57 protein-coding genes (2 of these 57 cut by a window edge) are annotated in these 56,479 nt (G+C 62.9%); 16 read left to right on the top strand and 41 right to left on the bottom strand.

What is annotated here, in order from left to right; all coding sequences use genetic code 11:
- Positions 1-157, bottom strand: the start of a protein-coding gene (locus ABIE35_RS10905) for an NUDIX hydrolase (RefSeq protein WP_280623057.1). The gene continues 563 nt to the left of window position 1, outside the view; 157 of the gene's 720 nt are visible here — the first part of the coding sequence; it begins with the start codon at positions 155-157; its stop codon lies off the left edge, out of view.
- Positions 158-267: 110 nt separating this feature from the next.
- A complete protein-coding gene (locus ABIE35_RS10910) occupies positions 268-741 on the bottom strand; it encodes an Lrp/AsnC family transcriptional regulator (RefSeq protein ID WP_089595491.1) in 474 nt (157 codons plus the stop codon).
- 174 nt (positions 742-915) lie between these two features.
- On the opposite strand from ABIE35_RS10910, the gene ABIE35_RS10915 reads away from it, so the two are divergent.
- The 5 genes from ABIE35_RS10915 (at position 916) to ABIE35_RS10935 (ending at position 5,707) form a co-directional block, all read left to right on the top strand.
- Positions 916-2,301 (top strand): amino acid permease, encoded by a 1,386-nt coding sequence (locus ABIE35_RS10915; protein WP_354514839.1) that lies wholly within the window; start codon positions 916-918, stop codon positions 2,299-2,301.
- 139 nt (positions 2,302-2,440) lie between these two features.
- The gene (locus ABIE35_RS10920; protein ID WP_354514841.1) at positions 2,441-3,493 is read left to right on the top strand and encodes a thiamine pyrophosphate-dependent enzyme; all 1,053 of its coding nucleotides are present in this window, start codon (positions 2,441-2,443) and stop codon (positions 3,491-3,493) included.
- Positions 3,486-4,553, top strand: a complete 1,068-nt coding sequence (locus ABIE35_RS10925) for an alpha-ketoacid dehydrogenase subunit beta (RefSeq protein ID WP_354514843.1) — start codon at positions 3,486-3,488, stop codon at positions 4,551-4,553. The genes ABIE35_RS10920 and ABIE35_RS10925 overlap by 8 nt, the downstream gene beginning before the upstream one ends.
- The gene (locus ABIE35_RS10930; RefSeq protein WP_089595494.1) at positions 4,546-4,875 is read left to right on the top strand and encodes a biotin/lipoyl-containing protein; all 330 of its coding nucleotides are present in this window, start codon (positions 4,546-4,548) and stop codon (positions 4,873-4,875) included. Before ABIE35_RS10925 ends, ABIE35_RS10930 begins: the two co-directional genes overlap by 8 nt.
- Positions 4,876-4,879: 4 nt before the next feature.
- Entirely contained in the window at positions 4,880-5,707 is an 828-nt protein-coding gene (locus tag ABIE35_RS10935) for an alpha/beta fold hydrolase (protein ID WP_354514845.1), read from the top strand.
- Positions 5,708-5,743: 36 nt separating this feature from the next.
- Here ABIE35_RS10935 and ABIE35_RS10940 read toward each other — a convergent pair whose 3' ends face one another.
- Positions 5,744-6,157 carry a winged helix DNA-binding protein gene (locus ABIE35_RS10940; RefSeq protein WP_354514847.1) on the bottom strand — a complete coding sequence of 138 codons (414 nt, stop codon included), beginning with the start codon at positions 6,155-6,157 and terminating at the stop codon, positions 5,744-5,746.
- A gap of 86 nt (positions 6,158-6,243) precedes the next feature.
- Here ABIE35_RS10940 and ABIE35_RS10945 point away from each other — a divergent pair, with 86 nt between their 5' ends.
- Positions 6,244-6,912, top strand: coding sequence for a phosphoribosyltransferase (locus tag ABIE35_RS10945; RefSeq protein ID WP_354515215.1), 669 nt, complete (start codon positions 6,244-6,246; stop codon positions 6,910-6,912).
- A 73-nt stretch (positions 6,913-6,985) separates the two neighbouring features.
- Here the strand turns inward: ABIE35_RS10945 and ABIE35_RS10950 are convergent, their stop codons facing one another.
- Positions 6,986-8,320 (bottom strand): MFS transporter, encoded by a 1,335-nt coding sequence (locus ABIE35_RS10950; protein ID WP_172326041.1) that lies wholly within the window; start codon positions 8,318-8,320, stop codon positions 6,986-6,988.
- Positions 8,321-8,451: 131 nt separating this feature from the next.
- On the opposite strand from ABIE35_RS10950, the gene ABIE35_RS10955 reads away from it, so the two are divergent.
- A complete protein-coding gene (locus tag ABIE35_RS10955; RefSeq protein ID WP_502921380.1) occupies positions 8,452-9,198 on the top strand; it encodes an IclR family transcriptional regulator in 747 nt (248 codons plus the stop codon).
- 110 nt (positions 9,199-9,308) lie between these two features.
- Here the strand turns inward: ABIE35_RS10955 and ABIE35_RS10960 are convergent, their stop codons facing one another.
- Positions 9,309-10,784, bottom strand: a complete 1,476-nt coding sequence (locus ABIE35_RS10960; RefSeq protein WP_354514851.1) for an APC family permease — start codon at positions 10,782-10,784, stop codon at positions 9,309-9,311.
- 236 nt (positions 10,785-11,020) lie between these two features.
- Between ABIE35_RS10960 and ABIE35_RS10965 the strand changes: the two genes are divergently transcribed.
- A complete protein-coding gene (locus tag ABIE35_RS10965; protein WP_354514853.1) occupies positions 11,021-11,998 on the top strand; it encodes an AraC-like ligand-binding domain-containing protein in 978 nt (325 codons plus the stop codon).
- 3 nt (positions 11,999-12,001) lie between these two features.
- Here ABIE35_RS10965 and ABIE35_RS10970 read toward each other — a convergent pair whose 3' ends face one another.
- The 6 genes from ABIE35_RS10970 to ABIE35_RS10995 all read right to left on the bottom strand — a co-directional run bounded on the left by ABIE35_RS10970 (position 12,002) and on the right by ABIE35_RS10995 (position 19,597).
- Positions 12,002-13,363, bottom strand: a complete 1,362-nt coding sequence (locus tag ABIE35_RS10970) for an MFS transporter (protein ID WP_354514855.1) — start codon at positions 13,361-13,363, stop codon at positions 12,002-12,004.
- A gap of 104 nt (positions 13,364-13,467) precedes the next feature.
- Positions 13,468-16,497: an AAA family ATPase gene (locus tag ABIE35_RS10975; protein WP_354514857.1), complete on the bottom strand. Its 3,030-nt coding sequence runs from the start codon at positions 16,495-16,497 to the stop codon at positions 13,468-13,470.
- Positions 16,494-17,666 carry an exonuclease SbcCD subunit D gene (locus ABIE35_RS10980; RefSeq protein WP_354514859.1) on the bottom strand — a complete coding sequence of 391 codons (1,173 nt, stop codon included), beginning with the start codon at positions 17,664-17,666 and terminating at the stop codon, positions 16,494-16,496. The genes ABIE35_RS10975 and ABIE35_RS10980 overlap by 4 nt, the downstream gene beginning before the upstream one ends.
- Positions 17,667-17,737: 71 nt before the next feature.
- Entirely contained in the window at positions 17,738-18,688 is a 951-nt protein-coding gene (locus ABIE35_RS10985; RefSeq protein WP_354514861.1) for an aquaporin, read from the bottom strand.
- 188 nt (positions 18,689-18,876) lie between these two features.
- Complete coding sequence (locus ABIE35_RS10990; protein WP_354514863.1) at positions 18,877-19,227, bottom strand: DUF202 domain-containing protein; 351 nt, start codon at positions 19,225-19,227, stop codon at positions 18,877-18,879.
- 13 nt (positions 19,228-19,240) lie between these two features.
- Positions 19,241-19,597, bottom strand: a complete 357-nt coding sequence (locus ABIE35_RS10995; protein ID WP_207593876.1) for a YidH family protein — start codon at positions 19,595-19,597, stop codon at positions 19,241-19,243.
- A gap of 82 nt (positions 19,598-19,679) precedes the next feature.
- Between ABIE35_RS10995 and ABIE35_RS11000 the strand changes: the two genes are divergently transcribed.
- A complete protein-coding gene (locus tag ABIE35_RS11000) occupies positions 19,680-20,750 on the top strand; it encodes an ADP-ribosylglycohydrolase family protein (RefSeq protein ID WP_354514865.1) in 1,071 nt (356 codons plus the stop codon).
- A gap of 6 nt (positions 20,751-20,756) precedes the next feature.
- On the opposite strand, the gene ABIE35_RS11005 is transcribed toward ABIE35_RS11000, so the two are convergent.
- The 5 genes from ABIE35_RS11005 to ABIE35_RS11025 form a co-directional block, all read right to left on the bottom strand.
- A complete protein-coding gene (locus ABIE35_RS11005) occupies positions 20,757-21,317 on the bottom strand; it encodes a DUF4395 domain-containing protein (protein WP_354514867.1) in 561 nt (186 codons plus the stop codon).
- A 66-nt stretch (positions 21,318-21,383) separates the two neighbouring features.
- Positions 21,384-22,394 (bottom strand): 3'-5' exonuclease, encoded by a 1,011-nt coding sequence (locus ABIE35_RS11010; protein ID WP_089595510.1) that lies wholly within the window; start codon positions 22,392-22,394, stop codon positions 21,384-21,386.
- A 96-nt stretch (positions 22,395-22,490) separates the two neighbouring features.
- Positions 22,491-23,177, bottom strand: a complete 687-nt coding sequence (locus ABIE35_RS11015; protein ID WP_354514869.1) for a hypothetical protein — start codon at positions 23,175-23,177, stop codon at positions 22,491-22,493.
- On the bottom strand, positions 23,174-24,106 hold the full coding sequence (locus ABIE35_RS11020) for an ABC transporter ATP-binding protein (protein WP_354514871.1): 933 nt from the start codon (positions 24,104-24,106) through the stop codon (positions 23,174-23,176). The genes ABIE35_RS11015 and ABIE35_RS11020 overlap by 4 nt, the downstream gene beginning before the upstream one ends.
- Positions 24,103-24,504 carry a GntR family transcriptional regulator gene (locus tag ABIE35_RS11025; protein WP_354514873.1) on the bottom strand — a complete coding sequence of 134 codons (402 nt, stop codon included), beginning with the start codon at positions 24,502-24,504 and terminating at the stop codon, positions 24,103-24,105. The genes ABIE35_RS11020 and ABIE35_RS11025 overlap by 4 nt, the downstream gene beginning before the upstream one ends.
- A gap of 131 nt (positions 24,505-24,635) precedes the next feature.
- Here ABIE35_RS11025 and ABIE35_RS11030 point away from each other — a divergent pair, with 131 nt between their 5' ends.
- A complete protein-coding gene (locus ABIE35_RS11030; protein ID WP_198318480.1) occupies positions 24,636-25,397 on the top strand; it encodes a DedA family protein in 762 nt (253 codons plus the stop codon).
- Between the two features lie 65 nt (positions 25,398-25,462).
- Here the strand turns inward: ABIE35_RS11030 and rdgB are convergent, their stop codons facing one another.
- The 6 genes from rdgB to clpS all read right to left on the bottom strand — a co-directional run bounded on the left by rdgB (position 25,463) and on the right by clpS (position 29,779).
- Positions 25,463-26,125: an RdgB/HAM1 family non-canonical purine NTP pyrophosphatase gene (gene rdgB, locus ABIE35_RS11035; RefSeq protein ID WP_354514875.1), complete on the bottom strand. Its 663-nt coding sequence runs from the start codon at positions 26,123-26,125 to the stop codon at positions 25,463-25,465.
- Positions 26,122-26,880 carry a ribonuclease PH gene (rph, locus tag ABIE35_RS11040; RefSeq protein ID WP_011775233.1) on the bottom strand — a complete coding sequence of 253 codons (759 nt, stop codon included), beginning with the start codon at positions 26,878-26,880 and terminating at the stop codon, positions 26,122-26,124. Before rph ends, rdgB begins: the two co-directional genes overlap by 4 nt.
- Before the next feature lie 48 nt (positions 26,881-26,928).
- Positions 26,929-27,726: an MBL fold metallo-hydrolase gene (locus ABIE35_RS11045; RefSeq protein WP_354514878.1), complete on the bottom strand. Its 798-nt coding sequence runs from the start codon at positions 27,724-27,726 to the stop codon at positions 26,929-26,931.
- Positions 27,723-28,754, bottom strand: a complete 1,032-nt coding sequence (gene murI, locus ABIE35_RS11050) for a glutamate racemase (RefSeq protein ID WP_502921381.1) — start codon at positions 28,752-28,754, stop codon at positions 27,723-27,725. Before murI ends, ABIE35_RS11045 begins: the two co-directional genes overlap by 4 nt.
- 103 nt (positions 28,755-28,857) lie before the next feature.
- Complete coding sequence (locus tag ABIE35_RS11055) at positions 28,858-29,424, bottom strand: DUF2017 domain-containing protein (RefSeq protein ID WP_089595515.1); 567 nt, start codon at positions 29,422-29,424, stop codon at positions 28,858-28,860.
- Positions 29,417-29,779, bottom strand: coding sequence for an ATP-dependent Clp protease adapter ClpS (gene clpS, locus ABIE35_RS11060; protein ID WP_026540162.1), 363 nt, complete (start codon positions 29,777-29,779; stop codon positions 29,417-29,419). Before clpS ends, ABIE35_RS11055 begins: the two co-directional genes overlap by 8 nt.
- 37 nt (positions 29,780-29,816) lie before the next feature.
- Between clpS and ABIE35_RS11065 the strand changes: the two genes are divergently transcribed.
- Positions 29,817-31,145, top strand: coding sequence for a nicotinate phosphoribosyltransferase (locus ABIE35_RS11065; protein ID WP_354514882.1), 1,329 nt, complete (start codon positions 29,817-29,819; stop codon positions 31,143-31,145).
- Positions 31,145-31,771 (top strand): isochorismatase family protein, encoded by a 627-nt coding sequence (locus tag ABIE35_RS11070; RefSeq protein WP_354228368.1) that lies wholly within the window; start codon positions 31,145-31,147, stop codon positions 31,769-31,771. The genes ABIE35_RS11065 and ABIE35_RS11070 overlap by 1 nt, the downstream gene beginning before the upstream one ends.
- 80 nt (positions 31,772-31,851) lie before the next feature.
- Here ABIE35_RS11070 and ABIE35_RS11075 read toward each other — a convergent pair whose 3' ends face one another.
- The 8 genes from ABIE35_RS11075 to ABIE35_RS11110 form a co-directional block, all read right to left on the bottom strand.
- Complete coding sequence (locus tag ABIE35_RS11075) at positions 31,852-33,627, bottom strand: DEAD/DEAH box helicase (protein WP_089595518.1); 1,776 nt, start codon at positions 33,625-33,627, stop codon at positions 31,852-31,854.
- Positions 33,628-33,736: 109 nt separating this feature from the next.
- Positions 33,737-34,075, bottom strand: coding sequence for a DUF3039 domain-containing protein (locus ABIE35_RS11080; protein ID WP_017200120.1), 339 nt, complete (start codon positions 34,073-34,075; stop codon positions 33,737-33,739).
- A gap of 8 nt (positions 34,076-34,083) precedes the next feature.
- Positions 34,084-34,866, bottom strand: a complete 783-nt coding sequence (nagB, locus tag ABIE35_RS11085) for a glucosamine-6-phosphate deaminase (protein ID WP_354514885.1) — start codon at positions 34,864-34,866, stop codon at positions 34,084-34,086.
- A gap of 87 nt (positions 34,867-34,953) precedes the next feature.
- Positions 34,954-36,525 carry a transporter gene (locus ABIE35_RS11090; protein WP_354514887.1) on the bottom strand — a complete coding sequence of 524 codons (1,572 nt, stop codon included), beginning with the start codon at positions 36,523-36,525 and terminating at the stop codon, positions 34,954-34,956.
- The gene (locus ABIE35_RS11095) at positions 36,507-37,400 is read right to left on the bottom strand and encodes an ABC transporter ATP-binding protein (RefSeq protein ID WP_354514889.1); all 894 of its coding nucleotides are present in this window, start codon (positions 37,398-37,400) and stop codon (positions 36,507-36,509) included. The genes ABIE35_RS11090 and ABIE35_RS11095 overlap by 19 nt, the downstream gene beginning before the upstream one ends.
- A 41-nt stretch (positions 37,401-37,441) precedes the next feature.
- Positions 37,442-38,542 (bottom strand): NADH:flavin oxidoreductase/NADH oxidase, encoded by a 1,101-nt coding sequence (locus tag ABIE35_RS11100; protein ID WP_354514891.1) that lies wholly within the window; start codon positions 38,540-38,542, stop codon positions 37,442-37,444.
- Complete coding sequence (locus tag ABIE35_RS11105) at positions 38,542-39,555, bottom strand: tetratricopeptide repeat protein (RefSeq protein ID WP_354514894.1); 1,014 nt, start codon at positions 39,553-39,555, stop codon at positions 38,542-38,544. Before ABIE35_RS11105 ends, ABIE35_RS11100 begins: the two co-directional genes overlap by 1 nt.
- 37 nt (positions 39,556-39,592) lie before the next feature.
- Positions 39,593-41,350: a DUF8094 domain-containing protein gene (locus tag ABIE35_RS11110; protein ID WP_354514896.1), complete on the bottom strand. Its 1,758-nt coding sequence runs from the start codon at positions 41,348-41,350 to the stop codon at positions 39,593-39,595.
- 202 nt (positions 41,351-41,552) lie between these two features.
- On the opposite strand from ABIE35_RS11110, the gene ABIE35_RS11115 reads away from it, so the two are divergent.
- Positions 41,553-42,845 carry an AI-2E family transporter gene (locus ABIE35_RS11115; protein ID WP_354514898.1) on the top strand — a complete coding sequence of 431 codons (1,293 nt, stop codon included), beginning with the start codon at positions 41,553-41,555 and terminating at the stop codon, positions 42,843-42,845.
- Between the two features lie 96 nt (positions 42,846-42,941).
- Here the strand turns inward: ABIE35_RS11115 and ABIE35_RS11120 are convergent, their stop codons facing one another.
- Positions 42,942-43,736: an alpha/beta hydrolase gene (locus ABIE35_RS11120; protein WP_354514900.1), complete on the bottom strand. Its 795-nt coding sequence runs from the start codon at positions 43,734-43,736 to the stop codon at positions 42,942-42,944.
- A gap of 18 nt (positions 43,737-43,754) precedes the next feature.
- Positions 43,755-44,099, bottom strand: coding sequence for an Rv1322 family protein (locus tag ABIE35_RS11125; RefSeq protein ID WP_354514901.1), 345 nt, complete (start codon positions 44,097-44,099; stop codon positions 43,755-43,757).
- A 57-nt stretch (positions 44,100-44,156) separates the two neighbouring features.
- Between ABIE35_RS11125 and nucS the strand changes: the two genes are divergently transcribed.
- The 3 genes from nucS to ABIE35_RS11140 all read left to right on the top strand — a co-directional run bounded on the left by nucS (position 44,157) and on the right by ABIE35_RS11140 (position 46,610).
- On the top strand, positions 44,157-44,852 hold the full coding sequence (nucS, locus tag ABIE35_RS11130; RefSeq protein ID WP_354514903.1) for an endonuclease NucS: 696 nt from the start codon (positions 44,157-44,159) through the stop codon (positions 44,850-44,852).
- Between the two features lie 44 nt (positions 44,853-44,896).
- Entirely contained in the window at positions 44,897-46,150 is a 1,254-nt protein-coding gene (nagA, locus tag ABIE35_RS11135; protein WP_354514905.1) for an N-acetylglucosamine-6-phosphate deacetylase, read from the top strand.
- Between the two features lie 256 nt (positions 46,151-46,406).
- Positions 46,407-46,610 (top strand): cold-shock protein, encoded by a 204-nt coding sequence (locus tag ABIE35_RS11140; RefSeq protein ID WP_018776337.1) that lies wholly within the window; start codon positions 46,407-46,409, stop codon positions 46,608-46,610.
- Positions 46,611-46,775: 165 nt separating this feature from the next.
- Here the strand turns inward: ABIE35_RS11140 and ABIE35_RS11145 are convergent, their stop codons facing one another.
- From ABIE35_RS11145 to ABIE35_RS11185, 9 genes are all read right to left on the bottom strand, one after another.
- Positions 46,776-49,277, bottom strand: a complete 2,502-nt coding sequence (locus tag ABIE35_RS11145; RefSeq protein ID WP_502921382.1) for a bifunctional lysylphosphatidylglycerol flippase/synthetase MprF — start codon at positions 49,275-49,277, stop codon at positions 46,776-46,778.
- Positions 49,274-50,572 (bottom strand): alpha/beta hydrolase, encoded by a 1,299-nt coding sequence (locus ABIE35_RS11150; RefSeq protein WP_354514907.1) that lies wholly within the window; start codon positions 50,570-50,572, stop codon positions 49,274-49,276. Before ABIE35_RS11150 ends, ABIE35_RS11145 begins: the two co-directional genes overlap by 4 nt.
- A gap of 5 nt (positions 50,573-50,577) precedes the next feature.
- Positions 50,578-51,009, bottom strand: a complete 432-nt coding sequence (locus tag ABIE35_RS11155; RefSeq protein WP_354514909.1) for a DUF2550 domain-containing protein — start codon at positions 51,007-51,009, stop codon at positions 50,578-50,580.
- A 10-nt stretch (positions 51,010-51,019) separates the two neighbouring features.
- Positions 51,020-51,304: a F0F1 ATP synthase subunit epsilon gene (locus ABIE35_RS11160; RefSeq protein WP_089595531.1), complete on the bottom strand. Its 285-nt coding sequence runs from the start codon at positions 51,302-51,304 to the stop codon at positions 51,020-51,022.
- A gap of 1 nt (position 51,305) precedes the next feature.
- Positions 51,306-52,757 (bottom strand): F0F1 ATP synthase subunit beta, encoded by a 1,452-nt coding sequence (atpD, locus tag ABIE35_RS11165; protein ID WP_089595532.1) that lies wholly within the window; start codon positions 52,755-52,757, stop codon positions 51,306-51,308.
- Positions 52,758-52,841: 84 nt separating this feature from the next.
- Positions 52,842-53,732, bottom strand: a complete 891-nt coding sequence (locus ABIE35_RS11170; protein ID WP_354514911.1) for a F0F1 ATP synthase subunit gamma — start codon at positions 53,730-53,732, stop codon at positions 52,842-52,844.
- Positions 53,733-53,808: 76 nt separating this feature from the next.
- Entirely contained in the window at positions 53,809-55,446 is a 1,638-nt protein-coding gene (atpA, locus tag ABIE35_RS11175) for a F0F1 ATP synthase subunit alpha (RefSeq protein WP_207597589.1), read from the bottom strand.
- Between the two features lie 85 nt (positions 55,447-55,531).
- Positions 55,532-56,359: a F0F1 ATP synthase subunit delta gene (locus tag ABIE35_RS11180; RefSeq protein ID WP_207593902.1), complete on the bottom strand. Its 828-nt coding sequence runs from the start codon at positions 56,357-56,359 to the stop codon at positions 55,532-55,534.
- Positions 56,359-56,479, bottom strand: partial view of a F0F1 ATP synthase subunit B gene (locus ABIE35_RS11185; RefSeq protein ID WP_024817283.1) — the 3' portion only. It continues 437 nt past the right edge of the window; 121 of the gene's 558 nt are visible here — the last part of the coding sequence; the start codon falls outside the window, past its right edge — the gene reads right to left on this strand; the stop codon is at positions 56,359-56,361. Before ABIE35_RS11185 ends, ABIE35_RS11180 begins: the two co-directional genes overlap by 1 nt.

The following is a 56,479-nucleotide window of genomic DNA, read 5'->3' on the forward strand; positions in this document are numbered from 1 at the left end:
AGGGCTCGCGGATGCGGCGGACCAGCGGCAGCCACAGCGTGGGGCGGCCGGACTTCTCACTGGGGCGGAGGGCGAAAATCACCGTTGAAATAGCCAACGACGGCGGTGCAAGCCGCCTTTCGGCGACGTTCGCTGAGTTGGTGTTCACGGCGTTCACCTCGCTTCATCGCCGCCTGGGCACTCCACCGGTCACTGGAGAGCTAGTTAAAGTCATGTTGACTAGAACTAATGGTACGACTCGACACGCGCTTGGCAAAATGCCTTACGTCACACTGCTTTCGCAGCTGCCTCCATCAACGGCAGGGTGCGCCCTTGGATGTGACTGTTGAGGACGATCACCGAAGAACAGCGAACTACCGACTTTGTGGCGATCATGGCATCAAGGACGCGCTGCATGTCCGGGTTGGAACGTGCGGCAATCCGCACCATGAGATCAGAGTTCCCCGTGACGGTATGGACCTCGATGATTTCCGGGATGGCGCTCAGGCTTTCGATGATGGCGTCGTGGCCGATCTCCTGCGTGATGGTGACCGAGCAGAATGCCACCACCGGGAAACCGAAATTGGCGGGATCCGGCTGGGGAACCCATGAGCCGATGACCCCATTGTCAATCATCCGGTCAATCCTTGACTGCACCGTCGCCCTGGCGACCCTGAGCACGCGCGAGGCCTCCAACACGGAGGATCGCGGTGAATCAGTGAAGAAACGTACAATTTTTGCATCAAGCGCATCGACCAGCATCAAAGTTCCTGTCCCCGGGGATCCGTACCCATCACATCGTTACAGCAAAAAGTGATGTATCTTACAAACTGCGAGAATTATTCCACGGCTCTTGCTGCGTCGTCGACGCCCGCGTGCCAAGCCCATGAGGCCCACACGCCAAACCAGCATGTAATCCATAGAAGGTAGACACGTATGACAACGAAGTCCATCGCGGCTCCTGCCCCAACATCCGGTCTCGGCCATTCGCTCAAACCGCGCCAGCTCACCATGATGGGGCTCGGCAGCGCGATCGGCGCGGGCCTCTTCCTCGGCTCGGGCGCAGGCGTCCAAGCCGCCGGTCCGGCCGTGCTCATTTCCTACCTCGTCGCCGGCACGCTGATCATTTTGGTCATGTGGGCACTCGGCGAGATGGCAGCCGCCAACCCCAACAGCGGCGCGTTCTCCGTTTACGCAGAGAAGGCCATGGGCAAGACCGCCGGCGGAACCATCGGCTGGCTGTGGTGGCTCCAACTGGTGGTGGTCATTGCCGCCGAGGCCATCGGCGCAGCGGGACTGTTGTTCTCCATCTGGCCCGTTATTCCCGTATGGGTTCTTGCGCTCGTCTTCATGGTGGTCTTCACCGGCATCAACCTTGTAGGCGTCCGCAACTTCGGCGAGTTCGAGTTCTGGTTCGCCATCCTCAAGGTGGCCGCAATCGTCATCTTCCTGCTCATCGGCGCAGCCCTCCTCCTTGGCTGGCTGCCAAACGTCCCCTCCCCCGGCTTCTCGGCCTTCGGGGACTTTGCCCCCAACGGCATCGGTGGCATCGCTGCCGCCTTGTTCGTCGTAATCTTCGCCTTCGGCGGGACAGAAATTGTCAGCGTTGCCGCCGCTGAAACCGAGAACCCCGCACATAGCGTGGGCAAAGCCATCCGCACCGTGGTGTGGCGCATCCTGGTCTTCTACATCGGCTCGGTGTTTGTCATCGCAGCTGTCCTCCCGGTCGGCTCGGACGGCCTGAAGTCCCCGTTCGCCGGAGTCCTGGACCTGGCCGGCATCCCGGGCGCCGGCGCTGCCATCACCCTGGTGGCCGTCGTCGCCTTGCTCTCTGCGCTGAACGCCAACCTGTACGGCGCTTCCCGGATGATCTTCTCCCTCTCCGAGCGCGGGGAAGCTCCCCGATTCCTGTCCCGCCTGAGCGCTTCCAAGGTTCCGGTCGCCGCCGTCGGAATTTCCGTCGCTTTCGGCTTCATCGCAACAGTCCTGGAACTGCTGTTCCCCGAGAAAATCCTGCCCGCACTGCTGAACCTCGTGGGTTCCACCTGCCTGGTGGTCTGGGGCACCGCTTTGGTGTCGCAATTCATCCTGCGCCGCAGGGCTGACCGGGAAGGCACGGAACTTCCGCTTCGCATGAAGGGCTTCCCCGTACTGACCATCATTGGCCTCATCCTGCTGGGCCTCATCCTGGTGGTGGGCTTCGCCAACCCGGAAAGTGCCGGCCAACTGATCGGAACGTTCATCCTGATCCTGGTCATCGCCGCCGGCTGCTTCATCAACGCCAGGTCCAAGGTCACCAAGCAGTCCACACCCGCGAAGTAAACCGACTGTTCATCACCCTAGAGAAGCTCTGCACAGTTTGTACTGTGCAGAGCTTCTTTATGTACCCAAATTGTACAAAGTGTTTCCTTTGAACTGTGCTGATTGCGCACAGCTCCACTGGGTGACTAGGGTCACAGCCATGACGACCAAAGCTGTGCGGGGAGCCGTCGATGACGACTCGACCCCGCTCACCCACCATCAACTCCGCGAGCTGTACACCCTGATGGCAGCAGTCCGGCACCTGGACACTTCAGCCGTGGCCTGGCAGCGCCAAGGCATCATTCCCGGTTACGCCCCCGAGCTCGGCCAGGAAGCCGCGCAGGTAGGCAGCGGCTATGCCGTGGACCGGACCCGCGATTTTGTATTTCCCACCTACCGCGAAATGGGCGTAGCCCGGGCCATGGGCCTGGACATGGTGGGCTACATGTCCACTCACAAAGCAACCTGGCACGGCGGCATGTACAACCCCTTGGAGTCCAGGTTCGCTCCCATCCAGGCTGTGGTGGCAGGCTCCGTCCTGCATGCTGTGGGCTGGGCCCACGGCCAAACCCTCTCCGGCAACGCCGCGGGTGAGATGGGCGTGGCCATGACGTACTTCGGCGACGGCGCCTCCTCGCAGGGTGATGTCCACGAAGCCATGAATTTCGCCGCCGTCATGAAGGCCCCCGTAGTGTTTTTCATCCAGAACAACGGCTGGGCCATCTCAGTTCCCACGGAACGCCAGGTGGCCGGCGGCTCCGTCGCGGCGCGTGCGGCCGGATACGGCATTCCGTCCCTGCAAGTGGACGGCAACGACGTCGTGGCTGTCTTCGAGGCGACCCGTTCTGCCTTCGCGCACTGCCGGGCAGGAAACGGCCCTGTGGTGATCGAAGCCATGACCTACCGGCGCGGACCTCATTCCACCGCTGACGACCCCGGCCGGTACCGCACGCTGGAGGAGGAACGCCTGGACGCCGGCGAGGATCCGCTGGAGCGGTTCAAACAGCGGCTGCTCACGGACGGCGTGGCCGACGAGGCCTTCTTCGCGGACGCGCAGCGGTTGGCCGTAGAGGAAGAAGAGGCCGTCCGGGCAGGAATAGAGGACCTGGGCCCAAGGCCCGGCGCCGAGATGTTCAGCCTGGTCTTCCAGGAACCAACGCCAGCCCTTCAATCCCAGGCCACCGCGTGGCGCGAGGAGTCAGAACATGCCTGAGACCATCACCGCTCTGCGGCTGAAAGACAACAGCACGGAAACCGCTGCAGCCGGCGTTCAGCAGCTGTCCATGCAACAGGCACTCAACCGTGCACTGGACGAAATCCTGGCTGGGAACCCCAAGGCCGTCATCTTTGGCGAGGACTGCGGACGGTTGGGCGGCGTGTTCCGCATCACCGATGGGCTGCAGGCCAAGCACGGAGAAGACCGCGTCTTTGACACCCCCCTGGCAGAATCGGGCATCCTGGGCATGTCGGTAGGCCTCGCCATGGCGGGCTTCCACCCCATCCCCGAAGTCCAGTTCGATGGCTTTGCCTACCCGGCCATCAACCAGATCGTCTGCCAGATCGCCCGGATGAACTACCGGAGCCGTGGGACCCTGCCGATGCCTATCACGCTGCGCGTCCCCAGCTTCGGCGGCATCCGCGCACCCGAGCACCATGGTGAAAGCCTGGAGGCCCTGTTCGCCCATGTGCCAGGCCTCAAGGTGGTCTCCCCTTCCACCCCGCACGACGCGTACCACCTGCTCAAGTACGCTGCCACGCGACCGGACCCGGTGATCTTCATGGAGCCGAAATCCCGTTACTGGCAAAAAGGGCCCGTGGACGTCACCAACGCCAACCCAGGCGCAGCGCACGACGACGGCGGCCTCACCGGCGCCCGCGTAGCCAGGGAGGGCCGGCACCTGACCCTCGTAGCGTGGGGTGCCATGGTTTCCCGCTGCCTGCAGGTTGCTGAACTGGCGGCGGAGGACGGCATCGACGTCGAGGTCCTGGACCTGCGCTGGTTGAAGCCGATTGACGCCAAAGCATTGGCGAGGTCCGTCGGGAAGACGCGCCGCGCCGTCGTCGTCCATGAAGCGCCGCTGACCTCCGGTCTGGGTGCCGAAGTGGCCCAACTCATCACGCAGAGCTGCTTCGCGACGCTCAAGGCGCCGGTGGAACGCGTCACCGGCTTTGACGTGCCCTATCCCTCCGGAGACCTGGAGGACGAATACATCCCCAACATCGACCGCATCCTCTTTGGGATCCAACGCGTACTGGAGTACCGCCGTGGCTGAAATTTCCTTCCCGCTTCCCGATCTCGGCGAGGGCCTCATTGAGGCAACTGTGCTGGAGTGGTTGGTGGAACCCGGCCAGCAGGTGGAACGCAACCAGCCGATCGTAGAGCTGGAAACCACCAAGTCTGCGCTCGAATTGCCCAGCCCGCAGGCGGGTAAAGTGGTGCGTATTCACGGGGCGCCCGGTGACACCGTCAACGTTGGCGAGCCGCTGATCGTGTTCGAGGTTCCGGATGACACCGCCGGGATCGTGGGCACTGTTCCGAAGGACGAAGCACCCAAGCGCCGGGTCCGCCTGAGCGCCGTACTCGATGAGGACTGACACCATGACCGGCAGGCACACAGTGGAACAGCACAGGCACACAGTGGAGGGCACCGATCCCGGGCTGTTCGTCGAGGTGCACCAACCCGCCACTGACGCCGGTCTGCGCCCTGTCCTTCTGATCCACGGCTTTTCATCCTCCAGCAAACTGAACTGGGCGGACAGCGGATGGATCACCACCCTTCAGGACGCCGGCCGCAGGGTCATCACCGTAGACTTGCCGGGCCACGGCCGGAGCCACTCCCCTGAGGACCGGGACTCCTACACGCCCAGCCGCATCCGCGCCGACCTTCTGCAGATAGTGACCGACGCCGGAGCCCGGCCCCTGCGTGAAGGCGACCCTTCCACAGGCCTGGACATCGTGGGCTACTCACTGGGTTCGCGGTTGGCCTGGGAATTCGGCGCTACGCAGCCGGACCTGGTGCACCGCATCGTCCTGGGCGGACCGAGCTCGGCAGACCCCCTCGCAGCCTTCGACCTCGTTGCCGCCCAACGGCACCTGGCCGACGGCACGCCCGTGGAAGACGCATCCACGGCAGGCTTGCTGAGAATGGCACAAATGCTTCCGAGCAACAACCTGTTCGCCATGTTGTCCCTCATCGAGGCCATCAAGGGAGAACCTTTCGATCCCGCTGAGGCTGCCCCGCACATGCCACTGTTGCTGGTTGCCGGCGAGAAGGACGAACGGGCAGCGACCATGCCTGAACTCGCCGCCATAGCAACCAAGCGGGGTGGGTTGGCGGAAACGTTGGTCATTCCCGGGCGTACCCATACCAACGTCATCACCAGCCGGGCCTTCAAGGAAGCTGCCCTCGAATTCCTCGGAGTCTAGCCTGCCGCACGCAACGGCTGGCCCGGCTGACGGTGATCAGCGGGCCAGCCGCTCCGCGTTAAGGCTCATGCGCTCCAGCACGCTCAATGCCATGGCGTACTCGTCAATGCCGATCCCCATGGACAGGTCCTGCCGCGCTGCTTCCACCAGCCGCTGGGCTTCGTGGTACTTCTCCCGTCCCCGGTCGCTCAGGACCAGCCGGTCATCGATCATGGTGATCATCCCCCGGCCAACCAGTGCCGCGAGTTCCCTCTCCCGCATCCGGATATCGTTACCCCACAACGGGTGCAGGAATTCCTCCAGTTGGTCCGGAAGCATGGCGCCCTCGGACAGGACACTGAGGGTGTGCCATTGACGGCGGCTGAGCTTGATCCTGGCCAGGATGCTGTCCAGTTGGGCTTCCAGCGCGGCGTCCAGCCTCTTGATCCAATATCCGATTGGCTTGTTCACAAGCCCATGCTTTCAGCGGAGACGCTGCCGGGCAAGGTCCGGACGGTAGGCTTGGAACTGCAACGAATTTCGTGGAAGTGGAGCAGATGGGCATGCGTTTCAAGGACCGTGCGGAAGCCGGTCGACGCCTGGCTGAAGCCCTCCCCCAGCTGAGGGAACAGCCGGACACCATCGTGTTGGGCCTGGCCCGCGGTGGAGTTCCCGTGGCCGCAGCAGCAGCAACTGGGCTGTACCTGCCTTTCGGCGCTGTCCTGGTACGCAAGCTCGGCATCCCAGGCCGCGACGAAACCGCCTTCGGTGCCTTGGCCTGGTCGCAAGGGGATGTCCTTCGCATCGTCAACAAACCGTTGAGGGAACTCATCCTCGCCCACGGCATCTCCCAGGCCGCGCTCGACGCGGTTGAAGACCATGAACGCACCGAGCTTCTCCGGCGCGCCCAGGAATACCCCGGCACTGGCCACGACCTTCGCGCAAAGACTGTGGTGCTGGCCGATGACGGACTCGCCACAGGTGCCACCATGCGGGCGGCTGTGGAAGCGGTTCGTTCCGCCGGGGCGCGCACAGTAATAGCCGCAGTGCCGGTTGCATCGCTGGAGGCTTCGACGTCGTTGGCGCGGGTGTGCGACGCGGTGATGGTCCTTCACACACCCGGTAAATTCCATGCTGTCGGTGCCTTCTACGAGCGATTTGAGCAATTGTCCGACGACGACGTCGTAGGCCAACTGGCAGGTGCCGCTGCCCGCGGCCGGGAGTAGCCGCCGTCGTACCTCATGCAAAGACGGGTGCGGTCCACCGTGGACCGCACCCGTCTTTGCCTTGTTGCAGCTTCTAGTGGTGAACGCTGTAACCCAGCGGCCGTCCACGGGTTTCCTTGGCGAGGATCACGCCAATTGCAGAGATGACGCACAGAACCATGATGTAGATGCCTACCGAGCCGGACCACTTGGTGGTGTCCAGGAGTGCCTGGGCGATGAGCGGGGCAAAGGCACCACCCAGGATGGCACCCAGGGCGTATCCAATGGAGATTCCGGAGTAGCGGACCTGGGCCGGGAACATTTCCGCGTACATGGCGGACATCGGACCGTAGGACAGTCCCAAGCCGATGGTCAGGACGAACAGAGCGGTTCCGTAGAGCACAATGTCCTTGGAATCGATCAGCACGAACATAGGGATCATCCAGGCAAAGACCAAACCATAACCGATCAGGAACGTCTTGACGCGTCCGATCTTGTCCGACAACCAACCGCCCACCATGGTGAAGATGAGCCAGCCGAAGGAGGCGATGGTGGTGGCAAGCAGGACCTGCGGGGTGGGCATCTTCAACGTACGTGTGGCGTAGGAAATGAAGAAGGCGATCAGCAGGTACCCGGCGGCGTTGTTGGCGATGAAGATCAACGCTGCAAGGAGAACTTCCTTCTTGTTCTTGCGGAAGAGCTCACCCAGGGGCGCCTTGCTTTCGGCCTTGCGCTGGGCGATTTCCTTGAAGACAGGGCTTTCACCCACAGCCCGACGGATGAGGTATCCCACCACAATCAGGACCACCGACAACAGGAATGGCACGCGCCATCCCCATGAGGCGAAATCTTCCTTGGACATTCCCGACTGGAGCAGGAACAACAGGCCGGTGGCCAGGATCATGCCGATCGGAACACCGATCTGTGGGTAGGCGCCGAAGAGCCCGCGCTTCTTGAGCGGCGCATGCTCCACGGCCATGAGTGCCGCACCGCCCCATTCACCACCGGCGGAGAACCCTTGGACTACGCGCAAGGTAATCAGCAGGATGGGAGCCCAGACGCCGATGGTTGCGTAGGTGGGCAGCATACCGATCAGCGCAGTAGCTGCGCCCATCATGACCAGCGTCATGACCAGGACGGCCTTGCGGCCCATCCTGTCGCCGAGGTGTCCGGCGACGAAGGCCCCCAGGGGACGGAAGAGGAAGCTGATGCCGATCGTGGCGAAGGACAAAAGCTGGGCGACTCCCGGGTTGGACTTTTCCAAAGGAGAGAGGAACAGCGGCGCCAGCAGCGTCGCCGTGAGCTGGGCGAAGATGAAGAAGTCGTACCACTCAATGGTGGTGCCCACCAGTGTCCCGGCCAGAACCCGGCGCTCTTCGCGCTTGCTGCTGGGTCCTGACGGAGAGTCGACAGTGGAAGTTGCGGTCATTGGAACTCCATGGGGGTTGGGGTGACTGGTCGGCGCTTGACTTGCATTAACCGACAGAACGGTCAGTTAGGAAAGAGTACTACAATCTGTGACCCAAAGCACAGCCCCCTGTAAGTTCGCGCCAACATAGGATGGATCGCATGAATCCCCGCAGCGATGTCCACCCTCCAACGGAAGCGGCGATACCAGCTCCGCCGTCTCAAACCCTGTCCCGGGGAATCCGCGCTCTGGAGATCCTGGCTGCGGCAGACAGGCCGCTCAGCATTGCCGAACTCACCGAAGCATTGGGCGTTCACCGCTCCGTGGCCTATCGAATCCTCCGGACGCTGGAGGACCACTCCCTGCTGGTGCGCGACGACTCAGGACGGGTGCAGCCCGGACCCGGATTGGCCGTCCTGGCCAGCGGCGTCTCACGGAACCTCCAAACCGCGGCACTGCCCGAACTGACCCAAATCGCCAACGCCTTTCTCATGACAGCCTTCGTCGCCGTATGGGACCACCAGGAATGCGTCACCCTGGTCACCGTTGAGCCACGACACTCAGGCGCCGCCCTCGCCCAACATCCCGGAAGCCGCCACCCGGTCGGCACAGGTGCTCCCGGAATAGCCATCCAATCCACCATGACCGAGGAACGCTGGCAGCAGGTGGGCTCAGGCAACCCCTACCGGCCCGAAGCACATGAGGCGCGCCGCCTCGGCTACGCCACCAGCCATGACGAGGTCATCGCCGGTTTGTCCTCCATCGCCGCACCCATCCAGGTTCCGGGAGGACGGCCGGCCGCGATCGCCGTCGTCTACATCCGGCTGGATCAGGACGCCGACGCCGTCGGCAAAGCGCTCGCGGCCAGTGCCGCCCGAATCGAAAGCCAATTGGCCTGAATATCCCCAACACCTCCAAACTGACTGCCACCGGACGACGCTCAAAGCGTCACGACACCACCGGGGCGGCAGTTTCAGAAAGCAGCCTACGTGCTGGTCGCCGCCGGGAGTCAGTCCTCGGCGCCGTGGCCGATCCGGGCGTACAGTGCCGGCTGGGAGCGCCTCAGACGCAAGCCCCAGATGACACCAACAACTCCGGGCAGCAGCACCAGCATCGGCAGGACAAACGTAGCGGCCGTGGACTCGGCCTGTCCCAGCAAGACGTTGAAGTTGGTCATGATGAGCACGAAGACGATCGCCAAAAGCACGAACCCCAGGCCAGGAGCGATCACCCTGACCCACAGGCTTGCCCCGTGCTGCTGCCGGCGGAAGAAGCCGATCACAGCCACCGACACTACGGTCATCAGCAGAACGAGGCCCATTGCGCCGCTGTTGGTGAGCCAGGTGAACATGGTCAAGACGGGGTACAGCTCGCCCAGCTCGGACCCGGCGCCAGCAATGGCGAAGGCGATGGTTACGACGACGGCAATCACCGTCTGCGCCAGCGAACCAGCGAAGGGCGCCCCGCTGTCTGTCCGCACCTTGGCCAGCGCCGACGGCAGGACACGCTCGCGGCCGAGGGAGAAGAAATAGCGGGCTACTGCGTTGTGGAAGCTGACGAGTGCTGCGAAGAGGCTGGTCACGAAGAGGACCTGGGCGATGTCGCTGAGAAGTACGCCTCCGTTGGCACCAAGGAACGCGAACATCATGTCCGGCCCGCTGGCCGCCGCTGATTCAATCACCGCAGAGGGGCCTGCTCCCACGGTCATGGCCCAGGCCGATACGGCATAGAACACCGCGATGATTCCCACGGCTGCGAACGTCGCCCTGGCAACGGTTCGCTTGGGATCCTTGGATTCCTCGCCGTAAATGGCAGCGGACTCGAAGCCCATGAAGGCGGCGATGCCGAAGGACAGAACTGCACCGATTCCGGGAACGAACAGGCTTTCGGGGCTGAAGGTTGCTGCACTTATGCCTTCGGGGGCCACAGCAAGGCTGATGACGTCATACACAATGACCACCAGGAACTCCAAGGCCACCAGAACGCCCAGCACCTTGGCGGACAGGTCTACCCGATTGACTCCCAGCCACCCGACAATGGCGATGCAGACCAGCACGGGGATCCACCAAGGAACACTGACGCCAAGCCGCGCGGACAGGAGCGAGGACACAGTGAAGCCGAACAAGCCATAGATACCGACTTGCATGAGGTTGTAGGCCATGAGGGCCATCAGTGATGCTCCCACGCCGGCCGGCCTTGAGATGCCCTGCGCAATGTAGGCGTAGAACGCCCCTGCGTTGGTGACGTACCGGCTCATGGCGGCATACCCCACGGCGAAAAGCGCCAAAATTCCACCCAGAATCAGGAAAGATAGCGGCACGCCGGTGACACCGGTGACCGCGAAAGTGGTGGTGACACCGCCTGCGAGCACGGTCAGCGGCGCCGAGGCCGCGATGATCATGAAGGTTACTGCTGCTACGCCGAGCCGCCTCTTGGTGCCTACGGCTCCGGCGGCCCTGCCCTTGACGGGGTTGTCCACGCTCATAGTGTGCTCCTGCCTCGGTGCCGCGGGAGATTGCGCGGCACGGTGTCTGTCATTCCGCAATCTTCCACCGCAGGGACCTTGCGTGACTTGTCTCACACGGCAGGGTGTTTGTCGCTGCACGCATGCAAGATCCCGGTCTTGGTCCCCGGTGTAGAATCGTGGGCAAGCTCACGTCCGCACATCCGATATTCCCGCCCCAGTGGCAGCGGCGCCGCGGGCCACTGAAAGGGAGTTTGATGACCGTCGCGGCTGATACGGGCCCCGCAACCGTGGAAACCATCGTGGCGGAGTCGTTCCAGGAGTGGAGCAAGGCAATCTCCACCTCATTCGTGCCCTTGTTGGCAACAGGTCCCGGCAGTTCATCCTTCCCAGGCTCAGCCTTCCACGGCATCATGCGCGCACGAGTGCTGGGGCAGATCTCCGTGGTGGAGATTACCGCCGGACCCCATACCGTCCAGCGCACACCGGAGCTGATTGCCAAGTCCACGGGCCGCTTCTTCAAACTCAGCATCCAGCTCGCTGGATCGGGCCGCCTGGTTCAGGACGAACGTGAGGCCGTGCTGCACCCCGGTGATCTCTCCATTTACGACACCTCCCGCCCTTATCAATTGACGTTCGACGACGACTTCCGCACGTTGGTGCTGATGTTCCCGCACGTTTTGCTGGACCTGCCGGCCGAGGCCATGGGCCACGTCACTGCCTTGCGCATTCCGGGCGATGAGGGCCTCGGCCAACTCATCAGCCCTTTTCTGGTGCGGCTGGCCGACAACCTTGAAGCCCTGTCGGGCACCAATGGTCTCCGGCTGGTGCATAACGCACTGGATCTGGTGACCACGCTCTTCAATGGCGAGCTGGATCAGCTGATCGAGACCGGACGGGATCCCCATCTGCTACTTCTGGGGCGTATCCACGACTACATCGAGGCGAACCTCGGTGATCCTGAGCTCTCGCCCGGAACCATTGCCGCTGCCCACTACATCTCGACGCGGCATCTGCACGATCTCTTCCAGGAAATCGGCACCACCGTGGCCTCTTCCATCCGGCAACGGCGGCTCGAACGGTGCCGGCGGGACCTGAGGGATCCTGTGCTGGCCGACCGCCCCGTAACGGCCATCGCAGCACGGTGGGGGTTCACCGATGCCGCCCATTTCAGCCGCATCTTCCGGGCAGCCTTCGGGAACTCCCCCACCGGCTACCGCAACGAGCCCTTGTAGCAACTACGCCTGAGGCCGGCGCTTCATCACCAGGGACGTCACAACGCCCAGCAGCAGCAGGCCAGCCGCGGCGGCCATGGAAACCACGAAGGCTGCGCCAGGCCCCTGCGTCTCGGCCAGTTGCCCAGCCAGGTACGCACCCAGCGCCGTGCCCGCGACGATTCCGCTGGCGAGGGCAGTCATGACCGTCGCCATGCGACCGGCCGGTGCCACCACGCCGCCAATGCTGAAGACGGTGACCATCACAGGACCCACCGGAATACCCAAAATCAGCAAGACAAAGACCATCGGCCAAATACCGCCAGGCAAGAGCAGCAAAAGCGACAAGGCCGACATCGCCAGCGCAGCCGCAACCCAGCGGGAGGCCAGGCTGAACCGCTGCGGCCAGAACGCGACCGACAAAGCAGCCACCGCAGAGCTCAAGCCCATCACCGCGTACAGGATCCCGGCGATTTCGGCGGTGGCGTACTGGGCAGAAAAAGCACTCAACGCATTTTGCGTTGCCCCAAAGAAGGTGCCCATGCAGACCATTGCCAGTACAGGTACGGCAACCACGGCACCGGCCCAACGATTGCGGCCCTGCGGACCAGCCTGTACGGACTGCTCCCCGGAAAGCACGACGCCGGAAGCCGGCTTGGGAGGTGCCGGAACCACGGCATGCTGGCTGGGGTGGACGGCGAAAGCCGGCACCAACGTGATGGTCATGACCGCAGCCAGGGCCAGTGGCAACCATGGGGCCACCATGCTGGCCAGGACACCCACCAGCGCCGGCCCAAGGACGAAGGTGACCTCGTCCGCAGTGCCCTCGTAGGACAGCGCAGTATCAAGGTCGGCGCGGTTTGCTGCCACGCTCCTGCTGCCGCTGGCAGCCGAGGGGGAAAGATTGCGGGTAGTCAAAGCCATCCAACGGACCCTGGCCATCGGACCAACCTGCGGGCAACTGGCGCCTGCCAGGAATGCCACGATGAGGACACCGAGCGCGTCGCGTGCAGAACCATAGGCCGGCGTCAGGTAGGCCGCCGCAAGAAGTCCAGCTACAGCCAAAGCATTGATGACAGCGGCGACCAGGAGCACGATCCGCTGCCCTGCGCGGTCGGCCAGGGAGCCGAGGACAGGGGCACCCAGGGCCGAACCAATTCCGACAGCTCCGGCAGCCATGCCGCCAATGGCGTAGGACTGGCTGACGGCCGTGACGAGCGTCAGAGTTCCGACGGTGAGCATGGCCAGCGGAAGCCGGGCGAAGAGGCCCAAGGGAAGGAAACCTGGCCCTGCAAGTTCCGGTAGCCGGGCAAAACGGCCGGGCAGGCGGGAGGGGCGTGAGGGTGCAGAAGACAGAGGCTGGGAAGCCACAGAAGATTTTTCCATTAATCCGGGTTCGCTAAAGGATGCGCATCGTCCCTCCTCCCGATGCGCGCGACCCGGTGTAACGGGTTAAGTCTATCGGATATGTTCCAACCTGGAACTATGGCCTAGGCAGGAACCAATTCGGCGATTCGCACGGTGGATCCATGGCGACCCTTCACCACCTGCACCTGGCTGGTGATGCGTTGCTTCATCTCGGCAACATGGCTCACCAAGCCAACTACCCTGCCGCCGTCGCGCAAGCCTTCCAGAGCATCCATCACTTGCTCCAGGGCCTGCTCGTCGAGGCTTCCAAAACCTTCGTCGACGAACAGTGTCTCGATGTCCACGCCACCAGCCTCTTGCTGGACAACATCGGCCAGGCCCAGGGCAAGGGACAACGAGGCCATGAAGGATTCACCACCGGACAAGGTGGAGGTATCGCGGCGCTGCCCAGTCCACTCATCCACCACTTCCAGCCCGAGCCCCGACTTTGCACCCCTGGCTGCCTTGGCATCCGTATGCTGCAGGGTGTAGCGGCCGTCACTCATGGCAACGAGCCGCTCGGAGGCGGCGATGGCTACCTGTTCAAGGCGGCCGGCCAGGACGTACGTGTTCAGGCTCATCCGGTAACTGTTATCACCGGCTCCCCTCACTGTGTCTGCCAACTCTGCCAGTAGTCGTGCCCTGTTCCGCGGCTCCTCGCCGGCATGGGCAAGAGCCAGGTACGCCTTCCGGAACCGGGCCACAGCTTCGGACGACTTTCCAGCCAGGCCTGCAGCCAGAGCAGCGGCGCGGGACTTGTCGGCAGCATCGGCTGCCAGCAGTTTTGACCCGGCAAGTTCGGCCTCCGGCAAGGGAAGCTCGCCAATACTTACTTCTTTGGCTGCCAGGACCAGGTCCTCGCCGGTAAACAGTTCATCGAGGCGGGAAGATTCAGCGTCGAAATCGGCGAGGTCCTTCTCAAGACCTACAACATCGGCGGGCGGCAGGAGTTCACGACGCGCCTCTTCGGCAGATCCGAATCCGGATTCCGGCAAGACCCGGTTGAGGGAGGCGACGGCATCTTCGTGTGCCTCCAGGGCACTTTCGACGTTCCGATCAGCATCATGTGCCGCCTGCAGCAGCGTGCGCTCAGCCGACAGGGCGTCCAGCCTTTCACGCAGACTCGGGAAACCGCCCCTCAAACCAGCCAGCTCCTCCTCCAGGTCAGCAAGCTGTTCCTCAAGAAGGGACACCTCCGAAGACACTTGGGCTGCAGCGGCCAGGGACGAGGACAGCTCCTCCGTGACGAGGACGATGCGTTGGGTCAGGGACTGGTGTCGGCTTCGCAGCGACTCCAGGGACGCTGCTGCCGTGCGGGCCGCCGACAGAGCTTGCTGGGCCTCCGCACGCTTGGACTCAGCGTCGGCCGCATCCGCAGAACCTCCTTGTGCCTTCAGCCCGGCGAGGACTTGGGCCGCCACGGAGACTTGCTCGGCGAGCTCTCCTACGGCTCTCTCACTGGCGTCAAAACGCTCCTTCAGCTCTTCCTCTTCCTGGGCAAGGGAAAGGGCTGATCGTACTGCGGCGGCTGGATTCGGGTGGTCTTCGCTGCCACACACGGCGCACGGTGTGCCGTCCACCAGGGCTGCTGCCAGTTCCCCGGCCGCGTTGGCAAGGCGGAGCTCGCGGATGTCGAGCCACTGCTGGCGGACATCCTGCGACGCGGACCGCGCTTGGAGATGCTTCCCGGTGATTTCCTCCGCAGTTTCGGCGGCAACGGCATAGCGGGCCACGATACCTACCAATTCGGTGGCCGCCGCAGCCTCCCTTTCCAGCTCTGCCAGCTTCTCAGCGACAGGTTCGAGGGGCCCGATCTGTGTTTCCACTGTTGCAACGTCTGCACGAAGCTGTTCCAGCGCGGAGCGTGCCGCTTCCGATGCTGCGGCATGTTCAGCCGACTCGGCGCCCTTGGCCACCAACCGTGCTGCCATCCCGTCCAAACGCTGCTCATCGGGAAGACGTGCCTCCAGCACAGCGCAGCTTGCCTTGACGCTTTCCAGGGCCGCGGTGAGGTTCGCAGGGTCCATGCCTGCTTCGTCCATTTTAGAGCGAATCCCGGCTGCGAGGGCTGTAGCGGCCTGCAGCTTGCGTGCTGCGGTATCAACGGCTTCCAACTGACCGCTGAGCACGGCAGCACGGCGATGCCGACTGAGCTTCTCCCTGTTCTCATGTGCACGGGGAGCAGCCAGCTCAAGCAGAATCCGCCGCTGCATCGCGGCGCCAAGACGCCCGTGACGCAACGCTTTCTCCTGGGCTTCCTGGAATTTCCCGGCGAGTCGGGCCGCCACGGACTCCGCTTCCGTGGCCTCGTCCTGACGACGCTGCCACACGGCAACTACCTCGGCTTCCGCCTCGGCAAGCCACTCCTCGGGCGCTTGTCCTGCCGCGATGGTGGCAGTGGTGCCTTCTGAAACCCCTGGCGCGGTTTGGTGCACGTCCAACTGTTGCCGCTCAGCGGCAACCCTGTCCAGCAGCATGGTCAGTTCCGCGGTATTCTCCTGCACTGCCCCGGCCGCGACAGCAGCTTGCTGGGCGAGGTGACTTTCAACGGCTTCAAAGCGTTGCGTGCCGAACAGTTTCTGGAGGAGTTCCAGGCGGTCGCCTGCCTTGGACCTGAGGAACGCGGCAAAATCACCCTGTGGAAGCATGACCACCCTGGTGAATTGCTCCCGATCCATTCCAAGGACGTCGGAAAGCTCAGCTCCTACCTCGTCATTCCTGGAGGACTTCTCTTCCCAGGTTCCGTTCACCCGTTCGCGGAGGAGGGTCTTGGCCTGCTGCGTGGTGAAGCCATTGCGCCCACGGGCACTGGGACGATCCCATGCGGGCGAGCGCGTCACTTCGAAACGACGTCCCCGCGCAGAAAACTCGCACACCACGCGTGGTTCAGCACCAGGGGCCGCGTGATCGCTGCGGAGCCGTTTGCCTTCCTGACGGGCGCCAGGAACGGACCCGTAGAGGGCAAAGCAAATGGCATCCAGGATGCTGGTCTTCCCGGCCCCGGTGGCGCCGTTGAGGAGGAACAGTCCCTGCGCACTGAGTTGATCGAAGTCAATGTGCTGGGGCGTGGCGAACGGGCCGAACGCTTCGATGTCCAAGCGGTGGATTCTCACAGCTCCGCCTCCTCCAACCGGACAGCTTCTAGGGCTTCTTTCAGTGCGGCTTCTTCTGCAGCTCCGGAACCGCGGCCCCGGACATGCTCCAGGAAGCCGCAGCAAACGTCGAGGTCGTCTTCGGCCTCGGCAAGCCGGCTGCTGTAGCTTGTTTTGGCCCGGGGCTCACCGCCTTCGGGGTCGAAGGCAAGGACCAGGGTGTCGGGGAAGCGGCTGCGCACCCTGTCCATCGCCTGGGCAGGCCGCTCGGTATCCGTCAACGTGATCTGGCAGTAAGCACCTTCAGCCCACGCATGTTCCTCGGACGCCAGCAGTTCCTCCAGCGGGCCGCGCAGGATGGCCAGTGGTTTGGGCGACTCCCACAAGACCTCTTCAACCCCGACGACGCCGCCCGGGCTGATGTCCACGAGCCAGGCACCCTTATGGTGTTTGGCTTCGGAGAAGGAATAGGCCAGCGGCGAGCCGGAATAGCGGACGTTGGGAACCAGCTCCTGGCGCCCATGGAGGTGGCCCAATGCCGTGTAGGCGAAGTCCTCGAAGAGATCCAACGGCACGGCTCCCAGTCCACCGATACTGAGGTCTCTCTCACTGTCCGAGGTAATGCCTCCGCTGGCGAAAGTGTGCGCAAGGACTACTGGGTAAACCGGCCCGGTTTCCCGACGGTGCTCCACATCACGCCGAATCCGTTCCACAGCCGCCAAAGTGACATCGAAGTGGCTGGCGGTATCTACGCCCAGCCGCTCAGCCACCAGCCGGGGCTCCAGATAGGGAATGCCGTAGATGGCCACGTCCCCGCTGCCACGGACCGATCCCAACGGCAAAACCACCGGAACGTCCAGGTCCTCCACCCGGGTCCGGAGGTGCACTCCCCCGCGTTCCAACAGCCGGGAGGCAAAGCCCAGCCGGATGGCGGAGTCGTGGTTGCCGCTGGTCAAGACGACGGTAGCGCCTGCCTGCGTGATGCGGACAAGGGCATCATCGAGGAGTTTCACCACATCCAGGCCCGGCAAGGCGCGGTCGTACACGTCGCCGGCAATCAGGACGACGTCAATGGACCTGGCTTCGACAACCGATACCAACTGGTCCACGAAATCGCGCTGGGCTTCGAGCATGCCAACGCCGTGAAATGATCGGCCGAGGTGCCAATCCGAAGTGTGAAGTAACCGCATATTCCCAAGTTAACCGGGGGTACCGACAATAAAGCGCAGGCCAGCCGACCGCCGTAGATCCTGTCAGGTTTCTAGCCCTTTTTGCCGTCGAAGAAGTCGCGGGCGTCATCGCGGGCGCCCGCAGCAGGTGCTGGGGCCGGGTTGACGGCGTCCTTCTTGGCAGGAGCCTGCTGCTCCTTGGCACCACCGGTGTCAGCGCCTTCCCCAGTGAGGTCGTGGTCAGCGTCGAAGGCAGCATTGACATCGTCATCATGGGCCGCCTGGAAATCCGCTGACCCGGTACCGTTGCCCTCCGAAAGGCCCTGGAAGCCACGGAAGACCAGCCCGGCCAGCGCCGCGCCCAACAGCGGTGCCACCCAGAAAAGCCACAGTCCTTCGATGGCCCAGGAAGAGCTGAAGAATGCCTGTGCCGTTGCCCGCGCAGGGTTGAAGGGAAGGTTGCCCAGGACCTGGCCGAATTGAAGCAGCACAACCATGGCCAGGCCCACAGCGAAGGGAGCCAAGGCAGGAATCGAACTGCGGCCGGCCGTCGCCCCCAGGAAAACTGCAACAAGCAGGGCAGAACCAAGGATCTCAACCATCAGGACGCCGGCCATCTGCGTTTGGGCCGCAGCATGTTCACCGTAGCCCGGCGCCACGACATCGAAGGCGGCGCGGGCGTCTTTCAGGACGGGGACTGTGGTGACTACAAAGTAGATCAGCGCAGCACCAACAACGCTGCCGATGAGCTGCGCCGCCAAATAGGCCACGGCGGCTACCGCCCGGATCCGGCCGGCAATCAGGTTGCCCAGGGTGATGGCCGGGTTGAAGTGTCCGCCGGACACATGCCCGAACGCCAGCATGGCCACTGTTACGGTGAGCCCGGCGGCGAGGGCCACCGGTACGGGCGCCCCGCTGGGGTTGGAGAAAATCCCGACACCCACCGCCACGACCACAATGAACATCGATCCCAAAGCTTCAGCCGACAACCGGGCAGTGAGCCCCGGTTGGTGTTCGGGTGTGGCCTGTACAGGAGAGGTCATGTCGAATGTGTCCTTAAGGTTGATCTGGATGCTGGCCATGCTGGCCCCGCAGCGTGCTGCACGCTCTTATGTACTGCTGACGACTGCCCGGCGCGTCAAGGGCGTTGGCAAAAGACAGGCCGGAAGCCGACGGCTCTTGAGCATTGTTCCAGCCGAGTCTGGGCAGTTGCTGAATCCTGCCTCCGAGCTTAGCCGCCCAAGGCTATGGCCGCGATCGCCGTACCGCCAAGGCCCATCACGGCTACAGTGCTCACCAATACCAACCGCGCGGAAGCGGCGTTGTTTCCGGCTTGGAGTTGACGTGAGCGAACCCACACCACCGAGGCCAGGACGATGGTGGCGGCGGCCGCCACCAGGGCGCAGATGCCCTGGTAGTCAAGTCCCGGGAGCCCGGCGACGACGCTGGCGGTGGATGGCTCGGACGTCAGCCAACTCCGCCAAATAAACAGGTCGACCACCACCAAAGAAATCAAGGTCCGGCGCCAGGCCAGGGTTGTTCGCTCCGGTTGGAGGCCGGGATCACGGACTTCCACACTCACGGAAATTCCTTAATCACCGGGCCACCAGGATCAGCACCGCGAAGGCGAAGGCTGCCAAGGCCACCACGATGGTCATGAACATCATGACGCGGGAGAACGGAAGAGCTTGGTCGTTGCGCATTGCCGCTTCCATCTGCCCCCACCTGCGGTAGGACAAGGCGGCCAAGCCCGCTCCAACCAGCGCCAGCAAGACGCAGAGGACCAATCGAACGGGGGTCGGCGCGATGTTCGGAGCCAACTGGTCGACAGCCACCGCCCCGGCAAGGAGCGCCAGGGAGGTGCGGATCCATGCGAGGAAGGTACGCTCATTGGCAAGCGAGAACCTGTAATCAGGTGTCTTGCCGGTCCGTCGCCAAGCAGGTTCACGCACGCAGTCTCTCCAGGGTTTCATCGGTGCCGGGCAGCTTCCCCACCATACCAGCGGGCGTTCGCGGGCACGGTAAGTTACTGGCATGAGTGTTGAACCTTCTTCCCCCGCTGCGCCGTCCTTTGCATCCCGTGTCCACGGCTCACTCTTGGGTGGAGCACTGGGCGATTCCCTTGGTTACGCCGTGGAATTCGATTCCATCGCAGCGATCCGCGCGCGCTATGGTGCTGCCGGACTGACCAGTTTTGGACAACTCGAGGGCGCAAGCCACTTTTCGGATGACACCCAGATGACGCTGTACACCGTTGACGGCCTGGTGGAAGCCCTCGAATGGGCGAACGACGGCGTGGCAGCTGATGAGATCGCCTGCCTGTGGCTCGCCTACCTGCGGTGGCTCAACACCCAGGACGTCGCTGTCTCCTCCTCCGCCCCCGTGCCCCAGCCCCGGTGGATCGATGCCCAGGAAGTGCTCCATCACCGCCGGGCACCGGGAAACGCATGCCTGAGCGGCCTGGCAACCGGTCAGATGGGTACGGTCGCCCGCCCGGTCAATCCCGACTCCAAGGGATGCGGTACGGTGATGCGCTCGGCCCCCTTCGGGCTGGTTCCCCACATCTCCCGGGAGGCTGTCTACAAGCTGAGCTCAGATGCCGCGTCCCTGACGCATGGGCACCCGTCGGCCCGCCTCAGCGCGGCGGCTTTCAGCTTGCTGATCCATCACCTCGTAGCCGGACGCGACGTCCGCAGCGCTGCCAACGAGGCACTCGACTACGTGAACGGTGTTCCCACCAAGGCCCCGGAACTCGGCGAAAGGCTGGAAGCCGCCTTGCAGTTGTCGCAGCAGTCCACCGTCCTTAACCCCGAAGACCTGACCGCACTGCTCGGCGAGGGCTGGATCGCAGAGGAGGCACTCGCCGTCGGGCTCTACTCCGTTTTGGCCACGAGCGGCAGCTCACCGGCGGACCATTTCCGCAACGCGATTGCAGTTGCCATCAACCACAGCGGCGACAGTGACTCCACCGGATCCATCGCAGGCAACATCCTGGGCGCCTTCTACGGCGAAGAATGCCTCCCGGGCGACTGGCTTGAGGCCTTGGAAGCACCCGGAGTCATCCGCGGCATGGCGGGCAGGCTCCTCGCCGTCACCACTGGCTGACGGGTACTACGTGCTGCGGAGGGTGATGTTGTTGCAGGCCTCGCAGACATCGGCCGGAATGAGGCCACGGCGTTGCAGGAAGCCGAAGATCGCGCAGCCGAGGCAAAATCCGACGAACGCTTCCAAGGACGCCGCAACGATCAGAAGCACCAGAAGGAGCCAAGCGGCCGGCTGGTAGCCGATGAAGAAGAGCACGACGGCGGCACTCGTCAAAGCGGCACCGATGCCTTGCGCGAAACGCTTCGGCGGACCGGCCACCAGCTTGGCGTGCCCGATCCGTGGTGCCAGGACCTTGACAGACAGCAGCGCCAGCGGTGAGATCCGGGGACCAAACAGGACGCGGAGCCAGAAACCTGCGGCAAGAATCACCAAACCCCAGCCCCAGCCGCTCAGCAGGGTTGCGACAGCCAGGACCACTACCAATCCGGCCGTGATGCGTGCGGCGTATTCGTTCACGGGGTTGGGAAACGCGAAAACAGTCCGCCAACCAACCCCAGGGCGCGCGAGGCGCCCAGGAACATCGGCTTTCCGGCGAACCGGTGCTGGAGGAAGTGCGGTCTTGGTCATGCCCCAAGGCTAGGAGCGCATCTCTCCAAGCGGGAAGCATTGTTGCGCAGTATGACCCTCTGCGGGTCAGGCCCCGCCCACCATTTGCAGGAACTCGCCCTCGGACACGACCTCGATCTGCTGGCCCTTTGCGTGCAGTTCCAGTACCCGCTTGGCTTTACCAGTAAGTCGTCCGGCGCGAAGGTCGCCCGCCACGAAGCCATCGCCCACTATGAGCACGGTGGTCCTTGCCGTCACCCGGCTTTCGGGGCGGGCTCCCATGTCCGCGGCCCGCGATTTGGCTTCCGGCCGCGTGATCGCGAGATCACCCGTGAAAACCACCGTCTGTCCGAACAAAGGATGCCCCGGCTCCGCAGCCGGATTGGGCAAGGGATTAGGCCCTTCCTCAGGCCAGGCCGACCATCCACTGGGTCCGCCAACGGCCCGTTCCAAGGCGCCCTCAGCGGCACTTCCCGTTTTGGCGGCGAGCGCAGAGAGGGTCGCCTTGGAAAGGCCCTGCGCGGGATCGAACGCCGGCTGCTGGGGGAGGTTAAGGCCCAGGGAAAGGTAGAGTTCGGCGATGCTGTTGGCATTGTTCCGCCGGGCGATGTCCACAAGGATACCGGCGCAGGCCCGGGCGTCCTCGGCGGCATCGTGGTGGTTTACCAATGGCACGCCAGCCTCTTCCGCGGCATAAGGTAAGGAGTTTGACACCAGCGAGTAGCAGCGCCGGGACAGCATCACCGTGCAGACGTAGTCATAGGCCGGTCCGGCAAGGCCTGATACTTCAAGACCGGAACGAATGACGCCGAGGTCGAAGGCTGCGTTGTGCGCGGCAAGGACATCGCCACCTATGAACGCGCCGATTTCCGGGAAGAGTTCACCGAACCGCGGGCGGCCGGCAACGTCCTCAGCGCGGATGCCGTGGATGCGGGTGTTGTGGAACTCAAAGTGATCGTGGTTCTCCGGAGGGCGCATCAGCCAGGACGCTTCCTCCACTACGACCCCGCCGCGGACTTTGCTGAGGCCTACCGAACACGGCGACCCCCGGAAGCCGTTGGCTGTTTCAAAGTCGATCGCCGTAAAGTCCAATGCCACTGGACAAGGTTACAGCCGAAAAAGGCCGCCCCTTCCGATTTGCGCGGTGGGGCGGCCCTTCCGGCCTGCATTGTGGTCAACGCGACATTTCTGTGCCTACGGGGTGGCCCTGCGCAGGGTTGTGTAGGAACCTGCTGCCAGGACGATGCACAGGAGCGCAGCCCAACCGCTGATGGTGAGCGGCGTCTGCTGGGCGAACCAAGCCCCTATCAGACCCCACCACTGAAGCAAGGTGGACAACGCGGCTATACCAATCAGGACCAGCCCGGTTCCGAGGGTTGAGATCAAGGTCCCGGTTGTCCCCCAACGTTTGAAAATGGTGGCGAACCAGAATCCGATGATGAACATGAACATCATCACTACGAAAAAGAACGCTGCGGTGGAGTACCACGGCCCGTCTGTTACCCACGGGATCTTGAAGAAGTATCCGTAAACACCCCAACCGTTGGTGGCCGCTTCAATGACGCCGCCCAGAAGGTACAGCCCTGTCATTCCGAGTGCAATGAGGGAAAAGAGTCCCAACGTTCCCAGGTAGAACGCCTTGCGGCTGATGCTCAGGCCCTGGGAGAAGGGAAACACCAAGGTCATGCTTTGGATCCCCAGCACCAGGAAGTACCACATGGGGGCCTGGCTTCCGCCGCCGTATTTGCCTTCCTGGACCGGGATCAGGGCGAAGATGGCCAGCGACATCAGGAAGGAAGCCGCGAGGATGGTCAGTGGCCATCCGATATAAGTCCACTTATTGATCAGCTGCATCCGCGCAACTGCTACTGTCCTGCTCATCGCCTGGCCTCCATCGTGTCATCGGCGAAATCTCCAATACCTGTTCCTGTTGCTCCCGTCCCGGCCATGGTCTTGCGGACCACCAATTGCTGCAGGGAAACGGGCGACAGTTCCAGGCCCAACTCCTGCGCTTCGGTTCGCTCGCGGCTGCTAAGGGCCTCATCCACCGTCACAGAAGCCAGGGACCCCAGCGTTTCGCGGTGCAGGATCCTGCGGCCGGCCAGGAATGCATCCACCTTGTCCGCTGATCCCGAAACGGTGACGGCCGAACCGCGGATCTCGTCGGCATCTGCGTCCATGATGATCCGCCCCCGGTCGATGACCACCACATGCTCCAGGAGGTTGGCCACCTCGTCGATCAGGTGCGAGGACAGGATGATGGTGCGCGGGTGCTCCGCATAGTCCTCCACCAGGCGGTCGTAGAACATCTGGCGGGCGACAGCGTCGAGCCCCAGGTATGGCTCGTCGAAGAACGTCAGTTCCGCGCGCGAGGCCAGACCTATGATGACGCCGACGGCGGACAACTGACCGCGCGAGAGCTTCTTGATCCGGCGCTTGACGGGGAGCTGGAAGTCCTCGGCCAACCGGTCGGCGAAGTCCTGGTCCCAGTTCTTGTAAAACAGGGCTGCGGATCGGAAGGCGTGCTGGGGCTGGAAGTCATCTGGATATTTCTGCGACTCCCGGATGAAACAGAGCCGGGACAGCACGGCATCGTTCTCATATGCACTGGCCCCAAAGACCAGGGCATCGCCCGAGGTCGCGAAAGCCTGGGCGGTCAGGATGGACATCAATGTGGTCTTGCCCGCGCCGTTGCGTCCGAGCAATCCGTAGATACGGTTTGCCGAGAGCCGCAGGTTGACGTTGTCCAGCGCGTTGAGGTCTTTGTAGTGCTTGTTCAGGTTACGGGCCTCGACGATGGTGTCGTTCACAGGGCCGCGCTCCTTTCCTTGTCTGTCCCTGATTCCGGGGCAAGCCCGGAGTTGCGTTCAATCATGGTGTTCAGCTGCTCCGCCGAAATGCCCAGCTTCCGGGCTTCCAGTGCAAGCGGCTTGACGTACTGCTCCACAAACTCTTCGGTGCGGCGCGCGATCAACTGGGCGCGGGCTCCTGTTGCAACAAACATCCCTATCCCCCTGCGTTTGTAGAGAATCCCTGCATCCACGAGCAGATTGACACCCTTGGCAGCCGTTGCCGGGTTGATGCGATGGAAAGCGGCAAACTCATTGGTGGAGGGCACCTGGGACTCCTCGGCCATGGTGCCGTCCACAATTCCGTTCTCGATGAGTTCGGCGATCTGCAGGAAGATCGGCTTGGTGTCGTCAATCACGAGCACCTCCGCCTAACTGGTTCATTACTCATGTAACTAACCATACAAGCAACGAAGCAAGAGTCAAGGGTTCTTCCCCGAAAATCACGACGACGGCCGTCAAGTAGGCTTGATGGGTGATCTTTTCTGCGATAAACGACCTTGCCGTATCCACTTTCGGGGGCGCGGGACCGGTTCAGCCCTCCATGGCTTCGTTCCTGCCGGACTGGTTGAACCCCGACGTATTCCTCCGCGACTCACCGCTGGGACCGTGGGTGGTCCTCCTGGTCTGCGCCATTGTTTTTGCAGAAACAGGCCTCCTGGTGGGCTTCTTCCTGCCAGGCGATTCGATGCTGTTCACGGCGGGGCTGCTGGTCTCCACCGGCGCCATCGAATTCAACCTGTGGGCCATGTGCGGCATGATCATCGTGGCTGCCATCATCGGTAACCAGACCGGCTATCTCATTGGATCGAAGGCCGGCCCGGCCATCTTCAACAAGCCGGATTCACGGCTTTTCAAGAAGGAAAATGTGGAGAGCGCCCATGCGTTCTTCGAAAAGCACGGCGGCAAGGCGTTGATCCTGGCGCGCTTCGTTCCCATCATCCGCACTTTCGTGCCGGTGATCGTGGGCGTTGCGCAGATGGATAAGCGAAAGTTCTTCCTCTTCAACGTCATCGGTGCCGTCCTCTGGGGCGGCGGCGTTACCCTGCTCGGCGCATGGCTTGGCCAGTTCGAGTGGGTTGGAAACAACATCGACATTATCTTCATTGTCATCGTCCTGATCTCGGTCATCCCGATCTTCATTGAAATCGGCCGTGGATTCGTGGCCAAGCGCAAGGCGGCAGCAGCAGGAACAGACCCTGTTGAAGAGTTCATCGAGGAACACGAGGGCGGCAAGCACGGCGAGCACTGAGGCTCACCGCGCAAGTACGGCAAAGGCACCCCGCATTGCGGGGTGCCTTTTGCGTCAGGAGGAAACTAGTTCGAGCCGGACTCGGACAACGCCTCCACGATTGCGGGCAGCAAAGCACGGAATGCCTGTCCGCGGTGGCTGATGGCGTTCTTCTCCCCAGAGCTCAGCTCGGCACAGCTGCGGTCCATCCCGGCCGGCTGCAGTACGGGGTCGTAGCCGAAGCCACCTTCGCCGCGGGGTTCACGGAGGAGCGTGCCCTCCAGCTGGCCATACTCCACAGTCTCGCGGGCTATGCCATCGGGACCCGGCACAGCCAAAGCGGCAGCACAGACGAAGGCTGCCCCCCTGAACGGATTAGGAACATCGGAGAGCTGGGCCAGGAGCAGGTTCAGGTTGGCGGCATCGTCCCCGTGGGTTCCGGACCATCGAGCCGAGAAGATACCGGGAGCGCCGCCCAGGACATCAACGGCCAGTCCGGAATCATCGGCAATGGCTATCAGGCCTGTCGCCTCAGCCACGGCCCGGGCTTTGAGGAGTGAGTTTTCGGCAAACGTAACACCGGTTTCCGCTACATCCGGGGCGCCTGCCGCGGCGGCGTCCACCACCTGGGTATCGACGTCGAGCCCTGGAACCTGGCCCCGCAGCAGTTCGCGGAGTTCCTTCAGCTTGCCCTTGTTGTGGGTTGCCAGGACAAGCCGGGGCTCCGCTGTAGGCACTGTGGCGCTCACGGGGCCTCAGCCAGGGTTTCGCGCTGGATGGCTGACAGTTGCGTGGTGCCCAGCAAGGCGAGGTCAAGCAGGGCGTTGAGCTCGTCGCGATCGAAGGGAGCACCTTCAGCCGTTCCCTGGACTTCAACAAACTTCCCTGATCCGGTCACCACCACATTCATGTCCGTTTCCGCACGAACATCTTCCACGTACGGCAGGTCAAGCATGGGTACGCCGTCGATGATGCCCACGGAAACAGCTGCAATAGTGTCCACCAGCGGCTCGGCGTTCCGAGCGATGAGCTTGTTCTCGCGGGCGAAACGTATGGCTTCCGCGAGGGCAACGTAGGCGCCGGTGATCGCAGCGGTGCGGGTGCCGCCGTCGGCCTGCAGGACGTCGCAGTCCAGGACGATCGTGTTCTCGCCGAGCGCCTTGGTATCAATGATGGAGCGAAGGGAACGGCCGATCAGGCGTGAAATCTCATGGGTGCGTCCGCCGATCTTGCCCTTGACGGACTCACGGTCCGAGCGGGTGTTCGTGGCACGGGGAAGCATGGCGTACTCTGCAGTAACCCAGCCGCGGCCTTCGCCCTTGAGCCACCGCGGCACGCCCTCGGTCAGCGAAGCTGTGCACAGTACCCGGGTGTTGCCGAACTCGATCAGCGCCGAACCTTCGGCCTGCTTGGACCATCCGCGGGTGATGCTGATGGGACGCAGTTGGTCAGGTGTCCGGCCATCGGCGCGGATGACGGGTGTGGCTGTAGCTTCAGAAGTCATGGTTCAAGCTTAGCCAAGCCAGGGGCACCTCCCGACGCCGATCCCACGCTAGATCGTGTAGTGGACTCCGGCGACGGCTACTGCCACGTCTCCGGCGAAGACCGGTTTTGCCTCGGACAACACCTTGGTCTGTGAGGTCCATACAGGAATGTGGGTGAGGAGGAGCCGTTTGGCGCCGGCATTGCTTGCGGCTTCGCCTGCACGCTTTCCTGTCAGGTGGACGTCCTTGATGTCATCGTCCCGGCCTTCCTCGAACGCTGCCTCGCAGAGGAACAGATCAGAGCCCTTGGCCGCATCTTCGAGTCCCTGGCACGAATCAGTGTCGCCGGAGTAGGTCAGGATCTTGGTCACGGGGACACCGTCTTTACCGGGTTCGGTGGCCGTTACGCGCAAGGCGTAGGCCTCTTCCACCGGGTGGTTGACGGCATACGGAGTCACAGTGAACGGACCCACGGTGACAGGTTTGAGTTCGGCCCAGTGCGTGAAGTCGAATTCCTCATGCATTCCAGGATCCAGGTCCAGTCCATACGCCGTAGCCATCCGGTCCGCCGTCGCCGCGGGTCCCCATACCGGGAGCCTGTCCCGTCCCCATCCCCCGGGCTTCCAGCGGACGGCCACATGGAGTCCGCAGAGGTCCATGCAATGGTCCGGATGAAGGTGGGTGAGGAATATCGCGTCAATGTCTTCAAGGTCGGTGTACCGCTGGATTGCTCCCAGTGCTCCGCTGCCGAGGTCCATGACGATCTTCCACTCGCGTTCGCCGTCGTGCGCCGTCACCAAATAGCACGACGCCGGCGAGCCGGGACCGGGGAAGGAACCGGTGCAGCCCACGATGGTCAGCTTCACAGTCCACGCCCCAGGGTTGTGCCTGCACTGCCATTAAGGCCGCGGTCCGGCTGTACGAAATACGAGCGGCGGGACAACCCGGTCCCTGACCGTGCGGCTTCCAGCATCTCGGGCGTGATGCGGGCCAGGCTGCCTGTGGGGTACTGCGCCGCTACATGGTCCACATGCTTCACGGAGAGCACTTCCGGCCCCAGGAAACGCCGGGCAAGTGTCTCGAATTGGGCGGCATCGCCGGTGGCAATGAACTCGTGGCTCGGCGTGGTGGACTCCGTCCGCTGGATGCCATGGGTTGCCAAGGCCCGATAAACGTCCTTGGCGGTCTCCTCGGCGCTGGACACCAAGGTAACGTCCTCACCCATCACATAGGAGATCACACCGGTCAGCAGCGGGTAGTGGGTGCATCCCAGAACCACCGTGTCCACGCCGGCGTGCTTGAGCGGTTCCAAGTATTCGTTGGCGGCGGCAAGCAGGTCCGGGCCGGTGGTGATCCCCGCCTCCACAAAGTTCACGAACGCCGGGCAAGCCACGGAGGTGATGGTGAGGTCCGGGGCTGCAGCAAACGTGTCCTCGTAGGCACGCGATCCCACGGTGGCCGAGGTCCCGATGACGCCGATCCGGCCTGAACGCGTAGCCGAGACAGCCCGCCGCACTGCAGGCTGGATCACTTCGATGACCGGGATGCCATAGCGGGCCGTGTAGCGTTCCCTGGCGTCCCGGAGCACAGCCGCCGATGCCGAATTGCAGGCGATGGTCAGCAACTTCACACCCGAGTCCACTAATTCATCCATGACGCCCAAGGCGTTTGCACGTACCTCGGCGATGGGAAGTGGACCATAGGGGCCATTGGCCGTGTCACCGACGTAAAGGATCGATTCGTTGGGGAGCTGATCGATGATGGAGCGCGCTACGGTCAACCCGCCCACTCCGGAGTCGAAAATGCCGATCGGGCGAGTCCCGACAAGTTCTCCCGTGCTGGTGGGGGCGTCACTGTCCAGGGCGCCGTTGGGTGAACCCGATGCTGAAGTCATGATTATTCGAGAATAAGGCTTCCCCTGGTGCGCGGCCATTACCTGTGGCCTCCGCCTCGTGTCTGATGTGTCACAAGGCGGGAGCACGGCCCGGCCGTCCGGATCAGGATTTCGCCTGCCTTGCGGCCATCATGGCCTGCACCAGGGACTCCTGCAGCCACGTAGTGAAGTTGTAGACCAAGGCCAAGTAGCTCTCCACATCCTCCGCTTGGCTCCAGTCCTGCATGCTGTGAATGTGTTCCGCGTCCGCTTCGTCCCGAATGTCCAGGCGTTCGGCCAGGACCAGGCGGACATCGTTCAACGCCATGGACCATCGAGTGGCGTCTTCAGGGGTCAGGACCAGCTCGTCTTTATCCAGACCCATGGCCGCAGCCCTCAGGGCGCCAATCTTGTTTTCCCGCACAGAGCGTTCGGTGAGCTGCCGGAACTCCAGCGAGCCGCCGTCGTCGTCCTTCATGACGTTGGGCAAAAGCCGCAGCAAGGCGCGGTCGCTGGGCTGCTTGACGTCCATGTCCAGCCCGATAAGTGCCGCCAACGGGTCCTCGTTCTGGCGTACGTCCTGCTCCAGCATGGAAATGACGTCGTCCAACAACCCGCGCAGGAGGTCGCGCTCGGCGGGCTCGAGGAATCCGGTGATGCCCTTGAGTCCGTACTTGAATGCCTTAGCCACGCTGTCGGCCGCCCTTTCCGGGTGTTTCGTTGCCGCTCGCAGCCTTCTCCACAGTGGCCCACAGGCCAAAACCGTGCATGGCCACCGCGTGCTGCTCCACTTGTTCCTTGCTGCCGTGGGCCACGATGGACCGGCCCTTTTTGTGGACCTCCATCATGAGCTTGTGGGCTTTGGACTCGGAATACCCGAAGTAACTCTGGAAAACAAAGCTCACGTAGCTCATCAGATTCACGGGATCATTCCAGATCACAAGGTTCCACGGGATATCAGGGGCTGTCAGGACATCGGTGGCGGACTGCTCTGCAGCTTTGGTCCGCTCATCGATGTCCGTGCCATACGCAACGCTAGGGCTCATCTGTCCATTCTATGGCGGCTCGCACTAGAGTGAATTCGTGAGTAGAGCCACGTCCTGGGACCATCCCGCAACTTCCTTGTACACAGACCACTACGAACTGACGATGCTTCAGGCCGCTTTGCATTCCGGCGCCGCGCATCGCCGGTCGGTCTTCGAAGCCTTCGCCCGGCGGCTGCCGGACGGACGGCGCTATGGCGTAGTGGGCGGCACCGGCCGCCTGCTGGAGGGGATCGCCGACTTCCGCTTTGGCGACGCCGAGCTCGCATTCCTTGAGAAGAACAAGGTTGTCAACCAGGAAACCCTGGACTATCTGGCCGACTACAAGTTCAGCGGCGACATCTGGGGCTACGCCGAAGGCGACGCCTATTTCCCCAACTCCCCCATCCTGATCGTGGAATCCACCTTCGCAGAAGCCTGCATCCTGGAGACCTACATCTTGTCCGTCCTCAACCATGACAGCGCCATTGCGTCCGCCGCTTCACGCATGACCTCTGCCGCGGGCACCCGCCCCTGCATCGAGATGGGCTCCCGGCGAACCCAGGAGGAATCGGCGACGGCGGCCGCCCGCGCCGCTGTAATAGCCGGCTTCGCCAGCACCTCCAACCTGGAGGCCGGACGACGCTACGGCATCAAGACCGTGGGCACCGCGGCACACTCCTTCACCCTCCTTCACGACACAGAGCGGGAGGCCTTCGAAGCCCAGATCGCGGCTTTCGGACCCGGGACGTCCTTGTTGGTGGACACCTACGACGTCGAGGCGGCGGTCCGCACTGCGGTGGAACTCGCCGGCGACAAACTCGGCGCCGTGCGCCTGGATTCGGGTGACCTGATTGCACAGGCCCAATGGGTCCGGCAGTTGCTCGATGACCTCGGCAATGTCAACACCAGGATTGTGGTGACCTCGGACCTTGACGAGTTCGCCATTGCCGCCCTGCAGTCCGCCCCAGTGGACTCCTACGGCGTCGGCACCTCCTTGGTGACAGGTTCCGGCGCCCCGACTGCCAGCATGGTCTACAAGCTGGTCAGCCGCACCAATGATTCCGGTGATTTCATCTCCGTGGCCAAGGCCGCCAAGAACAAAGCCAGCGTGGGCGGACGCAAATACGCCCTCCGCAAGCTCAATGAGCGAGGCCGCGCCACCCAGGAGGTCGTGGGCATCGGACACCGTCCCGAAGACGACGGCAACGACCGCGTGCTGCTCCACCAATTCGTCAAGAACGGGGAGGTACTGCCGGGCTGGACCGGCCCGGAAGGCGTCATCCGTGCCAAGGAACAGCACGCGGCCACAATGGCCGAGCTGCCCGCCGTCGTCAACCGCCTCCAGCGAGGCGAGGCCGCCATCCCCACCGTCTACGAGGAGAACTGATGTCCCGCGCCCTGATCATCGTCGATGTCCAGAATGACTTCTGTGAGGGCGGCACGCTGGCCGTCGAAGGTGGTGCCGCCGTCGCCGGAGCCATCACCGAATACGTGGACGCCAACCAGCAGCACTTCGACCACATCGTGGCCACCCAGGATTGGCACATCGAACCGGGCGACCACTTCTCCGATGACCCCGACATGGTGGAGTCCTGGCCTCCGCACTGCCGTGCCCGGACCAAAGGCGCGGAGCTTCACGAAGACCTGGACCCCGAGTACATCCAGGCCTATTTCCGCAAAGGGCAATACACAGCGGCCTACTCCGGCTTTGAAGGTGTCCTCGCCCCCGAAGACGACGTTCCCACGGGAGACCTGAAAGCCGGGGCCGCCGTTGCCGAAGTCCTCGACGAGGATGCCATTGGCCTCGATGACTGGCTGCAAAGCCACGACGTCGAAGACGTGGTGGTGGTGGGCCTCGCCACCGACTACTGCGTCAAGTCAACAGCGCTGGATGCCGTGCAGGCAGGCTACAACACCACCGTCATCGCCGGGCTTACCGCCGGAATAGCCGAAGACCTCACCGATGCGCTGGACGAAATGGAAGCAGCCGGCGTCGACGTCGAACGCGACTGAAGCTGACAGCATTGCAGCAGAAAAGCCAGGGGGCGCCGCAACCGCGGCGCCCCCTGGCTTTTCTGCAGATGATGGTCCTGCTACTTCCTGCCGATGAACCAATCCTGGAGCTTGCGCAGGCGGGCCTGCAACTGCTCCTCATTGGCCTGCGCCACCGCCGGGCCGCCACACACCTCGCGAAGTTTGGTGTGCACTACTCCGTGCGGGGTGCCGGTACGGGCAGCCCACGCAGCGACGTTCTTGGCCAACTCGTTCCGGAGATCCATGAGCATCCGGTGGTCAGGCACGGCCGGTGCAGCCGCAGCCGCCAGCGGTGACTGGCGTTTCTTGCGCGACTGCTGGTCGTGCTGGCGTTGACGCAGCAGCGTTCCCACTTGCTCGGCGTCGAGGAGCCCGGGAATGCCCAGGAAGTCCAGTTCATCATCGGAACCGATATCCGCTCCCGTGCCGAACTCGCCGCCATCAAAGAGGACGCGGTCAAACGACGCTTGGGAGTCCAGTGCTTCGAACTTGCCCTTGGTGAGCTCGTCCGATGCCTTGTCCTCACGGTTGGCCTCGGCCATGAGGTTCTCTTCGGGATTGAAGAGACCGTCCTCATCCTTCTCCGGGCGGTCCAAAGCGTGGTCCCGCTCTGCCTCCATGGTGTTGGCGAGGATCATCAGGGGCGGCACGGAGGGAAGGAAGACCGACGCCGTCTCGCCCCTCTTGCGGGCACGCACAAATCGTCCCACGGCCTGTGCGAAGAACAACGGCGTGGAGGTGGAGGTGGCGTAGACGCCGACAGAAAGGCGCGGGACGTCAACGCCTTCGGACACCATGCGGACCGCAACCATCCAGCGTTGTTCACCCGCGGAGAATTCCTCGATCTTGCTTGAAGCCTTGGAATCGTCCGAAAGGATCACCGTGGGCGACTGGCCCGTGATCTTCTTGAGCTGGCCCGCGTAGGCGCGGGCGTCGTCATGGTCCGTTGCAATGACCAGGCCACCGGCGTCCGGCACCGTCCGCCTGACCTCGCTGAGGCGCTTGTCTGCTGCGGCGAGGACGGCAGGGATCCACTCGCCGGTGGGGTTCAACGCCGTGCGCCACGCCTGGGAGGTGATGTCCTTGGTAACGGCAGCTTCACCCAGCGAGGCCGCCATTTCGTCGCCTGCACTGGTACGCCACCGCATCTGGCCCGAGTAGGCCATGAAGAGTACAGGGCGGACCACATGGTCCCTCAGCGCATTGCCGTAACCGTAGGTGTAGTCGGCCTTGGAACGCCGGATGCCGTCCCGGTCCTCAGCGTATTCAACAAACGGAATGGGCGAAGTATCCGAGCGGAACGGCGTACCTGTCAGTGACAGGCGCCTTGCGGCCGGATCAAATGCCTCACGGAGGCCATCGCCCCAGGAGAGCGCTTCACCCCCGTGGTGGATTTCGTCCAGGATGACCAACGTGCGCGCCGCTTCAGTCTTGGCGCGGTGCAACATGGGCTTGCTCGCCACCTGCGCGTACGTCACGGCGACGCCCACAAAACCACGGCCGTGCTGGCCGTCGGAGTTCTTGAAGTTGGGGTCGATCGCAATGCCCACCTTGGCTGCGGCATCAGCCCACTGCCGCTTCAAGTGGTCGGTAGGAGCAACAATCGTGATCCGGTTGACCACGCCGCTGTCCAGCAGCGTGGTGGCAATGCGCAACGCGAAGGTGGTCTTTCCGGCGCCGGGCGTCGCCACGGCGAGGAAGTCCTTGGGGTTGCGGGTCATATAGAGGTCAAGGGCCTCCTGCTGCCAGGCGCGGAGCTTGGGAGCAGTTCCCCAGGCGGCCCGTTCCGGGTACGCCGGAGGCAGGGATGGGCCACCGAAAAGTGTTTCTGTCATGCTGACCCCCCAGGCCTGATGGCAGCGACCATTACCTCCAGCCCGGCAGGAACGCCGGGCTGGAGGACACGGTAACGATCAGAAGGGACCTGTGTTCGCTTCCCACCCACTACTTGGAGTTGCCCGGGCCGCCGTTTTTTCCACCGTCGTTGCCGGGGCGGAGACCTTCGTAGATCTCCTTGCACTCCGGGCAGACCGGGAACTTCTTGGGGTCCCGTCCGGGCGTCCACACCTTGCCGCACAAGGCTATGACCGGCTCGCCGGTCAACGCAGACTCCATGATCTTTTCCTTGCGGACATAGTGGGAAAAACGCTCGCGGTCGCCGGGTTCCACTTCCTGGCGCGTTTCCTCGCGCTCAATGGTGGCAGTGGACGTTCCGGCTCCGGAAAGCTCGCGCATGGGGTCGTTTTCGAATGGATCCGGAGGAAGCGTAGTCATGCCAAACATCTTACCGTCTAGATGCCCTGCCACTTCGGCTTGTTGTCGTACGTGTGCCGATAATAATCAGCCAATTTCAGCGATGACGCGGCCGCCTCATCCACCAGAATTGTTGCGTGGGGGTGCATCTGGAGGATGGATGCGGCACAAATCGCGGCCACGGGTCCTTCCACGAAATCACGCACCGCTTGAGCCTTTTGGGCACCCGTTGCGACCAGCACCACATGCCGGGCATCCATAATGGTCCCCAGCCCCTGCGTCACTACGTGGTGGGGAACATCATCGATGCTGTCGAAGAAGCGGGCGTTGTCCTTCCGGGTCTGCTCAATCAGTGTCTTGATCCGCGTCCGGGATGCCAAGGATGAACCCGGCTCGTTGAAACCGATGTGCCCGTCGGTGCCAACGCCCAGGATCTGGAGGTCCACGCCACCTACGGCCTTGATGGCATCCTCGTAGTCCTGGCAGGCTGCCTCCAGATCCTTGGCGGCACCGTCCGGGCCGTGCACGTTTTCCGGCTTGATATTCACCCGGTTGGTGAATTCGCGCCGTATCACTTCCCGATAGGACTCGGGGTGTCCGGCCTCGAGGCCTACGTACTCGTCCAATGCGAAACCGTGCGCCTGGCTGAAGTCCAGTCCCCCGGCATCGTAGCGGCGCGCGAGTTCGTCATAGACAGGCAGCGGAGAGGACCCGGTAGCCAGGCCCAGCACGGCATTCGGCTTGCGGCGGACCAATGCTTCAATGGCATCGGCTGCAAGCGCACCGATCTGCTTGGTGCCAGGGAGAATGACAACTTCCATCGTCACGGCCTTTCTTGGTAAGGGACTTCGAGCTATCTGACAGAGACGTTATCCCATGTCCCATCTATGGGCATGGTTGTTACGTGGCTAACGGTTCACACTGAGCTGCGCGAACATTTCCGGACCCCGCGCGTCCAACCATTTTCCACCGAGGCGGATGCCCACGATGAAGAGGATCACACCCAGTGCCGGGCCTGCCACCAGATTGATCCAGCCAGCCTCCGGCCCGCCGGTGAAAGCCTGGACTGCCACCAGCGCAAGTTCCGGAACCAGCAGGAGGGCCAGGAGGCCCATCCCCACCGCCTGGACGGCCAAAGTCTGGGCAACGTTTCCCGGCGGCTTCTTGAAGGGGCTGTCGCCCGGCAAAGGGACGGCAATGTTGTATCGGGCCGAGATGACTGAAGAAAGCCCCAAGCCGGTGAAAAGAGTTCCCAGGGACAATCCCAGGAGGTTGGGCAACCACTGCCAATCCCCCGTCACGAAGAGCGGCCCCACTGTGAAGAGCAGCACTATGGGAAGCGATATGGCCAGGCAGGCCAAGGCCCGCCCAAGCCTGTCGTCGACTCCCCTGACACCCGCCGCGAGATGGAGGGCAAAAGCAGTGCTGTCATAAGAGACATCAGCGCAGATGGACCATGCCATGACGAAAGCGGTCAGCGGCCCCAGAATCATGAGCAATCCATAACTGCCGCTCTGTGCGCCCCCGAAGTAGAACAGCACAGGGAACATAGGAACAATCACCAAGGACGCCGCATACCTCGGATCCTTCAACCAGTAGATCAGTGCCCTGGCAGCAACCGCCCCCGACGGCGTCCCCGGGAGCAGGCCGAACAAGCCCAGCTTTCCGCCCTTCCTGGCAGTGCCTCCCGAGTAGGCCGGCGTCACCAGCGCACGCTTCAGCAGCACATGCCAGCAGAGGAGGAGTACGGCAATGGTGGCCGCCGCGATCAGGAACTTCAGTCCAGCTGCAGCGGGATTACCAGAGTCGATGTCGCCGCCAAGGGACCAGGCCGCACCCAGGGGCGTCCACGACACCGTTCGGGCGAGCACGGGAAGGTAGTCGGCGCTACCGCGGACACCGTCCACTACGCCCACCATGATGGGGCCCAACAGGACCAAGGGGATGAACACAATGATGCTGCTGACGTCCTTGAAACGCCTCGAAGCCGCCAGGCCGGCTGTCGCCGTGGTGACCACTTTGGACAGCACGATGCACGTCAGGGCACCGAGGACGGCCCCCAGCAAGGCGCCGGTGACCGCCGGAACACTGCGCCACCAGGTTCCAACCGTTCCCAGTGCGGCAATCAAGGTAGCCAGGCCGGGAATGCCGATGAAGCCCGCGAGGGCAAGGCCCGTCAAGAGCTGTTTGGAAGGTATGGCGAAGGTGGTGAACCGCGCAGGGTCCAGGGTCATGTCAGCCGCCGAAGCAACGAGCGGGATGATGGCCCACCCTAGGATTGTGGCCGCTCCACCCAATACCACTACAGTGTGGGCGATCTCCGGATCAGCCAACCGCAGTGCTATGAGGCCTCCAACCAGGAGAACCAGCAATCCCAACGCATACAGGAGCCCCAGTGCCATGCCCACCAGCTGCCACGGACTGCGCTTGAACCCATTAAGGAGCAGGCGCCACTTGAGGCTTAGAAGGTGCGCAACCATTCCAGGCCCTCCGTCCGGTGTCCGCCGCCCACCAACTGGACGAAGCGTTCCTCCAGCGTCGAGCCGTCGCGGACCTCGTCCACGGAGCCCGCTGCCAGGACGCGTCCACCAGCCACCACTGCGACGTGGCTGCACATGCGCTGCACAAGGTCCATCACGTGGCTGGAAACAATGACCGTACCTCCGGAGGCGACGTATCCCTCCAGGATGCCGCGGATGTTGGCAGCCGACACGGGGTCCACTGACTCAAACGGCTCATCAAGGACAAGGAGACGCGGTGCATGGATGAGAGCGGAGGCCAAGGCGATCTTCTTGGTCATGCCGGCGGAGTAATCCACCACCAGCGAACCGGCATCGGCCTCAAGGTCAAGGGCAGCCAGCAACTCAGGAACACGTGCCCCGACAACGTCGCGGTCCATGCCGCGTAGCAGTCCGGAGTACGTCACCAGTTGCTCGCCCGTCAGCCTGTCAAAAAGGCGCACCCCATCAGGCAGGACCCCCATGAGCTTCTTGGCCTCCAACGGGCGGGCCCAAACGTCGACCCCATGGATCAAGGCGGTGCCAAAATCCGGCCTCAGCAGACCGGTGGCCATGGACAACGTGGTGGTCTTGCCTGCACCGTTGGGACCGACCATCCCGTAAAAGGATCCGGCAGGTACTTCCAGGCTGACGCCATCGACGGCGATCTTGTCACCGAAGCGCTTGGCCAGGCCACGGATGGACAAGGCAGCCCGCGGCGCTGACGCAGCCGACCCCTCGGAAGCCTGGGTTGCGGGGGTCTGTCCGGGGACTAATGGCGGTGCGGGGAATTCTGGAGTCGAGGCAGCCTGTGGCGGCGCGGACGTGGGCATGGGTTCATGGCGTGGTTCCGTCATGTGACCAGCCTAACCTCGCCGTACCGGAGCCGGATCCGGTTCTAGAAGCCGTGGCGGGGGACGGCCCGCTGGTATTGCGGAACCCAGGGGATGTCATGGCCGAGTTCGTACGCAGCCCTCAGCCACCAATGGGGATCGCGCAGGGCCGCCCGTGCCATGAACACGGCATCCGCCCTGCCGTTGGCAACGATGTCCTCGGCCTGTGCAGCACTGGTGAGGAGCCCCACCGCACCAGTGGGGACACCGGCGTCGCGCCTTATCTGTTCGGCGAACCCGGCCTGGTAGCCAGGCACGGCCCTGATTTTCTGGTGCGCCACAGCGCCGCCGGAAGAGACATCCACGAGGTCGACGCCGCGACCGGCAGCAGCGCGGGCCAGGCGGACTGATGCCTCAACGTCCACTCCCCCGTCAGCCCAATCGGTAGCGGAGATCCTCAACAGGAGCGGCATGGAGTCCGGGATGACGTCGCGGACCGCGTCCACCACAGTGAGCATGAGCTTGTTCCGCCCCTCCTCGTTTCCACCCCACCTGTCCGTCCGGGTGTTGATGAGGGGGCTTTGGAACTGGTGCAACAGATATCCGTGGGCGCTGTGGATCTCCACGGTGTCAAAACCCGCAGCAACGGCCCGTGAGGCCGCGGCGGCAAAGTCGTCCACCACGGCAAGGATGTCCTCTTCGCTCATGGCAGCCGGCGCGGCATAGCCGTCAAACGGCTGGGTGGCAGGTCCAACGGTGCCCCACCCGCCGTCGGACGACGGCACGGAACCTGACTGATGAGCGAACGGCCAGTACGTCGAAGCCTTGCGCCCTGCATGGGCCAGCTGCGCGCCGATCCGGCAATCCACTGCGCCATGCCGGTGGACAAAATCGACAATGCGTTCCCAGCCCGCAGCCTGCTCATCGGAGTACAGTCCGGCGTCCAACGGACTGATCCTTCCCACAGCGTTAACCGCCGCGGCCTCGCTCATGATCAAGGCGGCACCACCTGCGGCGAAAGAACCGAGGTGCATCAAATGCCAGTCGTTGGGGACGCCTTCTCCTGTACCGGGATGACAGCTGTACTGGCACATGGGCGAGACCCATCCCCGGTGCGGAATGGTGAGTGAGCGCAGCTGCAGCGGGGAGAACAGCGCGGACGGCACTAGAAAAGAACCCTCGCGAGTCCTTGACGGGCCTTGGCCACCCTCTCGTCCGAAGTTCCGACGACCTCGAAGAGCTCAAGGAGCCGGACGCGCGCGGTCTCGCGTTCCGGACCGAAATTCCTGCCGATGAACGTGATGATGCGGCTGAAGGCGTCCTCGATGTGTCCCCCGGAAACGTCAAGGTCGGCGACGCCCAACTGGGCGTCAATGTTGTCCGGTTCCCGGGCGGCAAGGTCACGGAGGTTTTCTGCCTCCGGAGCGGAGAGGTTCTCCAACCGGGCCATGAGTTCAACCTGGGCCAGTCCGGCTTTGGCGTCGGCGTCGGCCGGCTGTTCAAGGAGGGCTTGCTTGTAGGACGCAGCTGCTCCGGCGTAGTCACCGGCCTCGATCGCGTCGATGGCGGCCTGGTGCAGGGGCGGGAGGGGCTCAGGCCCGGCGTCTTCACCCTGGGCTGCGGCGTCCCCGATGCTACCGGTGACCCCGTTGGCGGCAGCTACCTTGAGGAGTTCGTCCACCAGGTCCTTGATCTGCGCGTCATCGGCAGGACCTTGGAAAAGAGGAACCGGCTGGCCTTTCACCACGGCCACCGCCGTGGGGACAGCCTGCACCTGGAAAGCCTGGGCCAGCTGCGGGAAGGCGTCGACGTCGGCCGCGGCAAGAACCAGCCGCCCGGCGTAACTCGCCACCACGCGCTCAGCGGAGTCAAGGACTGCGGGTGATTCCGGTGCATAGCGCGACCAGAGAAGGAAGAGAACAGGAACCTGCGCAGACAGCTGCACCAGATCCTGGAAGTTTGTTTCGGTGGCATCCACCCGAAGGGGCGCCCTGCCGGCGCCACCATTGGTTTCATCACCGTTGGGGGTACCGCCGTCGCGCGCAGCACCGTCCGCGGAAGCGGAGGCTGGCGGCGCGGGAGGTGCGGCCGGGCGGCGCAGTGACGAGAGGTCAACGGCGCCGCGAAGGTTGAGCTGGCTGGCAGCGGCTGGAGTGGGTCGGTATCCGGGCGAACTCATACCATCCACTCTAGCCGCTGCCCTGCAGCGGAATTGCCTATTTGAAGCTTGCCCCTACCAAGCCACGGGTGGCAGCTACGAGCTTCATGGGGTCGGCAGATCCTGCCGGCGGAATGTACACCGCCACGGACTCGGCGAAGTTCAGCACCATGCCGGTAGTAGTCTCCTTGCCCCCGGCAAAGACGGCGGAATCGTCTTCAAGCAGGAGTTTGTCTCCTGCTGCCTTGGGCGTGCCCTCGAAGGCGAAGTCCAGGCGCCCTACAACCAGCGCACCGCCGTCGGCAGTGCGCAGCACTACGGTCTGGTTGGGCACGGGTGTGTGGGTGAACTTGAAGTTGGCGCTGGTCCCGTTCTTCACGGTGTCTGCCTGGTAGGCAAGGGCACCGGCGATGTACGGGGACGCCTGGCCGTCGGCCAGCTTGCTCCGGTTCGGGGAATCAGGCGTGGTCAGCATTTCAGCCAGAATGCCCAAGGCCTCGTTGCCGCTGTACGCCAAGCCGGTCTTGTCGGCGGCAGGCACAGGTTCGGTTCCTTCACGGGGAACCGGGAACGACGGGAAGTTGGTGCCCGGCTGGAGCGGGGCACTGCCCCAGAGCTTGTAGTTTTCGCGGGGCGAGAGCTGAACCAGCGTCAGGACCTGCGGCACAACGTTGCCCTCGCCCTGGGTCAGGGCAAAGACTGTACGCGGCCACTCGCGCTTGGTGCTGATGACGCTGCTCTGGAGCTTGGTGGCCCGGACGGGCATACGGGCTTCGTAAGCCGACACAGCGGTGCGGACCTTGTAGTTCTGCGTACGGATCTGCAGTTCCATCTTGTCAACGCGGGGAGCCAGCTTGGCTGCATCCTTGGCAGCGTCAGCAGCATCAACCGTGCTGGCAACCTGTTCCAGGATCCGCTGCAACTGGGATTCCAGCAGCACGGGGGTGCCGCCTTCACTTTCGGCAGGAGCTGCGGCAGAAGAGGTGGGGGTCGCCTCAGGCGTGGTGGTTGCCTGGGCGGCGACAGCCGTGCCGCCTACCATGACCGCGGCCAAAGCGGCAGCAATGGCGGTCACCCGGAGCGCAGGGCCCTCGGTCTCCGGACCACGACGACGGCCGGCGTCACCTGACGTCGACTGGACGGGCAGCGTGGTGGTCTCCCCGCCATCATGCGGCTCGTCGTCCTGGCCGTCCTTACGGCGGTTGGACAGTGCTTTGGCGATGAAGGGCAGGGCCGCACCCACCAGGATGATGATGATGCCCAGTACGATCAGCGGCACGGCCCAGGGGGTGGTGGCGTTGTTCGGGAACGTCATGGAAATCGACGACGGCGCAGGCTGGGTTCCGTCTGCGGCTACCAGCAGGGACCACTCGCCATCAGCAGGAGGGTTCCAGGTGTAGTCAAGCTCGCCGCTGGCGTCTTCGGTGCTGACCCACAGATCGGATCCCGCCGGGGAGGGAGCCGTTGCTTCGCCGTCCACCGAGGAGGCTTCCAGTGACTTCTGGTCTGCCGACACGCCGGTCAGCGTGGTGTGGGCAGTCTCACCCACCCAGGCTTGGACGTCGTCCGGTCGTCCGGTGGCGACCATGAAGTTGCCCTCGCCCTGGATCTTGATCTTCACTGGCCCCTCATGGAGGGCAATCAACTTTGGGTCGATCACCGTCAACGGGGCAGCTTTGGTATCACTGGGAACCGAGGCGGTTACCGTCTCGGAGGGGGCCCAGAAAGTCAGCTGGCCAATGCCGGCCAGCATCGTCAGCAGGCCCAGCAGCACCAGCAAGGCTGCAGTCTTCAAACGCACAGGATCACCTATCATCAGCGGTCGTTGAACTTCAAGGGTAACCGTTTTGTTATCAGAGAGTCAGATCGGGGTGATCTCCCCAACATCGGGAAAACCCCGCCATCGCGCCGCCATCGCGGCATTCCGAGCTCCTGATAGTGTGGCGATGATCATGATAACCGGGCCATTCAGAGCCTGAATCAGCCCTTTACCACTAATGAAAAGGCAGCAAAACCGCGTGAAAGACCACTTGGAGCCCCGTCCCACCGATGAGCCAGGGTCAAGTGCGGTGGATGCTTCCTCGGACGGCACTGCCGCAACGGTTCCGGTCCGCACCGGACGCCTTGCCGCCCTCGGGCGCAGGTTGAAGCAGCCCATTCCCGGAGCCCGCAACCGCGTACGTTTCGAAATGCCCCCGGAAAACGAAACCGACGAGGGTCCCGGAGGCCTCCGGCCCGAAGACGACCACGGCTTCGGCGCCCCTGGACCGCGAATGTCATCCCAGCACCCCCTCTATGTGGGCTTCATGGGGACCGCCGGTGTCGGCATTGCCCTTGCAGTGTTCTATATCGCCAGCAACACCACCCAGCTCATCCTGTGGATCGTCGCTGCACTCTTCATAGCTCTGGGCCTGGACCCCGTAGTCCGCTGGCTTGAGTCCCGCAGGGTCCCCCGGCCGGCAGGCATCCTGATCTCCGTTTCAGCCCTTGTCCTGGCGGTGGCCGGGTTCTTCGCAACCCTGATTCCCACCATCGTGGAGCAGGTATCGGAGATCGTCCGCCAGGCCCCCGAATGGATCCGCGGATTCCTCGACTCGGACTTCTTCCGCAACGCCGACAGCCAGTTCGGCGTCCGTGACCGGATCACCACCGAACTGGATAAGTTCGTCAAGGATCCCGAGGCAATGGGCGGCATCTTCGGCGGCGTGGTCGGCTTTGGCTCCACGGTTGCCAACGGCCTGTTCGGCTCGCTGATCGTACTGGTCCTGAGCCTCTACTTCCTGGCGGCCCTGCCGTCCATGAAGAAGTGGGCTTACCGCCTCGCTCCCCGGTCCCGCCGTCCCCGTGTTGAGGCTCTTTCAGAGGCGATCACCGATTCTGTGGGCAACTACGTGATCGGCCAAGCCTGCGTTGCTCTCCTGAATGCGATCTTCGCTTTCATTGTGATGACCATCCTGGGCATCCCCTTCAGCGTCCTGCTTGCCTTTGTGGTGGCCCTGCTCGCCTTCATTCCGCTGGTGGGCGGCATGATCGCCGCCGTCGTGGTCATCCTGGTGGCCCTCACCGCCGGATGGCAGACCGCCGTTGTCTACGCGATCGCCTACTTCGCCTACCTGCAGTTCGAGGCGTACTTCATCTCGCCACGCATCATGCAACGTGCCGTGGCCGTTCCGGGAGCCGTGGCTGTGATCTCGGTGATCGCCGGTGGCAGCCTGCTCGGCGTCCTGGGCGCGCTGATCGCCATTCCCACCGCGGCGGCCATCATGCTGCTGATCAAGGAAGTGTTCATCATCCGCCAAGACCGGCACTGACCGCGTTTCCCACAGTGTTTATGTACAGAAAATGTCCCTTATCCGCGAGGTTAAGGGGCATTTTCTGTACATAAACTCTTCTCCTCCGCGGCCGAACTATCCGTTCGCTACCGACCCCGCCCACTCGCGGGGCAAGCCGTCAGCGCCCGCACCTGCGGGAGTGACGTCGTCGACGATTTCATTCAGGACGCGTGCCGCGTACTTCTCGCCCACCCAGAGGTGCTTGGCACCGTCGACGCCGACCAACCGGGCCTGTGGCACCAGGCTGAACCGCTGGGCTGCTTCGGCAGGCTGCAGGTAGTCGTCATGCTCCGGCACCAGGACTGTGAGCGGCTTGCCGGAGGCGGCCCACTCCTTCAGGTGGACATCCGTTGCGCGGTGCAAGGGCGGGGACAGTAGAACCGCACCTTCGATCTCCGGCGCCACCGACTCCACAGCGCCGTACATCAAGGCAAGTTCGGTGCCAAAAGACCAACCGACGAGCCAGCGGTTCGGCAACCCCCGCTCGACAGCAAAGCGCACTGCCGCCTCCACGTCGTAGCGTTCCCCGATCCCTTCTTCGAAGTGGCCATCGCTGGTACCGCGCGGCGACTGTGTGCCGCGCGTGTTGAACCTGAGCACAGCCACACCGGCCAGCGCCGGGAGCCTGTACGAGGCCTTCCGGTAGACGTGGGAGTCCATGAAGCCGCCGTGCGTGGGCAGCGGGTGGAGAGTGATCAACGTCGCGGTGATTTCTCCCGATTCCGGCAACGCCAACTCCCCCAGCAGCACCTTGCCGTCCTCGGTGGTGAACTCCACATTCTCGCGTCGGGCAGGGAGGACCGTTGAAGCACGGATCTCCGAGGGCGCATCCTGCGGGGCGAACACGAACGAGGCGGGGTCGAAAGTCATGCTTCCAAGCCTAGCGAATCAGCGGTAGCGATACGTCCGGCCCGTCCAGCAGTTGCTGTGCCAGTGCCTGCGTTCGGCCAGCCCAGCGGCCTGTCCGAACAGGTGGCTGTCCGACCACACCACCAGGTGCTCGATGCCCGGCAGGATGGGCATCGAGCAGCCCGGGCAGATGTACTGCTTTTCCGCCTTCCTGGCGGTCATGGTGCGCACTATCCAGTCCCCATCGGGGGCACTTTCGCGACGGGCAATTCCACCCCTGGCCCTTTCAAGGTCCAGCTCAGGCGTCGGCTCCGCCCATTTGCCACCGGCACTGCCGGAGCGTCTGCTGGGCGCGTTGCGACGAGGGCGGTTGGAGCGGGGCATGCTTCCATTCTGCCCCAGCCACGCTGTTGCAGATGGTGAGACGGTAATGTGGGGCGGGTGCGACTCGTCATAGCCCGTTGTTCTGTTGATTACGTTGGCCGCCTCAAGGCCCACCTCCCCCTCGCCACCCGGCTGCTGCTGGTCAAGGCCGATGGCTCTGTGCTGGTGCACTCAGATGGCGGCTCCTACAAGCCGCTGAACTGGATGAGCCCGCCGGCCACTCTCCGTGTGACCACGCCGGAAGAGACGGACGTGGAGGAAGGCGTGGTGGAACAGTGGACTGTCCAGTCTGCCAAAACCGATGACCGCCTGATCATCAACATCTACGAGCAACTGCACGACACCTCGCACGAGCTCGGCACCGACCCCGGCCTGATCAAGGATGGGGTGGAAGCGGATCTTCAGCGACTCCTTGCGGAACAGATCGAGACCCTCGGTGCCGGCTACTCCCTCATCCGGCGTGAATACTTCACGGCGATCGGTCCGGTCGACATCCTGGCCCGGGATGCCAACGGCGCCACAGTGGCCGTTGAACTCAAGCGGCGCGGCGACATTGACGGCGTCGAACAGCTGACGCGGTACCTTGAGCTGCTCAACCGCGATCCCCTGCTGGCACCCGTGCGCGGCATCTTCGCCGCACAACAGATCAAGCCCCAGGCAAAGGTCCTGGCCAACGATCGCGGGATCGCCTGCGTGACGCTTGATTATGACGCCATGCGGGGCGTGGATGACAGCGAGTCCCGGCTCTTCTAGCTCTTCCTCAGGCACATGTGCCGCAGGCCACTAGAATCGACATCATGACTGCCGCAGATCCTCTGTCCTCTTCTTCCGCGCCAAGCCACCAGATCATCAAAGGCACGATTGTCAGTGACGGCGAGGTGGTGGAGGACGGCCTGGTTGCCATCGAAGGCGACAGAATCGCCTACGCCGGAGCCGCAGATGGCTTTGATCCGGAATCATTTGAGGGTTTCCAGAGCGCCGTCCGTTTGGGAGTCCCCAGCGGCAGCTACCTGATTCCCGGGCTGGTGGATGTTCACTGCCACGGTGGCAACGGCGGCGACTTCCCTGGCGGGGAAGAGGCATCGGCGCGAAAAGCCGTCGACTTCCTGCACCGTTCGGGAACAACAACGTTCCTGGCCAGCATGGTGACCGCGCCCCCTGAGGACCTCCTCCGTGGCATCCAGCTGTACGTCAAGCTTGCGGACGAAGGCCTCGTAGCCGGAATCCACCTCGAAGGCCCGTTCCTGTCCCATGCCCGCTGCGGAGCCCAGAACCCGGACTACTTGCTGGAACCGGACCTGGACCTCATGGAGGAGCTGGTCGGCGCCGCCGCCGGCAAGCTGGCCACCATGACGTACGCCCCCGAGCTTCCGGGCGCTGCCGCGCTGGTGGACGTGATGACCTCCCACGGCGTCACCCCTTCGCTGGGCCACACGGATTGTGACGACGCCACGGCGGCGGCGTCGCTGGCCGCCGCCCGCGAAGGGCTGGAATCAGCAGGATTCGACGGCGTCAGCTCACTTCCCACCGTGACGCACCTTTTCAATGGGATGCCCCCGCTGCACCACCGCGCGCCGGGTCCGGTTGCTGCCTGCCTGCGGATGGCGCAGGAAGGAAAGGCCGTGGTGGAGCTCATCGCCGACGGCACACATCTGGCTCCCAGCACGGTAGCCACGGTCTTCCAACTGGTAGGAGCTGCCAATATTGTCCTGGTGACGGACTCCATGGCCGCCGCCGGCCTTTCGGACGGCAGCTACATGCTTGGCCCCTCCCCTGTGACCGTCAGCGATGGTGTCGCCACATTGGATGCCACGGGGTCAATCGCAGGTGGCACCGCCACCCTTCTGGAGGTTGTCCGTAAAACCGTAGCGGCCGGCGTCGAACTACCCGAAGCCATTTGTTCCGCCACGGCGGTACCTGCAGCGGTCCTTGGACTTTCCGACGAAATAGGCGGACTGCGCCGTGGTCTGCGGGCGGACATCGTTGTTACTAACGAAGATCTTGAACTCACTGGCGTGATGCGCAACGGCTTGTGGCTGTCACAGCGCTAATTCAATGCGCCGCGTTACCTTCTTTTTACCGAAAATTTTCCAGAATTGCCCAAAAGACCGTTGACCTCCGGCAGGGCACATGAAAGTGTTGTAGCAGTCTTTGTGTAGGTGGTTTTCATGCTCGCAAGACGAGTTGCGAGCGTGAAGCTCCTGCGAAACCAACCGGTATCCCCGGACGGAATCCAAGGTCTTCTCGCGGAGTAACAAAGCCGGTACGAGGTGTATCGGACTGATGTTCCATAATGAGGAGAAATACATGGCACTGGGAACCGTCAAGTGGTTCAACGCTGAAAAGGGCTTCGGCTTTATCACCCCGGACGACTCGGATGGGGACGTTTTTGTTCACTACTCCGAGATCCAGACCGGTGGCTTCAAGACCCTCGATGAGAACCAGCGCGTTCAGTTCGAGATCGGTCAGGGCGCCAAGGGCCCCCAGGCAACCGGCGTTACCGTCGTCTAGCCTTACCTGTTGAATTCTGCTGGTTGCAGATTCAACAAACACATTGACCCCGGCTTTCGCGTCGGGGTCAATGTGTTTAAGGCCAATAGTGCCCGATATTTCGACAACATCTGTTACTAACAATGAAGAAAGGCGCTCTGGCCTTGGTGAATGGGGGTTGAATATTCAAGCAACGAGGGTCCGGAGGAGCCGGGCTGAATGGCGTACCGACAATCCGGGCAGATAGGCGCGGCTTAGTGCCCGCCCCATTGCCGGAAGGTGCAACGGGTCCTGGTAATACATGTACAGCGTTCGGTACTCGGGCTGGAATCTCGACTTAAAAGAAGCCAATGACCTGAATCCATAAACCGGTTCCAGTGCCTGCCCCACGGCATCCAGAATTCCCGCCAGTCCCTCAGCCTGCTGTTCGATCTCGCCCTTCTCCCTGGCCAAGGGCGAACCGGACAATGAAATGACCTCTACGGAGCCACGCAAGTGCAGGATGGCCGAGGCAATCAGGAATTCCATGACTCCCGGGAAGGTGTCCCCGCGTCGCCTCATGAAGTCCAGCGTCCAACTGACAACCCGGCCGTCCTCGTATACCGGAAGCCAACTGGTGACCCCGTAGACGAACCCCACATCATCAACGGCAACGCAGCACAGGACGTCGTCGTCCTCCAACTCGTCCAAGCCGCCCAAGGTGAAGCCCATTTCAGGAATTTTCTTCTGGGCCGCCCACTCCTCCGAGACCTCAGTGACTTGGGCGCGCACGGCGTGCGATAGCTCCGAGTAGGGGCCCCAGTTGGCCGTTATCCCCAGTTTTTTGGCACGGTTCAGCGATGTCCTGACGTTCTGCCACTCCTTACCCCGGAATTCCAGGCCCCTGATTCGCAGGCGGGTTTCCTGGGCAACAGCAACCCTGCGGAAGCCCCGCGCTTGAAGCATGGGCCACAGCTCATCCGTGCAGGAGTAGAAGCACGGTATCAACGCCTGCTGCGTGCAGAACTCGAGGAAACCCTTGGCGGTTTCCAGACGATATCCGGCAGGCCCAAAGGGGCCAGCCAACGTCAAGGCCACGTGACCATGCTGTTGGTAGGCCACTCCCCCGGTGCCGTTAGCGTTGAACCAATACTTGTTGGGTTCCCAGAGCGCCATCCAAGACAACGAGTCACCTCCGGATTTGACCAGGGTGCGGGCTCTCTGGCGGGCTTGGTGGTCGAGTCCGCCGGAGTGGTGTCCACGGATGAGCAGGATCCATACGCCTACCAGCGCCACCAACCAGAACACCGTTCCGGAGTACGAGAAGAGGAACACCTCCAGGACATCTCGTTCGGCGAAGACCTTCCGGTAAACGCCCGGCAGTGGAACGGGCAGGTACTGCCGGGCCAATTCTGCAGCCAAGCCCAGCAAGCCGCCGTCGCGGTCCATGCCGCCGGAGGCCAACCACACCGCAGTGTAGGCGAGGCTAAGCCCTGCCCCGGTCAGGCCTACCAACCAGAAGATTCTGCGCCGGAGTCGATCCGACGACACCACCCTGAAGTGGCCACGGTAAACAAAGAGCAGCACAGCCAGAGCCAGCGGTACCAAGACGAGCGGTATCAGGTGTACCACTGCCGAGTTCAACATGGGGACGTGAGGACGCCCCTGCAGCCTGGGCATCCCGGCAAAGAGGCCCAGGTAGATCGTTGACAACGCCACCACTACCAGTTGGACCCCGATCGCGATGCCCAAGGCCAGCCGGCGTCCACGTCTCATGCCGTCGGCACAAATGAGCAGCAGGACAACGGGCACCACTGCCAGCGCCAAACCAAACGGGCCCGTGTAGCCTTGGCGACCCACCTCCAAACAGGCAACATCAATGGTTCCCCCGCAGTTGCTTTCCAATTGGCTGAGCGTGGGCAGAGGATTCAGGATGACGTCCCGCAGCAATGCGAGGGGACCGGACGGACTCTTCGCTGCAGCGGTCACAATGGGACCCACTGCGAAGATTGCCATGGTCAAGGACAGAAGGTTCCGTACTTCCCTGCCCGTAGAGCGGTGCAGATGGAGATGTCCCTGGCTGCTCTGCATCCACCACCCTGCGGCTAAACCGATCAGGGCCCCCAGGAAACCCACCACCGTCTCGGCGTGCCCCACGTAGAGCACCAAGAGCAAGGAAACCGAAAGGGCCACCGTGCGCAGGCGCCTTTGCCACAGCGTAGGGAGCAGGGCGCTGGCTGCCAAAGCAGTAGCCAGCGCTGCCCCATAGGGGCCAATCAGCCGGCTATCTACCATCCGCGACAGCCAGCCGTCATCTGAGTGCTGCGCCACTTGGGTGACCAGGAGGAAAGCCGACACGCAGGCGAACTGGGCGCCCAAGAACACACCCGCAGTTTTGAGTGACCCCAGGTGCCGCTCGGCAAGGCCCAGAAGAAACACGATCATCAGGATCGCTGTGGCATAAGCCAGCGGATTGGTGGTGAAGAACAGCGACGTCCAGATGGACCACCATTCTCCAGACCGCAGGCCATCGAGTGAAACGCCGGCGAAGGCAAGCCACGGCTCCGGCGGACCGGACAGGAAGCTGCCCGAAACCAGGGACAACAACACAAACAAGCCCAGCACCAGCAGGGTGAACGGCGTGGCCCGTACGTGCCTGCCCGCCTGCAGCAAGGCCGGCTTGATCACACCCTTGAGGGCACGGCTCACCGGGACAGCTCCCAGCGGTCGGCAAGGAAACCCAAGGCCCCAGGCATCCCCCGGACAACAGCGTCCCAAGAGTGTCCTGCATGCTGAATGGTATGTTCTTCTGTTGCGAAGCCCGCGCTCCGGGCAGCCTCAGCGAGCTCATGCATGTAGTCGGAGAACTCGTGGTCAGTTTCGCCGGCCGTGAGGTAAACACCGCTTCCCGCATAAGTGCGTTGCTGCATCAAGGCCAAAGGCGTCCTCGACTCGAAAGCCGTTGCATCGCCGTCGAACGAGTCCTGAATTGTCTTGTTTCGATCCTTGGCCAACGCCGGTTCCCGTTCCGCCGAGAACGCGAGCACTGTGGGAAAGAGCTCCGGGTGGGCTGTGCCCATCTGCATGGCACATGTACCCCCAAACGAGAAACCGCCCACGGCCCACAGCCGGGGGTCATCCGAGACGTCCAGCGTGGAGGTGATCCAGGCCGGAACATCCTTGGACAGATATGTGTCCACAGGGGCAATCAGGCTATCCATGCACATGGTGTTGGCACCGCTTGACCCGTTCGGATCCACCACCACCGTCACCGGAGCTACTCCGTGGTGGGCTTCAGCGAAGCGGTCGAGTTGGGAGCGGAGTTGGCCGCCCGTCAACCAGTCGGCCGGGCCACCGGGCTGCCCTGAGAAGAGCACCAATACAGGCAGCCTGGGGCGGGCTTCGGTTTGATACGCGGGAGGAAGGTAAATGTACGCTTCCCGTGCAGTGAAACCGGAAGTGGTCCCGGGGATGTCGGCCTTGCGCAGAATTCCGCTGGCCGGCATGGATTCCGTCGCTTTCCACCCCTTGACGGCTGGGCCGGGTTTACTGTCCGGACTCCGTTGAAGCCCAGCCTCCAACGGCTGGATGCGGGCCACTGCAGTACCCAGCAAATCTCCCACTGAGTTGTTCAGCCCGAAGTAGAGATTCACTTGGACGGCACTCAAAAGGACGACACCCAGCATCGCCAGGGCGCTGAGGGAGCGGCCCTTACCGGAGTTGCGTGGAAAGCGGGCTGCGCAGAGAAGGATAGCCGCGACAGCCGGCACAGACCATGCAAGCGTTTCAAAGGGCAGGTTCTCTGAAAAAGTCGCCATGAGATCCACCAGCATCCAGTGGACCAGCGCCACGATGCCGGCAGAAACAGCAAGGGAGCCCACAACGACCAGAGGCCAGGAGCGTCGTCGTCGCCAGAGCAGGTACATTCCACCGGCTGCACCGCAAGCAATGCTGAACCAGAGGAACGGACCACCAACCAGGCTGACGTCGTAAAGAAAATCCATATCGCCTAGCGCCAGGTACCGACGCCGATGACCGGACCGGCCTCCAGCCAGGAGGACAACCCTGCGTAGGCGTCGAAGTTCATGGCGAGCATGAACTTCTTGCCTTCGTACTGCAATTCAACAACCACAACGCCGGGCTGCACCCTGACGAGTTCATCTTCCGTGGGTTGGCGGCGGCCCAGCAGTTCGAGCGAACTGCGCGTAAATCTGTGCTTGGGGATCACGCTCAGGGACATCAAGCGGAACCACTCCAGCTCATTGTCCTGATAACGACAAACCCCCATCTGCCAGCTGTTTCCAGCCATGCAAATGGAGGCGTCTACCGTGCCCAGGGCACGCCGCAGGTTGAAGCGGCGCACCCCGAACAGGCACAGTGAAATGATCAGCAACGTAAACGCTGTTGCCAGGGCGATGAACGGAATAAGGGAATCGTCCATCAAGGTCGTGCTATCGGGTCCCCGCTGTAGCCGCTTCGCCCAATTTGGCGTTGTCAGCAACAATGACCACGCGATCGTTGTCAACGGAGAAGAATCCGCCGTCGACCACTACCGCGATACGGTCACCGGAAACCGGCTGGATTGCCAGCTCGCCCTCAGCCAGGATGGCCAGAAGGGGCGAGTGGCCCGGCAGGATTCCGATTTCACCATCGCTGGTGCGGGCCTTCACCATCTTGGCCGCGCCGGACCACACAAAGTGGTCCGCTGCGACAATCTCAACCTCAAGCTCAGCCATACTACTTGGTCTGTTCCTGGATCTTGGCCCACTGGCGCTCGACGTCATCCAGGCCGCCGACGTTGAAGAACGCCTGCTCTGCAATGTGGTCCAGCTCGCCGTCGCAGATGGCCGTGAAGCCTTCAACGGTGTCCTTGATGGAAACGGTGGAGCCCTCAACGCCAGTGAACTGCTTGGCGGTGTAGGTGTTCTGGGAGAGGAACTGCTGGATACGACGTGCACGCGACACGACGATCTTGTCCTCTTCAGACAGTTCGTCAACACCGAGGATGGCGATGATGTCCTGGAGTTCCTTGTTCTTCTGCAGGATCTGCTTAACACGGACTGCCGTGTTGTAGTGGTCCTTGCCGATGTACTGGGGATCCAGGATGCGGGAGGTCGACGTCAGCGGGTCAACGGCCGGGTACAGACCACGGGATGCGATTTCACGGGAAAGTTCCGTGGTCGCGTCGAGGTGTGCGAAGGTCGTGGCCGGGGCCGGGTCGGTGTAGTCATCAGCCGGCACGTAGATGGCCTGCATCGACGTGATGGAGTGACCCTTGGTGGAGGTGATGCGCTCCTGGAGGAGGCCCATCTCATCAGCAAGGTTGGGCTGGTAGCCCACAGCGGACGGCATACGGCCGAGCAGCGTGGAAACTTCCGAGCCTGCCTGGGTGAAGCGGAAGATGTTGTCGATGAAGAGCAACACGTCCTGGTTCTGGACATCGCGGAAGTACTCCGCCATGGTCAGAGCCGACAGGGCCACGCGCAGACGCGTTCCCGGCGGCTCATCCATCTGGCCGAACACAAGAGCGGTGTCCTTGAGGACGCCGGCCTCTTCCATTTCAACCCAGAGGTCGTTACCTTCACGGGTACGCTCGCCAACACCGGCGAATACGGAAGTACCACCGAAGTTGCGGGCAACACGGGTGATCATTTCCTGGATCAAAACGGTCTTGCCAACACCGGCGCCGCCGAACAGGCCGATCTTTCCACCCTTGATGTACGGGGTGAGAAGGTCGATGACCTTGATACCGGTCTCGAGCATCTCCGTGGAGCCCTCGAGGGATGCGAAGGCCGGAGCCTTGCGGTGGATCGGCCAGTAAGCGTCAGCCTTGATCTCGGATTCCTCAACGTCCAGCGGCTTGCCGAGAACGTTGAAGATGTGGCCCTTGACGCCGTCGCCGACGGGCACGGAGATGGGGGCGCCAGAGTCCTGCACGGTGGTACCGCGGACGAGTCCGTCAGTTGCCTGCAGGGAGATGGCGCGGACGAGGTTGTCACCCAAGTGCTGGGAGGTCTCGAACGTGATGGTCTTCGTCTGGCCGTTGAGAGTGATCTCAGTGGTCAGAGCGTTGTAAATCGAGGGGATTGCGTCAGCCGGGAATTCGACGTCGACAACCGGACCAATAACACGGGCAATGCGGCCGGTGGCACCGGCCGTTGCTACGTGTTCGGTAGCAGTGGCAGTCATCTCTCTCACTTCACTCAGTAGATGGCGTGGGGTTAAGTTTATCTGTTTGTTGCAGGTGCGGCTTGGAACCGAATCCGGTGCAGGCTAAGACGCGAGGGCGTCGGCGCCGGCAACGATTTCGGAAAGCTCCTGCGTAATCTCGGCCTGGCGGGCCGTGTTGCGAAGGCGCGTGTACTTCTTGATCAAATCCGTAGCGTTGTCACCGGCCGACTTCATGGCACGCTGGCGGGCTGCGAGCTCGGAAGCAGCGGCCTGCAGCATGGCTGCGAAGATGCGGGACTCGATGTAACGCGGAAGCAGTGCGTCAAGCACCTGCTCTGTTTCCGGTTCAAACTCGTACAACGGCAACAGCTCGGATTCCGAGGTTGCTTCCTCTTCGACGACCTCCAGCGGAAGCAAACGGATAACCGTAGGCTCCTGCGTCACCATCGACTTGAAGCGGGTGTAGACGACGTGGATCTCATCCACGCCACCCTCTTCGAAGTCAGTGGAGAAATCTTCGAGAAGTGCAGCTCCGACTTCCTGTGCTGTTTCGAATTCCGGCGCGTCCGTGCCACCGGTCCATACGCGGGCGTATGGCCGGTTGCGGAAATCGAAGTACGCCTGCGCCTTGCGGCCAACCAGGTACGCCTTGACTTCCTTGCCTTCTGCGTGAAGAAGCTCGGTGAGACCTTCAGCCTGCTTGAGCACGCTCGCGGAGTACGATCCTGCAAGGCCACGGTCCGATGTAATGATCAGGACTGCGGCACGGCGGATCTGCTCCGGCTCGGTGGTCAGCGGGTGGTCGATTTCGCTCTGAGTTGCGACAGCAGAAACGGCGCGGGTAATCGCGTTCGCGTAGGGCAGTGAAGCTGCTACGCGGGCGCGGGCCTTACCGATGCGCGAGGTAGCGATCAGTTCCATCGCCTTGAAGATCTTGCGCATCGACGTCGTCGAGCTGATCTTCTGACGGTAGACCCGAATCTGGGCTCCCATACTTATCCTTTCCTAAGTTCCCGATGTGCTGCCCTGCCGGGGCCCTTGCGGACCCCGGCAGGGCAGGTGATCGGAACTAGCGCTTCTGCTTGACGATCTTTTCCTGGTCGACGTCGCCGCCGGAGATCGCTGCGTGCTCTTCGTGGCCGGCGCCAACCAGGTGGTTGTCGCCTTCTCCGAAGAAGCCCTTCTTGAAGGAAACGATCGCTTCCTCCAAGGCTGCAGCGGTGTCGTCATCCAGGACGTTGGTCTGCGCCAGCGTGGTCAGGATGGAGGACTTGTGCGTGAGGTGCTCCAGGAACTCGGACTCGAAGCGGCTGATGTCCTCAACCGGAACGTCGTCCAGGTGACCCTTGGTGCCGGCCCAGATGGAAACAACCTGGTTCTCAACCGGGAACGGTGAGTACTGGCCCTGCTTCAGCAGTTCCATCAGGCGTGCACCACGGGTCAGCTGCTGACGGGATGCAGCATCCAGGTCCGAGGCGAACATGGCGAATGCCTGCATGTCGCGGTACTGGGCCAGGTCCAGCTTCAAGGTACCGGAGACCTTCTTCATGGACTTGACCTGTGCAGCGCCACCAACGCGGGAGACGGACACACCGACGTCAACAGCGGGGCGCTGGTTGGCGTTGAAGAGATCCGACTGGAGGAAGATCTGGCCATCGGTGATGGAGATCACGTTGGTCGGGATGTACGCGGAGACGTCGTTTGCCTTGGTTTCGACGATCGGAAGACCGGTCATCGAACCTGCACCGAGCTCGTCGGAGAGCTTGGCACAACGCTCCAGCAGGCGGGAGTGCAAGTAGAACACGTCACCCGGGTATGCTTCGCGTCCCGGCGGACGGCGCAGCAGAAGGGACACGGCGCGGTAGGCTTCGGCCTGCTTGGACAGGTCATCGAAGATCACCAGAACGTGCTTGCCGCCGTACATCCAGTGCTGGCCGATGGCCGAACCTGCATACGGCGCCAGGTACTTGAAGCCAGCGGGGTCAGATGCCGGGGAGGCCACGATGGTGGTGTACTCCAGTGCGCCGTGATCCTCGAGGGTCTGGCGGACGGCTGCGATGGTGGAAGCCTTCTGGCCGACACCAACGTAGACGCAACGGACCTGCTTGGTGACATCTCCGGAAGCCCAGTTGGCCTTCTGGTTGATGATGGTGTCCACGGCGATGGCGGTCTTGCCGGTCTGGCGGTCACCAATGATCAGCTGACGCTGGCCGCGGCCGATCGGGATCATGGCGTCGATAGCCTTGAGGCCGGTCTGCATCGGTTCGTGAACCGACTTGCGTTCGGTAACGCCCGGAGCCTGGAGTTCCAGTGCGCGGGTGCCCTCGGCCTTGATCTCGCCGAGGTCGTCGATCGGCTGGCCCAGCGGGTCAACAACGCGACCCAGGAAGGCATCGCCAACCGGAACGGACAGGATCTCACCGGTACGGTGAACTTCCTGGCCTTCTTCAATACCGGTGAAGTCACCGAGGATAATGACACCGATCTCGCGGACGTCAAGGTTCTGGGCCAGGCCCAGCGTGCCATCTTCGAAGCGAAGCAGCTCGTTCGCCATGACCGAGGGAAGACCCTCAACACGGGCGATGCCGTCACTTGCGGTGGTCACACGACCAACCTCTACGCGCTCTGCGTTACCGGGTTCGTAGGACGCCGCGAACTCGTTCAACGCATTACGGACGTCGTCGGCGTTGATGGTCAATTCGGCCATCTGCAGTCCCTGCTCTCCTGTTTTCGTGATCATCGTTGCTCACGATGACCGGGTTTTATATCAGTTAAGTTGTGCTTTGATCTGGCTAGCCAGCGAGCTGACGGCGGAGTTCGGTCAGGCGGGCGATGACCGAAGCGTCGAGCACTTCGTCACCTACCTGGACCCGGATCCCACCGATCAGTGCGGGGTCAACGTTGAGGTTGACCTTCAGTTCGCGGCCGTACAGGGCATCCAGCCCGGCCTGCAGACGGCTGGCCTGCGTTTCCGTCAACGGACGGGTAACGCTGACAGTTGCAATCCAGCGCTGCTGACGCTTGGCTGCAAGCTTGGCGAAAGACTCGACGAGCTTGCTCGGCTTGACACCGCGCGGCTGCGTAACTGCCTGGCTGATGAGAACCTTTGCTTCCTCGCTGCTGCCAGGAACAAGCTTCTCGGCCAGTGCAATCTTTGCCGCAGGGGAACCCTGCGGCTCGGACAGAGCACGTTGTACTTCGTGGCTGGAGGCGACGATCTGGTTGAAGGCAAACAGATCGTTTTCCAGCTCTTCCAGCCCCGTGATACCGGAGGCAGAAACCGCCGACTTGTTTTCAGCTACGGCAATGACAACCGTGGCGGCAAGCGTCTCGAGTGCATCGCCGATATCACGTGCCGATGCCCAGCGTGAGCTGGCCAGTCCGCCCGCAATTTCAGCAGCATCAGCGGAGACTTTTCCGCCAACCAGCTGCTTGACCAGCGCCGACTTTTCGTCTCCAGTACGGGACGGGTCAGTCAGGGCGCGGCGCAAGCCAGCCGAGCTGTCCACCGTTCCCAGGATTCCGAAGAGGTCCTTAGCCAACTGCAGCGAGGCGAAGGGAAGCTTGGCTTCCAACTGCGCCAGTGCTGTGGTCAGCGATTCGCTCGATATACCTGCCATTACTTAGCTGCACCTGCGCTCTGGGTCTCCAGATCTGCAAGGAAGCGGTCCACAACGCGTGCGGCGCGCTGGTCGTCGGTGAGTGCTTCACCAACGATGCGGCCGGCCAGCGTGGTGGCC

Origin of the sequence: Paenarthrobacter sp. 4246, from assembly GCF_040546855.1 — a bacterium.
Lineage (GTDB): Bacteria > Actinomycetota > Actinomycetes > Actinomycetales > Micrococcaceae > Arthrobacter.

Coding starts and splice junctions, on each gene's coding strand:
- ABIE35_RS11140 (WP_018776337.1), top strand. CDS start 46,407: ATGGCACTGGGAACCGTCAAGTGGTTCAACGCTGAAAAGGGCTTCGGC.
- ABIE35_RS10915 (WP_354514839.1), top strand. CDS start 916: ATGACAACGAAGTCCATCGCGGCTCCTGCCCCAACATCCGGTCTCGGC.
- ABIE35_RS11005 (WP_354514867.1), bottom strand. CDS start 21,317: ATGACCAAGACCGCACTTCCTCCAGCACCGGTTCGCCGGAAAGCCGAT.
- ABIE35_RS11110 (WP_354514896.1), bottom strand. CDS start 41,350: ATGATAGGTGATCCTGTGCGTTTGAAGACTGCAGCCTTGCTGGTGCTG.
- ABIE35_RS10950 (WP_172326041.1), bottom strand. CDS start 8,320: ATGACCGCAACTTCCACTGTCGACTCTCCGTCAGGACCCAGCAGCAAG.
- ABIE35_RS10985 (WP_354514861.1), bottom strand. CDS start 18,688: ATGACCTCTCCTGTACAGGCCACACCCGAACACCAACCGGGGCTCACT.
- ABIE35_RS11170 (WP_354514911.1), bottom strand. CDS start 53,732: ATGGGAGCCCAGATTCGGGTCTACCGTCAGAAGATCAGCTCGACGACG.
- ABIE35_RS11155 (WP_354514909.1), bottom strand. CDS start 51,009: ATGGACGATTCCCTTATTCCGTTCATCGCCCTGGCAACAGCGTTTACG.
- ABIE35_RS10965 (WP_354514853.1), top strand. CDS start 11,021: ATGACCGTCGCGGCTGATACGGGCCCCGCAACCGTGGAAACCATCGTG.
- nagA (WP_354514905.1), top strand. CDS start 44,897: ATGACTGCCGCAGATCCTCTGTCCTCTTCTTCCGCGCCAAGCCACCAG.
- ABIE35_RS10925 (WP_354514843.1), top strand. CDS start 3,486: ATGCCTGAGACCATCACCGCTCTGCGGCTGAAAGACAACAGCACGGAA.
- ABIE35_RS10970 (WP_354514855.1), bottom strand. CDS start 13,363: ATGGAAAAATCTTCTGTGGCTTCCCAGCCTCTGTCTTCTGCACCCTCA.
- ABIE35_RS11000 (WP_354514865.1), top strand. CDS start 19,680: ATGAGTGTTGAACCTTCTTCCCCCGCTGCGCCGTCCTTTGCATCCCGT.
- ABIE35_RS11070 (WP_354228368.1), top strand. CDS start 31,145: ATGTCCCGCGCCCTGATCATCGTCGATGTCCAGAATGACTTCTGTGAG.
- ABIE35_RS10935 (WP_354514845.1), top strand. CDS start 4,880: ATGACCGGCAGGCACACAGTGGAACAGCACAGGCACACAGTGGAGGGC.
- clpS (WP_026540162.1), bottom strand. CDS start 29,779: ATGAGCCCTAGCGTTGCGTATGGCACGGACATCGATGAGCGGACCAAA.
- nagB (WP_354514885.1), bottom strand. CDS start 34,866: ATGGAAGTTGTCATTCTCCCTGGCACCAAGCAGATCGGTGCGCTTGCA.
- murI (WP_502921381.1), bottom strand. CDS start 28,754: ATGACTTCAGCATCGGGTTCACCCAACGGCGCCCTGGACAGTGACGCC.
- ABIE35_RS10980 (WP_354514859.1), bottom strand. CDS start 17,666: ATGCGGTTACTTCACACTTCGGATTGGCACCTCGGCCGATCATTTCAC.
- ABIE35_RS11120 (WP_354514900.1), bottom strand. CDS start 43,736: ATGACTTTCGACCCCGCCTCGTTCGTGTTCGCCCCGCAGGATGCGCCC.
- rph (WP_011775233.1), bottom strand. CDS start 26,880: ATGACTTCTGAAGCTACAGCCACACCCGTCATCCGCGCCGATGGCCGG.
- ABIE35_RS11080 (WP_017200120.1), bottom strand. CDS start 34,075: ATGTTTGGCATGACTACGCTTCCTCCGGATCCATTCGAAAACGACCCC.
- ABIE35_RS11095 (WP_354514889.1), bottom strand. CDS start 37,400: ATGACGGAACCACGCCATGAACCCATGCCCACGTCCGCGCCGCCACAG.
- atpD (WP_089595532.1), bottom strand. CDS start 52,757: ATGACTGCCACTGCTACCGAACACGTAGCAACGGCCGGTGCCACCGGC.
- ABIE35_RS10960 (WP_354514851.1), bottom strand. CDS start 10,784: ATGAGCGTGGACAACCCCGTCAAGGGCAGGGCCGCCGGAGCCGTAGGC.
- atpA (WP_207597589.1), bottom strand. CDS start 55,446: ATGGCCGAATTGACCATCAACGCCGACGACGTCCGTAATGCGTTGAAC.
- ABIE35_RS10945 (WP_354515215.1), top strand. CDS start 6,244: ATGGGCATGCGTTTCAAGGACCGTGCGGAAGCCGGTCGACGCCTGGCT.
- ABIE35_RS11105 (WP_354514894.1), bottom strand. CDS start 39,555: ATGAGTTCGCCCGGATACCGACCCACTCCAGCCGCTGCCAGCCAGCTC.
- ABIE35_RS11150 (WP_354514907.1), bottom strand. CDS start 50,572: ATGGATTTTCTTTACGACGTCAGCCTGGTTGGTGGTCCGTTCCTCTGG.
- ABIE35_RS11180 (WP_207593902.1), bottom strand. CDS start 56,359: ATGGCAGGTATATCGAGCGAATCGCTGACCACAGCACTGGCGCAGTTG.
- ABIE35_RS11015 (WP_354514869.1), bottom strand. CDS start 23,177: ATGAGCAGGACAGTAGCAGTTGCGCGGATGCAGCTGATCAATAAGTGG.
- ABIE35_RS10910 (WP_089595491.1), bottom strand. CDS start 741: ATGCTGGTCGATGCGCTTGATGCAAAAATTGTACGTTTCTTCACTGAT.
- ABIE35_RS11090 (WP_354514887.1), bottom strand. CDS start 36,525: ATGGTTGCGCACCTTCTAAGCCTCAAGTGGCGCCTGCTCCTTAATGGG.
- ABIE35_RS10955 (WP_502921380.1), top strand. CDS start 8,452: ATGGATCGCATGAATCCCCGCAGCGATGTCCACCCTCCAACGGAAGCG.
- ABIE35_RS11160 (WP_089595531.1), bottom strand. CDS start 51,304: ATGGCTGAGCTTGAGGTTGAGATTGTCGCAGCGGACCACTTTGTGTGG.
- ABIE35_RS11075 (WP_089595518.1), bottom strand. CDS start 33,627: ATGACAGAAACACTTTTCGGTGGCCCATCCCTGCCTCCGGCGTACCCG.
- ABIE35_RS10920 (WP_354514841.1), top strand. CDS start 2,441: ATGACGACCAAAGCTGTGCGGGGAGCCGTCGATGACGACTCGACCCCG.
- ABIE35_RS11125 (WP_354514901.1), bottom strand. CDS start 44,099: ATGCCCCGCTCCAACCGCCCTCGTCGCAACGCGCCCAGCAGACGCTCC.